The sequence below is a fragment of the Rhizorhapis sp. SPR117 genome (assembly GCF_021742065.1).
The window spans coordinates 1-57193 of record NZ_JAKKIE010000014.1 but is presented as its reverse complement, the minus strand read 5'-3'; the positions used below and the strand labels follow the sequence as shown (position 1 = coordinate 57193).

Genomic DNA, 57193 nt, shown 5'->3' with positions numbered 1-57193 from the left:
GCTTCGCTTTCGCCAGGAAAACCGACGATGAAGTCGCCCGATAACGCGATGTCGGGACGGACTCCGCGCACCTTGTCCAGCACTTCAAGATAAGATTTCGCGCTATGGCTGCGGTTCATGGCCTTCAATATGGGGTCGCTGCCCGATTGCACGGGAAGGTGCAGGAAGGGCATCAGCTTTTCAACGTCACCATGTGCGGCGATCAGGCCATCGGTCATGTCGTTGGGATGGCTGGTCGTATAGCGAATGCGTTCCAGGCCCGGCAGGGTATCCAGAGCGCGGATGAGACCATCCAGCCCCTGTGCGCGGCCCGCTGGATCGTCGCCTGTCCAGGCATTGACGTTCTGGCCGAGCAGGGTGATTTCACACGCGCCGCCGTCGATCAGCGCCTTTGCCTCATCGATGATCGCGTTCCAGGGCCGGCTGATTTCCGCGCCGCGTGTGTAGGGAACGACACAATAGGTGCAGAATTTGTCGCAGCCTTCCTGCACCGTCAGAAAGGCGGTGGGGCGCTTTTGCATGGCGCGGCTCGGAAGCGCGCCGAATTTGGACGCGGCGGGCATGTCGGTGTCGAGCGCGGCCTCGCCATTACGCGCTTTTTCGATCAGAAAGGGAAGGCGATGATAGGCTTGCGGGCCAACGACGATATCGACTTCGCGCGCGCGGCGAGGAATTTCTGCGCCCTCTGCCTGCGCGACGCAGCCTGCTACGGCAATCATCGGACGTGTGCCATCGTCGCGGCGCAGGCGACCAATGTCGGAATAGACCTTGTCCACCGCCTTTTCACGAATGTGACAGGTATTCAGGACAACGATGTCGGCGTCGGTGCTGTCCTGCGCTGCGGTCATCCCCTCGGCGCTGAGCATTTCGGACATGCGCTCGCCGTCATAGACGTTCATTTGGCAGCCAAAGGATTTTACATGGAATGTTTGGGGCTTTTTGCGAGTCATCTTCTTCATCTATACATGGGCCGCAACGTCCGCGATAGGCGGCAGACAAGCAGCTATTCTTTTTTGTGCCTGCGCGGCTATGGCCTTGCGGTCGGGAAAGTCTTTCGGGTCGAAAGGTTCCAGAAATCGCAAAGTAACCGGCAAATTTCCCGTGCGAGCGAGAATGCGTGCGGCGTTCGCGCCCGCCGGTTCGCCGCCACACCAGGCTATCGACCCGGCGGCGTCGCCATAATCGACAAAAACCGGCTGCACCAGCATATTGCGCGGCGGGGGAAGCATGACCGCAAAGAGCGATGGTTTGAACGGGTTGAGCCTTGCACCATCGCCGGTCGTGCCTTCAGGAAAGATCGCAATCGGTTGGTGGCTGGATAATGCCTCGCGCAACTCATCAATCTGTCGATGAACATGATGGCGGCGGTCGCGTGCGACGAAGATCGTATGATTCTGCGCCGCGAGCCAGCCAATGAGGGGCCATTGCGCAATGCCGTCATGCGCGACGAAGGCGCAGCGCGCATGCCCGCCCAGCACCAATATGTCGATCCAGCTCACATGGTTGCAGACATAAAAGGCGTCATGCCCCAGTGGTTGCCCCGAAATTGAAACGCGCGCACCCGCTGACCATGCGGCAAAGGCCAGAAAGCGCGGGGGCCAAGGCGAACGCAGGCGAAACAGCCGGTACAGCAGATGCGGCAACAGACAGACCAGCAGGCTGCCGGTCAAAAGGGCGATGCGAAGGACGCGGCGCAATTTTGCCTGCAAATCAGGTCTTCCGGTCGAGCGAGACGCCGTAGAGCTCCATGCGGTGATCGACCAGACGAAAACCGAGTTTCTCGGCGATCTGCTTTTGAAGCTGTTCCAATTCGGGATCGACGAATTCGATGACCTTGCCGGTTTCGACGTCGATCAAATGATCATGATGCGACTCCGGCGCCGCTTCATAACGGGCGCGGCCATCGCCGAAATCATGACGCTCCAATATGCCCGCTTCCTCGAAAAGACGTACGGTGCGGTAAACGGTGGCAATGGAAATGCCGGGATCAATGGCATTGGCGCGTATATGCAGCTTTTCGACATCGGGGTGATCCTCCGCCTCCGATATGACACGGGCGATAACGCGGCGCTGTTCAGTGATCCGTAGACCCTTTTCCGCGCATAATGCTTCAACGTCAATTTTCCGGTTCATTGCTTCTCGCCGTTGATTCCTCAATAAAGGCAGGACTAGACCTTTTTGACCGAACGGAAAAGGGCGGCGCGTCCCGAAAACGCCACCGCCCTTTAATTGGATCAAAAAGATATCGCTCGTTACTTGGCGCGGCGGCGGCGCTTGGTGCCAAGACCGATCTTCTTCGCCAGGGTACGGCGCTGCTCGGCATAATTGGGTGCGACCATTGGATAGTCGGCGGGAAGATTCCATTTTGCCCGGTAATCATCAGGCGTCATCTGGTAATGGGTCATCAAGTGACGCTTAAGCATTTTCAGCTTCTTGCCGTCTTCCAGGCAAACAATGAAGTCAGGCTTCACCGAGGCGCGGATCGATACTGCCGGCTCCTGCTTGACTTCCGGTGCGGCAGGCGTTCCCGAAAGTTGCGCCAGGGCACCAAAAACGTTTTGGATGAGTAACGGTAGATCGGACACAGCAACGCTGTTGTTCGATACATGGGCAGAGACGATGTCCGATGTTAGAGTGATCAACATCTCATCTTGTGCGGACTCATTTTCCATTTTGGTACTCCCGAATATGTTCTAGTGCGACCCTGCCGCGTTGAATACGACAATTTTAATTAGGCAAGTTCGGACTAACTTGTTGCATAACACATATCAAGCGCTTTTGTTCTTTTGCTCCAGTGTCATCGTAAAGCTGAGCGCATCAAAGAGTTGTCCATCTTGCCCATGATAATAACCCTTGCGAGTATTGCATTGAATGAAACCCGTGGATTTATACAACCCAATGGCGTTGTTAGTTTCACGCACTTCAAGGTGAAGATGATGGATATTACGTAAACGCGCCGTGGAAATATTTTCGAGAAGCAGTGACCGACCAATATTTCTGCCCTGCCAGTCCGGATCGACGGCGATCAGAAGCAATTCGCCTTCATCAAGGACCGAGCGCATCAGACTGAACCCCACGATCATCTGACCGCAGGCTGCAACTGTGAGCCAGGTCCCCGGAATGTCGAGCATTCCTTCCACCTGGCTGCGGGTCCAGGCTTCACCGAAGGCCGGATCGAAGGCGGTGCTCATCACTTGCATGACCTGACCGAGATCGTTGCGCGTGCCGGTGCGACACAGGAAAGCGGGTTGAGCAGCGTTCATGTCATCGGCTTTGCATCGGCACCGCGGCCATATAGCGGGCTGGGTGGCAATCGGGTGAACGGCAGGGGCAGGGCCATATAGTCGCCTGCATCGGGATGAAGGGGAACTGCTTCGCCCGATCCGCGCGCCGCGATGAGGGCTTGCGCCCCGGTGCCATAGATTTTGGCATCGGTGGCAAGTGCTGCAAGCATATCGATCGGAGTTGAGGCGAGAGGTCCCAACGGGTCCAGCGTATCCCCGACAAAACGTTGCCAGAACAATTCGCCATGCCCCCCTGTAATGGCGACCGTGATGCTGTCCTCGCGCATGTCCATTTGTTTGCGAGCGGTGATGGCGATCATCGCAAGGGCGCTATAGCCCGTCAGCTGTGCTTCCCAGGCAAAGGCAAGTGCACGCGCGGCGGCCAGACCTATACGGACGCCTGTAAAGCTGCCCGGTCCGACATCGACGGCGATTCGTTCCGCCCGGCCCTTGTCGGGAAGCGAAGCAATGATGCGGACAAGATGTTCGGCATGCCCGCGCCCGACAACATCATGTTGCCGGGCGATCAGCTGATCATTGTCAAACAAGGCGACGGAACAGGCTTCGGTCGCCGTATCGATTACCAACGTCCGCAAACATCGTCCCCAATTCGAATCATTCCTCCGTTAATCGATACGGTTGAATTTTCCAAATTCGGGGCGAGGCCCGCGTGGGTGTACGCTTTGGAGATCGCCATAACCCAGCGTTGCAATGAAATTGGATTTGTAGCTTGGCTGACCGGCGAAAAAAGCGGCGTCGACCTTCGCATTGTCAAATCCCGACATCGGTCCGGTGCCAAGGCCGAGCGCACGGGCAGCCATAATGAAATAGGCCCCTTGCAGTGAACTGTTGCGGAAGGCCGATTCACGCCGCAATTCGGTGCTGCCTTCAAACCAGCTCTTTGCGTCCACAGCAGGGTAAAGTTCAGGCAGATATTCGTGAAAATTTTCGTCCATGCCTATGATGACGCTGACCGGGGCGTTCAGGATTTTCGACGCGTTGTCGGCGCTGGCGCAGGCCGCAAGCTTTTCTTTTGCTTCTGCACTTACACACCAGACGAGGCGGGCCGGAAGTTGGTTGGCTGAAGTCGGCCCCATCTTCATAAGGTCCCACAGAGCGTGAAGCGTTTCCGCGGAAACCGGCTTGTCGAGATAGCCATTGAAGGTGCGGGCTTGGGTAAAAAGCTGAGCAAGCGCCTCGGTGGGCAGCGACTGGGTCAAGATCGGTTCCTATTGCGTAATACAGAGTGTTATAATGTCAGATGGCGCGGACTTCGGTCACTTCGGGGACATAGTGCTTCAGCAGTGATTCGATGCCCTGTTTCAATGTCGCCGTCGAGGAGGGGCAGCCCGCGCAAGCGCCCTGCATGTGCAGATAGACTTTCCCCTTGTCGAAACCGCGATAGACGATGTCCCCGCCATCATTGGCAACGGCAGGGCGCACGCGGGTTTCGATCAATTCCTTGATCTGGTCGATGATTTCCGCGTCGGCGGGATCGTCTTGCAAATCATCTTCGGCGGGAACGCTGATGCCGCCGGCGCTGCCAGCGTTGAATAGCGGCATATTGGCTGAAAAGTGGTCGAGCAACAGGCTGAGCACCTCAGGCTTCAACTCGCTCCATGCAACGCCTGGGCCTGCTGTCACCGATATGAAGTCGCTGCCGAAAAATACGCCCTGCACATCGCCCAGCGAAAACAACGCGTCAGCCAGCGGAGATGCTTCCGCTTCCTCCGGTGTTGCAAAATCGCGCGTGCCCATGTCCATGACCTGACGACCGGGCAGGAATTTGAGTGTCGCCGGATTGGGCGTTGTCTCGGTTTCTATCAACATAGGGCCTATTTGGGGGCATTCCGGTCCGGGATCAAGGGCGCACATGGCCCTGTGCCTTCATCGCATAGGAAGATTGCCCAGCGAATCATCCAATATCGTGAATAAAATGCCGACCACGTCATTGCCGGCTATTTTGGGGGCCAGAAACAGACGGACGGGCACCACCCCCCGATCGCGGGTGATGATATCGGCCCGACAGCATACGGGGCCCTTTCCGGCCATGATGTGCTGGACGTGGAGCAGGCATTTGCGACGCGATTCCTCGTCGAACAATTCGGCAAAGCCAGACCCGGCGACAGTTTCCTGGCGACGCCTCAACAGCCGCCGGAGCGACGGGTGGACGCCTGTCAGCATGCCGTCCGCATCGATTTCGCCGGTGGCGCAGCCGGTCATCATGGATAACAGCGCGTCCTGAGTTTCCCGCCATGCACGCAGCGTACCGAGCTCGGTGTCGTGCGTTACATCCGACCAGAAAATTGCCGCGCCCGGAGGAAAGGGGGCAATGTCCAGGCGATAATAATGCCCCGTGCCGACCGAAGATTTCATTTTCAATTGTGCAGCCATGCCGGATTCGATCACTTTGCGCGTGCTTTCATTGATCTTGTGTGCATGAGCAGGGGGGAACAGATCCTCAAGCGGCTGCTCCGCCAGTTCCGACGCACTGCGGTCCAGATGGATCGCAGCCATGTGGTTGACGCGCAGGACGCGCAGCTCCCGGCTCACCTGAATGAACATGACCGGACTGTAGGCAAGCAGGGTATCCAACTGTTGATATAAGCGCTCCTCGCGCTCGCTTTGGCTTCCTAGCCCGGCGAGCAATTCGCCATATCGGTCCAGCGACAAAAGCACAGAACGAGGGCGGCCATGATGCAGGATGTAGACGGGGCGCTCGTTACTTCTGTTCTGCCAGACAGGAAAATTCCGTACGATTTCCGTTGATGGAACCGACTGTTCGTGGCCTTTGGTCAAACTGTGGGTGCTCGCCATGACGAACCTCTTCTTTCCCTGACCTTGCGTGTTTGAGGGCGATATGGATTTCCCACGTGTCCATGCCACCATTTCAATGCGGCGAAGACGGGATCGGTTCCGCAATGGGTAATGAAAATAAACGCTTTTCAAGCCGTTGCACGGACCAGTTGCGCCATTTTGGCGATATTTGTGGAAGTGCTGGGTTCCGTGTCTTCAAAGCATTCGCTTGCAATTCGCAATGATCTCCGCCATAGGCCGCCGCAGCGCAGCAAAGGGTGAATAATCGCCCCGGAGCAATTGGCAGCGTGATCGTCCTTAACCGGGACCGGCCAATGACTATGCGCTTCTAGCTTTGAGGCTTCCCTTTTCACGCGGGTCGTTTCGTAACCCGCGATGCGTGGTTGCGCGCCCCTGAACCTGTGGTGTGTGCTCGCGCTCTTCGCTTATTTGTGAGTATATCATTTGACACAGTTCACTAATCTTGGCCTCGCCGAGCCCATATTGAAGGCGCTCGCCGCCAAGAATTACACCAGCCCCACGCCGATCCAGCTCAAGGCGATTCCCCCGCTGTTGGAAGGTCGCGACCTGTGCGGCATTGCCCAGACCGGCACGGGCAAGACGGCGGCGTTCGCGCTGCCCTCGCTCCATTATTTCCATGAAAATCCCAAGCCGCGGCCGTTCAATAGCTGCCGTATGCTGGTGCTGTCGCCAACGCGCGAACTGGCCGCGCAGATTGCGGAAAGCTTCCGCGAATATGGCAAGTTCATGCGCCTGTCGGTTGAAACCGTATTCGGCGGCGTGCCGATCAACCGCCAGATCAACAAGCTGAAGGCAGGCGTCGATATTCTTGTCGCCACGCCGGGCCGCCTGCTCGACCTGATCGACCAGAAGGCGATGCATCTGCGCGACGTCGAGATTTTCGTGCTGGATGAGGCCGACCAGATGATGGATCTGGGCTTTATTGTTCCATTGAAGCGCATCGACAAGCTGTTGCCGCGTGAGCGCCAGAGCCTGTTCTTTTCCGCGACCATGCCAAAGGCCATTGCGGAACTGGGTGACCGGTTCCTCAGCGATCCGATCAAGGTCAGCGTCGCCCCGCAGGCAACGACCGCCGAGCGCGTGCAGCAATACGCCAGTTTTGTGAATCAGGCGGAAAAGCAGGCTTTGCTCACGCTGACAGTCAAGAACGAGGCTATCGACCGGGCGTTGATCTTTACCCGCACCAAGCATGGTGCGGACCGCGTCGTCCGTTTTCTGGAGGGTGCAGGACTCGAAGCCGTCGCCATTCATGGCAACAAGAGCCAGGGCCAGCGTACAGCGGCGTTGCAAGCTTTTCGTCAGGGCAAGGTGAAGCTGCTGGTCGCCACCGATATTGCCGCGCGCGGCATTGACGTGTCGGGGGTCAGCCATGTCATCAATTTTGAACTGCCCAATGTGGCCGAACAATATGTTCACCGTATCGGCCGTACCGCGCGTGCCGGCGCAGAGGGTATTGCGATCAGCTTTGTCGCCGATGATGAACGGCAATATCTGAAGGCGATTGAAAAAGTGACGCGGACGCGCTGTGAAATCGTGCCGCTGCCGGAAAATTTTGCCGAGGCGGTTCGCAACCTTCCCAAGCCGGCGCCAGCACGCAATGGCGGCGGCAGGCCCGACCGGGCGCATAATGATGGTCGTGGCCGTCCTGACCGGGCTCATCGTCCCGATAGTGCGCGGCCAGATCGTGACGGCGAGACTCGCCGTCCCTTTCGTCGCCGCAGCAAGGGTGTTGGCGCACACAAGAGCGCGGTGACTCGGGTAAGATAACGGACTTTGACGGCGGGTTGGGTAAAATCCTAATCCGCCGTCGAAAGATACCAGCGTTCCGTACCCTCCAGCCCGATGGCGGTCAGGCGACCACTGTAGTAAGCGCCGGTATCGATGCCGATCCGGTTTGGATGTTCGTCGACGCCTTGTGTAATGGTATGGCCATGAACAATGATTTTACCGCCATGGGGCCGCCGCCACGACAGGAATTCCTCTCGAATCCAGCGCAGGTCGGTCGGGGCTTGTTCGGATAGAGGTACTTTGGGCCGAATACCGGCATGGACGAACACATAATCGCCGATTTCGATCATATCCTCGAAGTCCTCCAGGAAGTCGATATCTTCGCGCGGCACATTGTTCAGCATCCAATCGCCAAGTGCTTCAATGTCGAAACGATCCAAATCGTTCGCGCTCAGACCATAACTCAGCAGTGTCTCGCGTCCGCCAATGCGCATGAAGAATTGGAGCATTTGCAAATCGCCTCGGGCGGCATCCAGAAACATCTCCTCATGATTGCCCTTGAGGAAGCGGATGGCCTGTCCGCCAGTGGCAAGGGTCTGAGCGCGACGCACCACACCAGCGGAATTGGGCCCACGATCCACAAGGTCGCCCAGAAAAATGAGATGCGATTCTGCTTTTCCACGCGTGACGCTGTCGGCGTGAATCCGTTCCAGCAGCGCATTCAGCAGGTCCAGCCGGCCATGAATATCGCCAATGGCGTACACTCTGCGGCCCTTACCCACTGAAGCGGCGGGAGCAGATTCTTCCGGTTTTTTTCGGCGGATCAGAGACTTCAGCATAGTGCCATCATAACACAGAGGGACCCGTCACAGGCGCGGCAAAGTAACGCCTTTTTGGCCCATATATTTGCCGGCCCGGTCCGCATAGCTGGTTTCGCACGGTTCATTGCCCTGCAGGAACAGGAATTGGCATGCGCCCTCATGGGCATAGATTTTTGCGGGCAATGGCGTCGTGTTGGAAAATTCCAGCGTGACATGCCCTTCCCAGCCGGGTTCCAGCGGGGTTACATTCACAATGATGCCGCAACGCGCATAGGTGCTTTTGCCAAGGCAGATGACCAGCACATCGCGCGGAATGCGGAAATATTCGACGGTCCGCGCCAGAGCAAAGCTGTTCGGCGGAATGATGCAGCAATCGGTCTTGCGATCGACAAGGCTTTTGCCGTCGAAATTCTTGGGATCGACAATGGCGCTGTCAACATTGGTGAAAATCTTGAATTCGTCCGATACCCGTGCGTCATAGCCATAGGAAGACAGGCCGTAGCTGATGCAGCCGTCACGCTTTTGCGCTTCGACAAACGGCTCGATCATGCCGTGTTCCTGCGCCTGCGTGCGAATCCATTTATCTGACATTATCGACATTCAGGCATCTTTCGCTTCGGTTTCCATATGAGTCCAGCCTCCTGCCGCGCTCCCCAGGTTGGCGGGGCCAAAAGCATGGGGGAGGAGTTCGGCGAGGCTGTGCTTTTCGACCAGGCCATTCTGATCCGCTGCGGCGCAATAAACAGGAATATAGCGCCCCGCCATCTGTTCGGCCTCATTGATGACCTGACGACAACGGCCGCATGGGTGAATAACTTCATGGCCCGATATGACTCCGTCCGGTCCAATTGTGCCACCGGCCATGGCGATGGCCTCAACATCCGTCAGGCGACCCTGGGCATTGGCGGTGGCGATTGCTACCGTTTCAGCGCAGAGTGACAGGCCATAGCTGGCATTTTCGAAATTGCTGCCGGTGATGATAGCGCCATCGGTCAGGCGGACGGCCGCGCCGACTGCAAAGCGGCTATAGGGCGCATGGGCGTTACGCATCGCTGTGCGCGCCGCCGTTACAAGCTCTATTTCCTGTTCGGTCATGGTCGCACCACATCCCATTCCACTGCTTGTGCGATACCCTCGATTCGGTGAAAGTCCGACGCTGTCCACATCACCCAGGGGCGCCCGGCATAGTTGGGCGAGAAGACGTTTCCTTCAAGCCATAATGTCCGATTGATGCCGCCGCTAATGTTATAGATCTGTTCAAAGTCCGGGCTGACGCGGATCAGCGCGGGCTTTCCCATATGGGCTTCGATCAGGTTGAGGAAGGTGTTGAGTTCGCTCAGCACCGCCGCACGTGTAGGACGGCGAGGGCAGCGCGGAGTAAAATGCAGGCGCACGACCGCCGGCAGCATGGCACTTTCGCGTGGCACGGTTGAAATGAAGAGTGTCGCCTGGTCGCTGGCCAGGCTGCACAGGCTGAATTCGTGTGCAGGTCCATAGCGCAATCCTGCCGCATGGGCGCCCTCCAGATTGGCCGCAAAGGCCGGATCACGCCGCGTTGCGCCTGACGAAGTGCGTAAATAGGCAAAATCGGCACCATGCGCCTTAACCGTTTTCCATGCGATCGACCCGTTTGTCGATGACACCGACAGGCCTTGCACCGGATAATGATCGCGTGAGGGCGTCCACGCCTGAGCAAAGCGGACAAGCGCAAAAGCCGCGGCGGCGGCTATGGCAATCCACAGGGCGAGGTGGATAAGGCGTCTTTTCCATGTCCGCTTTCTGCGCGCCCGGGCCATTGTTCAACCCTTGATATGGAGGACGCAGATCAGCGTGAACAGCCGCCGTGCCGTGTCGAAATCCACATCGATCTTGCCATCCAGCCGTTCCATCAATGTTTCGGCCGCCGCATTGTGGATGCCGCGCCGCGCCATGTCGATGGTTTCGATCTGTTGGGGCGTCGATTGCCGAATTGCCTGATAATAGCTGTCGCAAATCGCAAAATAATCGCGGATCGGACGGCGAAAGCGGCCAAGGCCCAGGATAACCGATTCAAGATAGCTGCCGTCCTCGCGCGATATGTCGATGGCCAGTCGTCCTTCCTCAACGCGCAAGGCGACCTTGTAAGGACCGGCATAATTGTCTGCATGTTCGCGTTGCGGTGCAAAATGATTTTCCTCAAGAATGTCGAATATTGCGATTCGCCGTTCCTGCTCCACATCGGCGTTGCGCCAGATGATCGTCTGCTCGTCGAGCGAAATATCTATGATGCGCGGATCTGCCATGAATTTCACAGCACTACGAGGGCGACAGGGCAAAGATCAACGGATAAAAATATATGGCAGGGAGCCATTACCGACTTTAGTTGTTATGCCCATTCGTCCCGTGCATTCGGGGGTGACCGAATAGTAGCGGGAACAAGGTGATTGATGACGACACGGCGGGACGCCATTTTCGGACTGGCAGGACTATTGATGCTGCCTTCTTTCAAAGGGTGGGCGGCGACTGGGAAGGGGAAGCCCTTTTCCTGGGATATGCTCAAGGATCAGGCCCTGGCCCTGTCGCGGCAACCCGCGCAGCCGATTGCAGCCGGTCCGGCATTGCTCGACCGGCTTGATTATGATGCAGTTGCGAAAATCGAATTTCGGCCCGACAAGACGTTATGGGGCGATTATGAGGATGCAACCGGCGTTCGCTTCTTTCCGTTGTCTAAATATGCGCGCCAGCCGGTTTCCATTTCTGTTGTCGAAGGGGGTGTTGCGCATGCAATAGACTATAGTCCGTCGCTTTATAATTTCCCGCCCTATCACCCGATGGCTCCGCTTGGCAAGGCAGGCGGATTTTCCGGTTTTCGTATCATGAACAAGGGCGGCATCGGCGATTGGATGGCGTTTCAGGGCGCGTCCTATTTCCGGTCTGCCGGACCGCTGCATCAATATGGCCTTTCGGCCAGAGGGATTGCGATCGATACCGGGCTGAACAAGCCTGAAGAGTTTCCGAACTTTACCCGTTTCTGGCTGGAACGGGGCGCGGATGATTCGGTCATAACCTATGCCCTCCTTGAAGGGCCAAGCGTTACCGGCGCGTACCGGATCGTAAACCGGCAGGAAGCCGATCAGATGGTGCAGGACGTCAGCACGGCGCTTTATATGCGTGACAGTGTCGAGCGGCTTGGGATTGCGCCGCTCACCAGCATGTTCTGGTATGATGAAGGCCATCGAACCATAGCGCATGACTGGCGACCGGAAATCCACGATTCGGATGGCCTTGCCATGCACACTGGTGCAGGTGAACGAATATGGCGGCCTCTTAACAATCCGCCCCGGCCGCAGATTAACAGCTTTGCCGATCATAACCCGCGCGGCTTTGGTTTGATGCAGAGAGACCGCAATTTTGATCATTATCAGGACGATGGCGTTTTTTACGAAAAGCGGCCGAACCTGTGGATCGAACCCAAGGGTGACTGGGGCGCAGGTGCAGTGACGCTGTACGAAATCCCGACGGCGCACGAAATTGACGATAATATCGTTGCATTCTGGACGCCTGCCATGGCCGCGAAATCGGGTACGCGATTCGCCTATGACTATCGTATGCGCTGGATCGCGGGAGAGCCGGAGGCGCTGCCTGTCGCCCGTGTCATCAATTGCTGGTCGGGGCAGGGCGGCAATCCTGGCCAACCTGTGCAGGAAGGCGTCACCAAGATCGTTGTGGATTTTGCCGGTGATCGACTGGAGGGCCGGGACCATCTCAGCCCGCTGGAGCCGGTCTTCACCGTGACGAACGGGAAAGTGACCAATTCCGGTTGTTATCACGTCCATGGCCTCGACAATGTCTGGCGGCTTGTCCTGGATATTGAACGGAGCGGCGCTGAACCGTCCGATATACGGGCCTATTTACGCTTTGGTCATCATGCGTTCACGGAAACATTTCTTTACCAGATTTTTTAAACTTTTGATCTTCATCGCGGAACGTTAGGGCATTTCGATGATTGGAGGGAGCGGTCCGGCTGGACCAATTCGGGAGACTTCGCAGTGTTTTTATACGATCTGCTGACCAAAACGAACTGGGTGGGCTATTGTTGAAATTATCCGCTACAAACAGCGTGTCGCAAGCTACGCGGACCAACGACATTCCCCATTATCAGGCAAACCTTGGCGATCTCCCTCTTGAGACGCCGATCGACATGCCCGAGCAATGTTTTGGCGAACAGCCTGAACAACTGCGGCAGGTTGTGACATCTCCGTCATGCATGACCGAACGGCGGCTGTTGCTGATTTTGAGCAGCCTTGCCATCGGATTATTCTCGGCAAGCGAACTGGCAAGGCCGTTGCGGCAGGATGGCACTTCGCTGCTCGATGGAGGGTTGTTCCTTCTCTATCTTAGCCTGTTCTGCTGGGTGGCCTTTGGTTTCCTCAATGCCCTGGCTGGATTTTGCGTGCTGGCGGGCCAGCGCATGATGCCACTGGCACCGGCAACGGAATTGCGCCTGCCGCGCAAGCGAACTGCGGTGCTAATCCCGATCTATAACGAGCATGTGGATCAGATATTCGCCCGCGTGGCGAAGATGACGGCCATGGTGGACGATATTGGTGCGGCGAAGCTGTTCGACTTTTTCGTTCTGAGCGATTCCGGCGCGAAAATGCTGCCGCGCGAATATGCGGCCTATCGGCGGGTCAAAAGCCAGACTCCTGTACCGCTATATTATCGCCGCCGTTCGCAGAACATCGCGCGCAAACCAGGCAATATCGCCGAATGGCTGCGGCGCTTTGGCGGCGGATATGATTATATGATCGTGCTGGATGCCGATAGCCTGATGAGCGGGTCGGCAATGGTGCGCCTTGCCTCCGCAATGGATCGTGCGCCCGGTGTCGGTTTGATCCAGTCCATCCCCACCGTCATCAACGCCCGGACGCTCTTTGCCCGCTGGCAGCAATTTTGCGCCGCCGCTTATGGTCCGGTCGCAGCTGCGGGCATGACCTGGTGGTCGGGATCGGAAGCTACGTTCTGGGGTCATAACGCGATCATCCGCGTGCGCGCTTTTGCCGAAAGTTGCGGCCTGCCCAAACTTTCCGGTCGTGAACCGTTCGGCGGCCATGTGATGAGCCATGATATTGTCGAGGCTGCGCTGCTCAGGCGACGCGGGTGGGCGGTCCACATGGTGACATTGCCTGAGGGCAGTCACGAGGAATTTCCCCCGACGTTGAGCGATTTTTCTATCCGGGACCGGCGCTGGTGCCATGGTAACCTTCAGCATATTCGTCTGCTTGGTGTTGCCGGCCTTCATTGGGTCAGCCGATTACAAATGCTGATGGGGGCTTCATCCTATATCGCATCGCCGCTCTGGTTGATGTTGATGGTGGTCACGTTGCTGCAGCCGCTATTGTTCGCCGCTGCGCCGGCTGGACCGACAGATTCGCCCTGGTTATTGGGGCTGACTGTGGCGCTGTTGCTCGGACCAAAGCTTTTGTCGTTCCTCTGGCTGGCGCTGGATCGTGAGCGACAAAAGGACCTGGGCGGTTTGCGCAGGATTGTGCGCACCATGGCCGTTGAAATCCCGCTTTCCGTGCTGGTTGCGCCGATTACCATGTTGGCGCAGACCGTCGCGGTGGTCAGCATCATGTGCGGACAGGCGTGCGGCTGGTCGCCCCAACGCCGGACGGCGGATGGCATTCCGCTTGGTAATGCGCTGAATGACTATCGCTGGCATATTGCGACGGCACTGCCCTTCCTCGCGGGAGCATTGATGGGCACGGGCGCCATGGCATGGTTGTTTCCAGTGGTTGTCAGTTTGCTGCTTGCGCCTTTCATCGTGTCGGTAACGTCCCGTTGCGACATTGGGGAATGGCTGGCGCGTCGGGGCATATTCCGCACGGCAGAGGATGATGGGTTCGCGCCGACAGTGAAAGCCCGGTCCCAACACAATACCCGACCGTTGACGAGCGGCCCATTGATCGGGGAAACACACGCCTTGGCGTGATGTGCGAATATCCACATATCTTACCCCGCTTATCCACAGGTTTCTCAACAGGGTAAAGTCGATCAGCCCCTTGTCTCCTCTGCCATATGGGTCGATGAAGGGGCATGGCCGAGAATATCCGACTGGTCGCAGCGCAGGACGCGGCGGAAAAGAGCTTGCCTCGCAATGTCGAGGCGGAGGCCGCGCTGCTGGGCGCATTGATGATCGACAATCGCATTGTCGAAGATGTGCAGTTGAAGCTTCGGTCGGATCATTTTTTCGAACCTGTGCATGGCCGCATCTATGATGCGATTCTGAAGCTGCTCGATCGCAATATGGTCGCCAATCCAGTGACTCTGCGCCCGATGATGGAGGCCGACGAATCGCTGAAGGAACTGGGCGGCCCCGCCTATCTGGCGCAATTGACCGGCAATGGCGCGGCATTGATCGGCGCGCGGGATTTTGCGACACAGATTTATGATCTGGCGCTGTTACGCGAACTCGTCGGGGTCGGGCGGGAGTTGGTGGACAAGGCGCTCGACACCAGTGAGGATGTTGATCCGCTGAGCCAGATCGAGGCTGCCGAAGTCGCGCTCTATCGCGTTTCCGAAGGCGAGGGCGAGGGAGGCAGCGTCAAGAGCTTCTTGCAGGCCAGCACCATGGCGGTGCAGGTTGCCGAGCGCGCCTTTTCCAGCGGCGGGCATTTGTCGGGCATCACCACGGGGCTTAACAGCGTCAATGAAAAGATCGGCGGCCTGCATAATAGCGACCTTATGATCGTGGCGGGACGACCGGGCATGGGCAAGACATCGCTCGCCACCAACATCGCCTATAATGCCGCGGCGCGTTATATCCGTGACAAGGAAGACGGCATTGACGACGCGAAGAATATGGGCGCGCCGGTCGCTTTCTTCAGCCTGGAAATGTCGGCGGATCAGCTTGCCACGCGTGTCCTGGCCGAACAGTCCGGCATCAGTAGCGAAGCGTTGCGCATGGGCAAGATCAGCCGTGCCGATTTCGCCAATCTTTCGCGTGCCGCTCGCGAGTTGCAGAACCTGCCGCTTTTCATAGACGATACGCCGGGTCTGACCATCGCGGCGCTGCGTACCCGCGCGCGCCGGTTGAAGCGGCGGCATAATATCGGCTTTATCGTAATTGATTATCTCCAGCTTTTGCAGGGTTCCTCCAGAGGAGGCGATAATCGTGTGCAGGAAATTTCCGAAATCAGCCGGGGCCTGAAAACGCTGGCAAAAGAACTCAACGTTCCGGTGATGGCGCTGTCGCAATTGAGCCGTGCCGTCGAACAGCGCGAAGACAAGCGGCCCCAGCTTTCGGATCTGCGCGAATCGGGATCGATCGAACAGGATGCCGACATGGTGATGTTCGTGTTCCGCGAGGATTATTATGTCGCGGCGCTACAGCCCAAGGAGCCCAAGGATACCGATACGGACCCAAAGATTGCAGCGGATTATGCCGCATGGGTGCAGAAATATCAGGACGTACACGGCACCGCCGAACTGATCGTCGGCAAGCAGCGCCATGGTTCAACAGGTCGCATCCGCCTGAAATTTGAGGCAAGTATCACCAAGTTCAGCGATCTTGCGCCCGATTCCTATGCTGTCAGCAACTACGACTGACCACTCAGCCGGGTCCTGATCCCCAGTCAGACAGAATCAGAATACCGGCTGGTTAGCGGGATCTTCGGGATCGCCCAGCGGGGTTGATGACGTGTGGATGCCGCATTCGACCTTGTCCCAGCCGCGCCAGCGGCCCGCGCGCGGGTCTTCGCCCGGCAGCACCTTCGACGTGCACGGTTCGCAGCCGATGGAGAGATAACCCTGCGCCTCCAGCGGGTGACGCGGTAGATCATGCTCTGTGAAATAGGCGTCCAGATCATCCTTGGTCCAGTCACCAAGCGCATTGAGTTTCAGCCGCCCTTCCTCGATTTCGAAGCGGGGCAGGTTCTGCCGCGTCTGCGACTGGAAGGCCTTGCGTCCGGAAATCCATGTATCGAGGCCGCGCTTGGCGCGGGCCAGCGGCTCCACCTTACGGATTTCGCAGCAACCGTCCGGGTCGAATGACCAGCGCAGACCCTTGTCATCCCTGGCCGCCAGCACATCGGCATTGGGGGTCACTACCCAGCTGTTTTCAACCCCGAAGGCGCTGATCAGCGTTTCACGATAGTCGAGCGTTTCGGGAAACATCTTGAGCGTATCGACGAAGATCACCGGAATGCTCTTGTCGGCTTGCGCTACCAGATGCAGCAGCACTGCGCTTTCGGTTCCGAAGGAAGAGACGATAGCCACCTTGCCCAGCATTTCTTCGGCAAAAAGGATCGACAGCATTTCGCTGGTTCCGACACCTTCGAAACGCGCATTCAATGCATCGGCGTCGGCCTGCGTAAAGGCAGGCCGCGCGTCGATCACGTCGATTTTCCGGGCCGCTTCAGCCATGACGCAGCGCCCAGACGGGTTGCCTGTTATCGACAGACCTTTGATAGACATGTTCATAGCGTTCCAGTGCCGCCTTCACCACCTCGGCATCGAAAGGCACATCAGGCACGAAGCTGTCAAAACCGCAGCGGCGCATGTGCGGCAATTGATCCACCAGCACGTCACCCACGGCGCGCAATTCGCCCTCATAACCCGCTTCGCGCAATATCCGGGCCGCCGAATAGCCGCGTCCGTCGCCGAACACGGGGAAATTCACCTCAACCAGTGAAATCCGGTCGAGATAGGGAAAAAGTTCACGCGCATCCTCGCCTGGTTCTATACGGACGGCGGTTGCGTTGGATTGGCCCTGAAAAGATTCCAGAGTCACGGTCGGCTCTTGTGTCGCGCCTTCACCATTGCGGAAGGACAGGAAATCAACCATAAAGGGCCTCCTTGAATGGCTCCATGCCGACGCGCCTGTAGGTGTCCAGGAAGCGTTCGCCATCCTGACGCAGCGCCTTGTAAACGTCCGTGGCTTTCTCCACCGCATCGACGATACCGTCTTCGTCGAAACCGGGACCAACGATTTTGGCAACGCTGGCGTCTTCCGCGCCAGATCCGCCAAAGAGGAGCTGGTAGTTTTCAGTGCCCTTCCGGTCGACGCCCAATATGCCGATATGTCCGGCATGATGGTGACCGCAGGCATTAATGCAGCCGGAAATTTTCAGCTTGAGTTCTCCAAGATCGCGTTGCCGATCGAGATCGGCGAAGCGCTCGCTGATTTTCTGTGCAAGCGGGATCGATCGGGCGTTGGCGAGGCTGCAATAGTCCAGACCGGGACAGGCGATGATGTCGCTGATCAGATCCAGATTGGCAGGCGCGAGGCCCGCCGCATCCAGTTTTTGCCAAAGGGTATAGAGATCCGCCTTTTTCACATAGGGCAGAACAATGTTTTGGCTGTGCGTGACGCGCAGTTCGTCCATCGAATATTGCGCGGCGAGATCGGCCATCAGGTCGATCTGATCCGATGATGCGTCGCCCGGAATACCGCCCTTTGGTTTCAGGCTGATCGTGGCGATGGCATAACCCGGTTGTTTGTGCGCGGCAACATTCTGGCGGACCCAGATGGCGAAGTCAGGGTCGGAAAGATCGATGTCATCGCTGATGCCGGTTTCATAAGCGGGATCGGCAAAATACGCGCGGATACGATCCAGTTCGGCCACGGGCGGGTCGATGCCCAGCGTCTTCATATGGGCGAACTCTTCCTCGACCTGACGGCGATATTCCTCAATGCCCAGCTCGTGGACCAGGATCTTGATCCGGGCTTTGAACTTGTTATCGCGACGGCCATAGCGGTTATAGACCCGCAGGCAGGCCTCGACATAGGAAATCAGCTCGTCCTCAGTGACAAAGTCCCTGACCTGGGGGCCGACCATCGGGGTGCGGCCCATGCCGCCGCCAACGAAGACCTTTGCACCGACAACGCCTTCGCGCTTGATCAGTTCGAGGCCGATATCATGCAGACGCATCGCTGCGCGATCTTCTTTAGACGCGATCACGGCGATCTTGAACTTGCGTGGCAGATAGCTGAATTCCGGGTGGAAGCTCGACCATTGGCGCAACAGTTCGGCCCAGGGGCGGGGGTCAGCGACTTCGTCGGCGGACACACCTGCATATTGGTCGGAACTGATGTTGCGGATGCAATTGCCGCTCGTCTGAATGGCGTGCATCTCTACAGTGGCGAGATCAGCGAGAATGTCCGGCGCGTGCTCCAGCTTGATCCAGTTGTACTGGATATTCTGGCGCGTCGTGAAATGTCCGTAACCCTTGTCATATTTGCGCGCGATATGCGCCAACATGTGCATCTGCTTGCTCGACAGCGTGCCATAGGGGATGGCGACGCGCAGCATGTAGGCGTGGAGTTGCAGATAGAGGCCGTTCATCAGCCGTAACGGCTTGAACTGATCCTCGGTCAGCTCGCCCGCAAGACGGCGGCGGGTCTGGTCGCGGAAATCGGCGACGCGGGTATCGACCATCGTCTGGTCATATTGGTCGTAGCGGTACATGATCAGATCACCCAATTGCCAATAGTGGGGTCGGCTGGTTTAAGGCCAAGGTCAGGCCGGACAGTCGGTCCGACCGCGCGAATACGGTCCTTGATATGGGCCGGACGAACTCCATTTTCGTCCTTTGTCGCCTCGACTATATAGGCGGAGTTCACCTGGCGCGCAGCAGTTTCGCGCGCGATGATCAATTCGCCATCGGCGCCGACGTCCACCGCCTCATCGACATGGCGGGACCAGTCCGTGCCGGTCCACCAGGTGACATCGCCTGTTTTCAGGTCATTGCCCGTCAATATAATCACGCCATATTCTCCGCCTGTTTGACCCACTGGGCCAGTTTCTCTTCTGCATTCGAACGCAGTACGACATCGCCCACCACGATCAATGCGGGACTTTTTACCTTTTCCCGCGTCATAAGCCCGCCCAGATCGGCCAGCAAGGTCCGCATGGCGCGGCTGTCCTTGCGTGTGCCCTTTTCCAGCACCGCAACGGGCGTATCGGGCGACAGGCCATCGGCCATCAGCTTGTCGGCAATATCGGTTGCTGTCGCCACGCCCATATAGATGACCAGCGTGCGGCCCTTGCCGGCAAGGCCCGACCAGTCCTGATCGGTCAGGCCCTTGCATTGGCCCGCGACGAAGGTGACGGCGCTGGCGGCATCACGGTGGGTCAGCGGCAATTGCGCTTCGGCCGCGCAGCCGATGGCCGCGCTGATGCCCGGAACGATTTCGACAGGAACGCCCGCCGCGCGGCACTCTTCTGTCTCTTCGCCGCCGCGTCCGAAAATGAAGGGGTCTCCACCCTTCAGTCGGACTACATCATGACCAGCTTTGGCTTCGCGGATCAACAGGGCGTTGATGTCGTCCTGCGGCATTGAGTGGCGGCTGCGGCTCTTGGCGACGGAAATCAGGCGCGCATCGTTGCGGGCTATCTCCAATATTGCGCTATCGACCAGCCCATCATGCACAATGATGCTTGCAGACGCGATCAGCCGCGCCGCGCGCACGGTCAGCAAATCCGGGTCGCCCGGACCCGCTCCGACCAAGAATATGCGTCCTGTTTCCATAGGTGTGGTGATAGCCATGCTGGGGAGATGCGTCGGGGAGGCCTTAATCGCAACCCAGAATGATTTGGGTGGGGGTTAGGAAATGTTTTGGGGGGTAGGAAATCAATCGCCCATTGCTGACACATCCACATCCTTCAAACCGATGCCGATCGACGCGCGCGCCTGTTCCGCTTCCGACGAGGCGACCGGATAGGCGCAGTAATCTGCGGCATAATAGGCGCTTGGCCGGTGGTTGCCCGAAATGCCGACGCCGCCGAAGGGTGCGCTGGAGGATGCGCCATTGGTCGGCTTGTTCCAGTTGATGATGCCAGCGCGAATATTGGCCCAGAACTGGTCATAGTGCTGAGGCGATCCGCCGATGAGCGATGCGGACAGGCCGAAGCGGGTGTTGTTCGCTTCGGCAATGGCTTCCTCGAACGTTCCGACGCGGATGACCTGGAGGATCGGGCCGAACAGTTCGATGTCGGGCCGTTCGGGCATGCTGGTGACGTCGATGATCGCCGGGGTGACGAAGGGACGGCCATCTATGGGGCGGACCATGTGCTTGATCGGTTTGCCGCCGTTGCTCATCAGGATGAGGAAGCTCTCGGTCAGGCCGTCAGCGGCCTGATTGTCGATCACCGGACCCATGAACGGCGTCGGCTGGCTGTGCGGTTCGCCGACGATCAGACGGTCGGCGATTTTCTTCACCTCTCCCACCACGGCATCGTAAAGGCTGTCCTTGACGATCAGGCGCTTGGCCGCCGTGCAGCGTTGGCCCGCTGACATGAAGGCGGACTGGACGACCATGATGGCGGCAGTGTGGACGTCGGCAGTGTCCCACACGACAATCGGATTGTTGCCGCCCATTTCCAGCGCCAGTATCTTGTCGGGACGGGCGGCGAACTGCGTATTGATGGCGATGCCGGTCTGCGCGGAGCCTGTGAACAATATGCCGTTCACATCCTCATGCGCGGTCAGTGCGCGCCCCTGTTCGGGGCCGCCGATGATGCAGCGGACGAGGTCATCGGGTACGCCCGCACTGTGGTAGAGTTCGACCAGCAATTCGCCCACCGCCGGGGTCTTTTCCGATGGTTTGAAGACGACGGCGTTGCCTGCGATCAGCGCGGGGACGATATGGCCGTTGGGCAGGTGCGCCGGGAAATTATAGGGACCAAGCACGGCCATCACGCCATGCGGTTTATGCCGGACGGCCGAGCGGTCGCCCATCGCGCCTTCCAGCCGTTTTTGGCCGGTGCGTTCGGAATAGGCCGAAATGGAAATTTCCACCTTGCCGATTACCGCATCCACTTCGGTCAGCGCTTCCCAGATCGGCTTGCCGGTTTCCCGCGCGATCAGGTCGGCCAGCTTATCGTTCTTTGACCGCACCATATTGCCAAAGCGGCGCATCGTTTCGATCCGATAGCTGAGCGGTTGCGCCGCCCATGCCGGCCATGCGGCGCGTGCACGGGCGATTTCAGCGTCTATATCGCTGATCGTGCCGGACCAAAGTGTCGCGCCAGTGGCAGGTTCGGTGGAGACGAGCTTAGTGGTCATGGAATATCACTGTTAAGAATGAGCCAGTCATATATTGTTCTTTAACGCAATTTTCAGCCCAAGACAGCGCGATTATTGGACGTGCGCCTCTCCCATTCGCCGGATCGCCGCGACCTTGTCATATAATGGTTGCCAGTCGTCGCGCTCGGCAATGGCAGACCAGATCGTTTCTACTTCCTCGATATGCATGGAACAGGGGGCGGCATCTGACCAATAGGGATGGTCGCATGCTCCAGCGGGCGTGAAGGCGGTCAGGTCCGCACGAACCGCATCCCACTGTTCTCCGGTATAATGTTCGACGCGCTTTGCATCGCCGCAGCGCCAGTCGAAGAAGAAGCGGTCGATGTCCGTACCCGTCTCCACCATTGCCTTGACGCATTGTTCAATGACGCGCAGCGATGATGTCAATTCGCCAGGCAAAAGTCCCAGCCGCCGGAAGAAATGCTTCATGACGCCCTGTTGATACAGGTCGGCAAACCGCTCCAGTTCGGCGATCAGCGGATCGGCGTCGCTTAGCAGCCGCAGTGATACGGCAAGCTGCGCCACATCCCAATGGATCGCCTCTGCCTGACGGCCAAAGGCATAAAGGCCGGTCTGATCGAAATAAGCCGCAGTGAAGGCGGGGTCCCATTTCGGGGTGAAGCGCCAGGGGCCATAATCGAAGCTTTCCCCGGTGATGTTGATATTGTCGCTATTGAGCACGCCATGTACAAAGCCTGCCGCCATATAGGATGCGGCCAGATCGGCGGTCCTTTCCACGACCTGTCGAAGCAGTGTGACCGGCTCTGCCGCGTCCTCCGCACCCGTTCCGAATTGAGTCAGGCAATATTCGACCAGACGGGTCATCATCGCCTCATCGCGTTCGAAGGCAATCCGCTGGAACGTGCCGATACGGATATGACCATGACTAAGGCGCACCATCGCTGCCGATCGGGTCGGGGATGGTTCGTCACCGCGCACCAGTTCCTCACCCGTTTCGACAAGCGAGAAGGTCTTGCTGGTATTGACGCCCAGCGCTTCCAGCATTTCGGTCGCCAAAATTTCCCGCACGCCGCCTTTCAGCGTCAGCCGCCCATCGCCAAAGCGGCTGTAAGGCGTCTGCCCCGATCCTTTGGTGCCAAGGTCGAGCAGGCGACCCGCGCCATCGCGCAGTTGCGCGAACAGAAATCCCCGTCCATCGCCAATTTCCGGATTGTAGGACCGGAATTGATGCCCGTGATAACGCAACGCCAGTGGTTCCTGAAGCGATCCATCCAGCGGTTCGAACCGCCCGAAATGCCCGATCCATTGTTCATCGTTCAAATGAGCAAGGCCAACAGTTTCCGCCCAGCGATCATTGCGAAAGCGCAAAATGGTCTCGGGAAAATCGGCGGGCTTCACCGGGTCGCCGATTTTTTCACCCAGCGACAGGATGGCAGTCTCCGGATGATATTTCGCGGGTTGCGGCTTGATCGTCATAAGGCGATATGGGGGTGACTGTGTGAAAGGTTCAAGCTTGGCAGATTACAAAGATGGATATTGGTGGTCGAACGATGGCCTGCGCCTGCATTATCGGGACTATGCCGGACCGTCCGACCGTCCGCCAATCCTGTGTCTTCCCGGCTTGACGCGCAACGCCCGTGATTTCGAGCTGGTGGCCAACCATCTGGCGGGGAAATGGCGGCTTATTTGTCCGGAAATGCGGGGGCGAGCGGAAAGCGCCTATTCCAAGGACCCGATGACCTATGTGCCGTTGACCTATGTTCAGGACACAGAACGGCTGCTCACCGACCTTGCCATCACCCGCTTCATTGCCTTTGGCACGTCTCTGGGCGGTATCATCACCATGCTGCTTGCCGCCACCCGACCGGGTCGGATCGCCGGCGCGCTGTTGAATGATATCGGGCCAGTCATCGAAAAGGCAGGGCTGGACCGAATTCGTACCTATGTGGGGACCGGGGGCAGTTACCCGACCTGGGTGCATGCAGCCCGGTCGCTGGCGGAAAACAATGCTGAGGTCTATCCCCGCTATAGACTGGATGACTGGCTGGGCATGGCCAAGCGCCTGTTCCGGTTGACCAGCGGCGGACGCATCGTGCTCGACTATGACATGCGTATTGCCGAGCCGCTGCGGTTGCCGGGTGGGGAAGCGGGCGTCGATTTGTGGCCGACGCTCGACGCGCTGAAAACTGTACCATTGCTGATCGTGCGGGGGGCCTTGTCGGACCTGCTCAGCGCGAAAACGGCAAAGAAGATGCTGACGCGGCTTGATCGCGCCGAACTGGTCACCGTACCCGATGTCGGACATGCGCCGGTTCTGAATGAAGCGGAAGCCATCGCGGGTATCGATCGGTTGCTTGAGCGGGTATTGCAGGACGCCTGATGGCTGGTCCCCTGCGCATCCTTCATCTGCACAGCAGCTTTTCGCTGGGCGGAAAGGAGGCGCGGGCGGTCAGGCTGATGAATGTGTGGGGTGATAAGGCGGTCCATACGATCCTGAGCGGCGTTTCCGGTCAGCTTGGCGCCCGCGATGCGATAGAAACGGAAATAGCGGTTGCATTTCCGCAGGATGCGCCCTCGCTGACAGGGCAACTGTCTTTATGGCGCTATCGGGCGCTGGCGCTTTATATGCAGCGGTTCGATCTGGTCCTGAGCTATAATTGGGGCGCAATGGACGCGGTGATGGCGCATCGGCTGTTCGCGTCAGTGATGCGCCTTCCTCCGCTCATTCACCATGAAGACGGCTTTAACAGCGATGAGACCGATGGCCTTAAGCTTCGTCGCAACCTCTTTCGCCGGATTGCGCTGGGTACTGCCTCTGCATTGGTGGTGCCATCCGAAAAGCTCGAAGCGATTGCGATGCATGATTGGAAGCAACCGCGCGAGAGGGTTCGGTTGATCCGCAATGGGATAGATGTTGCGCGGTATGAACGCATTGGCGATCCCGCTGCTATCCCCGGACTTGTCCGCACGCCCGGTAAATTGCTTGTCGGGACGCTGGCGGGACTTCGTCCGGTCAAGAACTTGCCGCGCCTCGTACGTGCGGTCGGCGTGCATAAGGACAAGCTGCAACTCGTCATTGTCGGGGACGGGCCTGAACGTGAGACCATCCTTGCGGAGGCTGCCGCTATGGGGCTGGACGACCTGCATTTGCCGGGCTTCATGACTAAGCCCTGGCAATTTGTCGGGCTTTTTGATATATTTGCCCTGTCTTCGGACAGCGAGCAGTTTCCTATTTCGTTGGTGGAGGCGATGGCGGCTGGCTGTCCGGTGGTGTCCACCGACGTCGGCGATGTCGCGCATATGGTCGCGCCGGAAAATCGTCCATTCATTGTGCCGCCGGACGATGAGGATGCTTTTTCGCTGTCGCTTGGCAAGCTTGCAAACGGGACGAAATTGCGTGCGGACATTGGGATGGCGAATCGTGCGAAGGCCAGGCTTTGCTTTGCGGAAGCCGATATGATTGCCGCATATGCCCGACTTTACGGGCAAGCTATAGCCAGACCCGGTGCATTGCTGTAGAGCGCGGGAAATTTTGCGCGCAAGGGCGTGAAAACTTGGTATAGGCGGCCAATTGCCTGCGGGGCAATATGGAATTCTTGGGGAGCATAATGTGTTCAAGGGTTTGAAACCCATCATCTATGGCGGCCGTGAAGTATGGCCGCTGGTCGAAGGCGGCAAGGGTGTCGCAGTGTCCAACCATATGAGTTCGGGCGCATGGGCTGCTGCTGGCGGCATTGGTACCGTGTCGGCCGTCAACGCCGACAGCTATGACCCGACCGGCAAGATCATTCCGCAGGTTTATCAGTCAGCCACACGGCGCGAACGGCACGAGGAACTGATCCAGTATGCCATTGATGGCGCGGTGGAACAAGTGAAGCGTGCGTTCGAACTGGCCGGCGGCAAAGGCGCAATCAATATCAATGTGCTGTGGGAAATGGGCGGTGCACAGCGCGTGCTTCACGGCGTGCTGGAACGGACGCGCGGCATGGTGGCGGGCGTGACCTGCGGCGCTGGCATGCCCTACAAGCTGAGCGAGATTGCGGCCTCATACGAGGTCAGCTATCTTCCGATCATCAGCTCCGCCCGGGCATTTCGCGCGCTGTGGAAGCGCGCTTACAGCAAGGCATCGGAATGGCTTGCTGCCGTGGTCTATGAGGACCCTTGGCTGGCGGGCGGACATAATGGTTTGTCCAATGCCGAAGATCCATTGAAGCCTCAGGACCCCTATCCGCGTGTACGCGATCTGCGCGCCACGATGCGCGAAGGCGGCATCAGCGACGAAGTGCCGATCGTCATGGCTGGCGGCGTCTGGTATCTGCGCGACTGGAATGAGTGGATCGATAATCCGGAGCTGGGCCGGATCGCCTTCCAATTCGGTACGCGACCCCTTCTGACACAGGAAAGCCCCATTCCGCAGGGATGGAAGGATCGCCTGACGACGCTGGATGAAGGGGACATCCTGCTGCATCGTTTCTCGCCAACCGGATTTTATTCATCGGCAGTCCTTAATCCCTTCCTGCGTAACTTGGAAAACCGTTCGGAACGGCAGATCGCCTTTTCCGGCGAAGCGGCTGGCGATCATCAACATCAGCTGGACGTGGCGGTGAAGGGCAAAAATTTCTGGGTGACACGTGGTGACTTGCTCCGCGCACGCGAGTGGTACGGATTGGGCTATACCAGTGCGCTCAAGACGCCGGACAATACGTTGGTGTTCGTGACCGAAGAAGAACGCACCCTCATCCGCAAGGATCAGGCCGATTGTATGGGTTGTCTTAGCCAGTGCGCGTTTTCAAGCTGGATGGATACTGAAACCAACAGCACCGGGCGTCTCGCCGATCCCCGCAGTTTCTGCATTCAAAAGACGCTGCAGGACATTGCCCATGGCGGTGACATCGAACAGAATCTGATGTTTGCCGGCCATGGAGCGTATCAGTTCAAGCAAGATCCTTTTTATTCAAACGGGTTTGTTCCGACAGTGAAGCAATTAGTCGACCGGATACTGACGGGGGATTGAGGGAGGTTCAATCGGCCGCATTCTCAACAGCTTCACCAGCACTTTGGACGTCCTCACCCGCGCCTTCTACGGTGTTGCAGGCGGTCACGAATAATGCGCCAGTCAATAATAGCGCAGCCAATATTTTCCTGGTCATCTGATTTCTCCTAGTGGGCCTTCGTCATGCAGGGCGCTGGCGTTTATCCCAAAAGAAAACGTAGGGGGTGCTCCCGGAGTTCCAAGCGGCATGAAATAGCGGGGTGACCAGAACCCGACGCGCTATGAAGCGTTCCGTTCAATCTGGTTTTGGTATGGTCGGTGAAGTCGTGCGTTCTGAACGGGCCTTGCCGCGTCAGTGATCGCTCTTGCCAGCAGCGGCATCGCGAACCTGTCGATCGCGGGCGATGCTTTCGGCCCTGTCGGCCATTTTTTCCCACGCCTCTACAGACCGGAGGCAGCGGTCGCGGACGTTGGCGAGCGGTGTCTTATCAGCCTCTATCCGGGCATCCTTGGCACGTTCGCGGTAAAAATCAGCGTGACTCATGACTAGGCCCTCGTCGCGCAACAGGAAAGAACAGAGCGTCCGGAAGCCATAAAAGCCTCCGGACGCCCTGAATCAGGGTCGGATCAGGCCGACTGCAGGTTGACGGCGGCCATTTTGCCGCGCTTGTCCTGCTGCAATTCGTAAGAAACGCGCTGATCCTTGTCCAGCGTGCGCATCCCGGCAGCTTCTACCGCGGTAATGTGCACAAAGGCGTCAGTGCCGCCATCTTCCGGCGCAATGAAACCATAGCCCTTGTCAGCGTTGAAAAATTTTACGGTGCCGATTGGCATGAGCGTATTCCTTCTATTCGATATTAATGCGTTCCCGACCGTCGGGTCCGCGAAGTGCTGCAGAAGCGTGGGAGAGAAGGAAGTCAGCGCCGTCAGGCACAAGTATCCGTCGCCGCGTGCGACATTTAGCAGACATAGTATAGGCGGGAATGCCCGGATAAGCAATGCAGGCGAATAGAGGGCGCATTCTATGGACGAAATGCCGGACGTTCCCTTCCTGTGCGGAGGACAGGGAACGCCGGATCAGTGAATTTCAGGCAACCTCCCGCTCGGCGGTTTCCAGGCGATGGTTGGTATTTCTGTATGCCAGGATTTGTTCGGTATAGCCCTTGGCAAGTCCTTCATGGGCGGCACGACTTTCCGGATTGGCTGCGCTACGGGCACGCAACAGGGAAATTTGTTGGCGATAGAAAAGGTAGTTCAGATCCATGTCGTTCCTCTCCTTCGAGATGCACGTCAATGCATCGTCTATGCAAACGCATTTTAAAAATGGTGCGTTGACAGTGGGTTTAGGTACGTACGGCTTGATACGACTCCGCTTAGCATATTTCAGCGCGGATGTCGTTAGTTACTTCAACAAGTCGTGCAAATTCAACTTGTTGAGGCTGAACGCATTGGGATTCGCCAGCTTGTCGGCGCGATAGGCGGCGATGCGTTCGCCATAATCTCTGGCCAGTCTTGCATGCCGCGCACGCAATTCCGGGCTGCCGGCATCCATCGCCCGCAAAAGCGAAAGCTGTTCATTGAAGAACAAGTCATTCAAATCCATGTCGTACCTCTCCTCGACATGATTGACGGTGCACAAAGGCGGCCCTGGCATATGTTTGCCAGTGGACATGAAGGCGCACGTTAACTCTATCCTATCAGAACAGGACGCGTGAGTCGCTATCGGGCGGGTGCTTGCGGTGATATTTGGCGGCACTGTCGCAATTGAACAACAGATGCGTGAGATCGCCCGGTGTCAATAAGCTCTGGCGCCGCGAGAAGCGTACAAGCCGGACCGTACGACGGGACCGGAGAGAATCTTTGTCTTCATCTTGCGACGGAGCAGGTCCGCGCCATCGGAATTCAGACAAACGACTCGCGTGCCGCCCGATTCAAGCGGTTCCATGGTGGTAAAGGCGACTGCGTGACGTTCACAGGTGTCAGAAACGACCTGCATCGTCTCGCTGATGTTGATGGCGCGGCTCATCCGGCGCGTTCGCGCGATTGGTTAAGATAGGCTATGGGGACTGTTCCTTGTCTTGTAAGCGGGACGCACAAGCGTCCCGGCACGCGATGCCTACGGCCTGAATATCGCGTGGTACAGATCTCGTAACAGAACGGCGCGGAAATGTCGCTGCAATTCGGTCAGTCGGTCGTGGCCGCCGCTGGAAGTTTAGGAAGTTTAGGGTTGTGGAGAGCATATTGGCATAACAGCCATGGCGCAATCTCCCTCTCTCCCCGCGTGGAGAGAGGGAGATTGCGCGTGTCCGAACCGCTTATTCGCAGCGGATATTGTTGCGGTCGATCGCACGCCCCGCGAGCGCACCGCCAGCAGCACCCAATATGGTGCCCAGCGTCTTGCTGCCACCCGGGGCGATGATGTTGCCAAGCACACCGCCAGCGACTCCGCCGACGATCAGGCCCGTCGTGCCATCGGGCTTTTTGCAATAATAATTGCCGTTCGCGTCCCGATAGATGGTGTCATTGTCGCGCAGCACATAACCATTTTCGCTATACCGGCGGTCATAGCGATCATTGTCGCCAAACAGCCCGCCATTGGCGCAGCCGGTCAAAGAAAGTGCCGCCGCAGCCGTTACGGCCATAAGGTGATTCCGCATTTGGTGTTCCTCTCCGGTTGTTACCGATGAGGGATCAACCATCGGCGGCGGATCGGGTTGCATGAGGTGCTGCGGAGCGGTTGGGAGATGCTGCGGGGGCGCATGGATCTGGTCCATTTCGGATCAAATCGCATCCGTAATGGATTGATCCGCGCAGATATTCCCGCCATTAAAAACCTCCTTTGTATATCAAAGAAGTAAGCTTGCCCGCTGGACCTCTGGCTGCCCGCGGAGCGTCCGCTGTGGGGAGCGGGCGGCGGGAATCCATTCCCTGGGCCTTCCACCTGGTTTGGCGTCGGGAGGTGGATTCCCGCCTTCGCGGGAATGACGAGTGGCGGATGGCAAATGCCCCACTTGGCTACAGGCGGCATCGGGCCGCTTTGGTGGGTCGGCTCTCTCCAACTCCGGCCGGGCAGCATGCTGTCCAGCCATCGCATCCTCTTTTTTGAAAGGACGGCCCGGTCGCGTTGTATGCAAGAAACTCCTTATTTTTCCGGTCATTCTGGCAATGCTTTACTCCGATTTAACGGATTTTGCGCAGACTCGCTTACTAATAGGAAGTGGATTCGGATTTGACGCGGGCGCCATATATCCAGGACAGAGGAATTCGCCGGGCGGAGCGCCGCAAGGTTATGATTCACGCAAGCATCCGTGGTCACGGAATTGTCCGGTTTGATGCAGATGTGCGTGACATCTCGGTCACCGGCTTTCGCTTTGAAACGAGCTTCACTTTGCATGTGGGAACACGGCTTTGGCTCACCATTCCGGGTTTTTCAGGGTTTGAGGCCTCGATCGCGTGGCGCGAGGGTTTTACCTATGGCTGTTCTTTTACGACGCCCTTGCATCAGGCCGTATGCGAACATGTGGCAAAACAGCATCCGGCACATGACAGTCTGCACTAGGGTTGCCAGGCGAGCAGGCCACCATCGCCCCCACTCATAAACGAAACGAGCGCCGCGAACTGGACGGCTGGCAAGATCGGTGTCTATCATGGGCACCGGGAGAATTGTCATGACTATGAAATGGATTGCTGCGGTGCTTGTTTCTGCATTGTGTTTGTCGGGACCTGCCATGGCCGCCCTGGCAGCCGGAGAGAAGGCTCCCGACTTCACCACGCGCGGTGCCTTGGCTGGTAAGGTTTTTACCCTGAATCTGGCTGAGCAGCTCAAGCATGGTCCGGTAGTTCTTTACTTTTTTCCTGCGGCATTCACGCCGGGATGCACTATAGAAGCGCATGAATTTGCCGAGGCAAGTGCCGCGTTCAAAAAGGCAGGGGCCAAGATTATCGGGTTGTCTGCCGACCCGATCGAAAAGTTGCAGAAATTTTCCGTAGAGGCGTGCCGAAACACCTTTGCGGTTGCGACTGCCAAGCCAGATGTCATCACCGCTTATGACGTGACGTTGCCACAGCGGGCCGGGCTATCCAATCGCACCTCTTATGTGATCGCGCAAAGCGGTCGTGTCGCCTACACCTATAGCGACCCCAATCCCGCAGATCATGTCAGGAACACATTGGCGGCGGTGAAGTCACTGGGTAAATGAACAGGTAGTGGCCCTAGAGCGGGCAGCGTGAAATCTGAATCACCCCGCCCGCTTTATGTTTTTGTTGTCGCATCGTTTGTTGCGGAAAACCGGTTCCCACTTTTCCGCACGATGCTCTGCGCGGACGCTGGCAAAACGCCGTGCAATATGACATCGCAGATTGACTGTCCCGCCGCACTATATTGTGCCTTTGTCAGGCGCTTGACCCCCATTGCCGCTGTCACCTGAGGCAGGCAGTTGGCATAGTGGTGGCTTGCGGCCCAGATCATGAAAATCAGGTGATAGGGATCGACCTTTGCAATTTTGCCGTTGTCGATCCAATGCTGGATTACGGCGACGGATTTCTCCATCATCGTTTTAAAGCTGGTCTCCAGATAATGTGACAGCACCGGCGCGCCTTGCAATATTTCCCCCGCAAACACCCGCGATGCTTCGGGATAGCGCCGTGACAGCTCGATCTTTTGCCTGATATAACGGGACAGTTCCGTCTTTGGGTTCCCTTTCGGGTTCATCTCTCGCAGGGTAGCTAACCAGGTTTCCAGCGCTCGTTTCAGCACCGCGTTGTAAAGATCGGATTTGCGCTTGAAATAATGGTGCAAGTTGGGTTGCGACATATCGATCTTGCGGGCGACCTTGTCCATGGTGGCGCCATAATAGCCATAGTCGGCGAACACTTGCTGCGCAGCGTCCAATATCCGTTCTTCATTGCGGACTTGAATGCGCGTGCGTTTTGCCGTCCCGCGGCGTCCAGCGGGGAGTGGTTTGGCAGGCAAGGTGATTAACGTCCGCGGCATCGCTCTATATGTTTCTTTCGACAGAAAGCGGCGCTATTGCGGTTCTTTCGGCTGTCGCAATATGCGCGCATTTCCCGATTTCTTGCTGGAGCGAGAGCATGCCGACCATTCCGGCGACTCGCTTATCCAAAGTGCACAGGTCTCGAGAACCCTGAATATATATCCGAACCATTGAGAAATTCCCATCAGCCTTCTGGCATATGCGCATCGCATATAGCGGGCCGAGGATGAACTTTTGGTAACCATATATATCACCGCTGCGCCGCTCGCCAATGATGCGATGCGTCTATGCCGTGCATATACCGGGGCGCTGATCGATGAGACGACGCATTCCCAACATCCGGGGACACCCGGATGTTGGGAAACTACGAAATAGCAATTACTGGTTTAGCAGAGACGAGATGTCGAACCGATAAAAGCTATGTTACGCGCTTTGAGGAGCAGCGTCGCCGAACGGACCTTTACGGCGACGGGTCTTCGGGATCGATGAACCCGTGGTTGGAACCGATGCGGGTTTGGCGCCAAAGCTGTCATCGCGATTGAATTCGCCGGTTTCAAGCAATGTTTTGATTTCGTCACCGCTCAGCGTCTCAAATTCCAGAAGCGCACCCGCGAGCATATGAAGTTGATCCTCATGTTCTGTCAGCACGTGTTTGGCGCGATCATAGCCCATTTCCACGATGTGGCGAATTTCCGCATCGATGGCTTGCGCTGTCTCGTTCGACATATGCATGTTCTGGGTACGCGAATAGCCCAGGAACACTTCTTCTTCGCCTTCGCTATATTGTAGCGGTCCCATTTTGTCCGACATGCCCCAGCGAGTTACCATATCGCGGGCCAGCTTGGTCGCATATTGAATGTCGCCGCTGGCGCCGGAACTCACCTTGTCATAGCCGAAGATAACCTCTTCAGCGACCCGTCCACCCATGGAGACGGCAAGATTCGCATACATCTTGTCGCGATGATAGCTGTAATTGTCGCGCTCGGGCAGACGCATGACCATGCCGAGAGCGCGGCCGCGCGGGATGATCGTCGCCTTGTGAATGGGGTCGGACGCTGGCTCATGAACGGCCACGATGGCATGGCCAGCCTCATGATAGGCGGTCATTTTCTTTTCGTCTTCGGTCATGACCATGGACTTGCGCTCGGTGCCCATCATCACCTTGTCCTTGGCCTGTTCGAACTCGTCCATAGCGACCAGACGCTTGCCGCGCCGGGCAGCCAGCAATGCCGCTTCGTTGACCAGATTGGCAAGGTCCGCGCCGGAAAATCCGGGGGTGCCACGCGCAATCACGCGCGGCTGTACATCAGGAGCCAGCGGCACCTTTTTCATGTGGACAGCCAGAATCTTTTCGCGGCCTTCAATGTCCGGGCGCGGCACAACAACCTGACGGTCGAAGCGACCCGGACGCAGCAGCGCAGGGTCAAGCACATCGGGCCGGTTGGTTGCGGCGATGATGATGATGCCTTCGTTCGCTTCAAACCCGTCCATTTCGACTAGAAGCTGATTCAATGTCTGTTCGCGTTCGTCATTGCCATTGCCAAGCCCGGCACCGCGATGACGCCCGACGGCGTCGATTTCGTCGATGAAAACGATGCAAGGCGCATTTTTCTTCGCCTGTTCGAACATATCCCGCACGCGGCTGGCACCCACGCCGACGAACATTTCAACGAAATCGGAACCCGAAATGGTGAAGAAAGGCACGCCCGCCTCACCCGCGATCGCGCGGGCAAGCAGCGTCTTGCCGGTGCCGGGGCTGCCCACGAGCAGTGCTCCCTTGGGGATCTGACCGCCAAGGCGCGCAAATTTCGTCGGGTCTTTCAGAAATTCGACGATTTCCTGAAGCTCTTCACGTGCTTCGTCAATGCCGGCAACGTCGTTGAACGTAACCTTGCCCTGTTTTTCAGTCAGCAGCTTGGCTTTGGACTTGCCAAAACCCATGGCACCCGATCCTGAACCCTTTTGCATCTGTCGCAGCACAAAAAAGGCGATGCCCAGGATCAAAAGAAACGGCAGCGACTGATAGAGCAGGATCATCCAGAAACTCGGCTGTTCTTCCGCCTTGCCGCTGTATTTCACATTATAATCATCAAGCAGATTGGCCAGGCCGGGATCGCTGACGGGGATGGTGTTGAATGTCTTGTTGTCGGTGAACGTTCCGCTGATACGGTCGGGCGCGATCGATATTTCCTTGACCTCGCCCTGCTGCACTTTCTCCCGGAATTCCGAATAGGCGATGGAATCACCAGCGGGCGATACCGATCGGGAATCGAAAATGGAGACGAACAGCAACAGCGCCACGATCACGCCGGCCCAGATCATGGCGCTTTTCATCCAGGGATTGCTCTGTGGCTCTTTATCGTCGTTCATCTTCACTCTCTATAGGGGTACACCCAAGATAGGGGGTCATCGTCAAATGACAATATCCATCGGACAGGCGGACCAATATCAGCCTTGTCCCCGCCGGAGCGGGGCAGGCTTCACCGTCCATATATCACCGCCCTGCAATAACAGCGACCCGATTGTATATTTCTTGCCAAGCCCGAGCTGAACGAGCGCTTGATCGAGTGTATCGCCGCGCGGCACCAGTTCAGGATCAAGGCGGGTCAGCATGTGCAGCAGCAGACGTCTTTGAATTTCCCGGGGAAAATCTGTCCGGTCAAGACGGATTTCTTCGCCGGCTTGCTGCAAATGTTGCGAACAAAGACCCTTGATCACCCAATTGAGAGCGATTTCGGCTTCCGCCAAGGCTGCTGCGCTGCGGCTGGCCGACACAGAATCAAGCCAGTCCGTTTGCTGGAGATGCATTCGCATGGCTACACGGTCAAAGCGGGCATCGGCGTTGCTTGGGTCCTCCACATAGGGGCAACCCGTCTGTTCGACTATCTGTGCCAGTTCGGCGCGCCTCCAGCTAAGCAGAGGTCGCAACAGCCGGTCCGACCGCTCCCGCACGCCCGCCAGGCCCGCGACACCGGACCCCCTATTGAGGCGCATCAACAGCGTTTCCAACTGGTCGTCGGCATGATGCGCGGTCATCAGCCAATCAAGCCCCCGCTGTTCGCACCATTGCCACAACAGACAATAGCGCTCCTTGCGCGCGGCAGATTGCAAATTCCCGGTAATAGGGGCAGGCGGGCTCAGCGTAGCATGGGGAATGCCCCGTTCGAGGCACCATTGCGCAACCATCGCGGCCTCGTCCGCCGCTTGCAAACGAAAGCCGTGGTTCACGGTCGCCGCTTCCACCTGTCCGGGCAGGGCGAAATGCGAGACTGTGAGTAGGGCCATGCTGTCGGGGCCGCCCGATACCGCAATGCCGAAACGATCATCCGGCTTCACCGGACGGTCGAGCAATCTTTCCAGATTCAACCTGAAGCGCGTGGAGAAAGGATCATCCAGTGCATTTGGCACTGATGCGCCCTTTGGCGACCGTGTCTTTCAGCGCAGCTGTTGCGGTTGCGCCATAGACATCGTCGAATTCGTCATAGACCTTGCAAGCGTCCTTGGTTTTTTTGAGTTGGATAAGCGCTTGACCCAGATAGGCGAGGCTATCCGGAGCGCGCTCGCCCTTTGGTCTTTTCTGGTAATTTTCGTATAATGCCACTGACGCCAAGGCTGGCTTGCCTTCGTCCAGATAAGCGCGACCAAGCAAATTCTGGGCGAAACTCGCGCGACGGTGCGAGGGATATTTTTCCACGACGCTTTTCAGTTGCGCCTCCGCCTCGGGGTAGAATTTAGCCGCCCAGAGACGATAGCCATATATATAGGCATCCTCTGGCGCATCGCCTGTGTCTGGCTTCTCAATCGCTGCGACTGCGGCTTTGCGGGCTTCGTTAGCAGGAGCTGCGGCTGTGGGTTTGACCGGAGCCGGTGCAGCACCGATGGCCGGCGCGGCAGGGGCAAGACGTGCTTCGGTTTCTGCCTTGTATTTGTTGAACATGTCTTCAAGTTGACGAAGCTTGAAGGCGTTCTGTTCCCCTTGTTCGGTAAGATTGGCCAGTTGCGCCTCCAGCGCGTCCACACGAGCGGTAAGGTCGGCGATTGGCGATGACGCGGGCGTACCCGGCGCCGTCGCCGGGGCAGCGGGCGCCGGAGTGATTTCCGGCTCGAAATATTGGTTGGAGCCGCCCGGGAAAACCTTGCGCTGGACCGCCTTCATTTCCTTTTCCAGGCGTCCCACGCGCATTTCAACATTAGAAGACTGCGCAATGGCGGAGCCGGTCGAAACAGCAATAGTTCCCATGGCGATCAAGATTAACTTGCGCATCGCATATCCTCTGCAATGATTAATGTGCCCGACACACTCTTTTCGGGTCGATCATAACGGGTTTCCTTGCAGGGTAAAGATTGACCTGCGATGAATCTGCGTGGTTTTCAGCTTCATGATGACCAACTTGTTCAGGGTAGATTGGAGCCTGACGGCGGTGGTGCGGAAGGACGGGCGTTAAGTGCGGAAGCGCTAATGCCAACATCTGCAATGGTTTTGTCCGGCGTTCCCAGCGGCGGCACTTCCTTGCCGCCAACGGTGACGCGAAGCGCCTGTGGCCGTCCCGTCAGAATCAACGGATTTTTGGCGTCGGCGGGTACGGAATAGCTTTCGCCTGCCGCCATTTCCTTTTCGAACAATCGCTTGCCGCCTTCTTCATAGATGCGCAGCCAGACCGTATCGGTTGCGGTCAGGACGACCTCGCCCGATGGCGTGGCGGGCGGCATTGGAACCGACACCGCGCCAGGGCGTGCCGGTGCAGGCGCGGGGGCTTCAATTACAGCAGTTTGCGCGATTTCCTCGTCGGTGGGCGCAGTGAAATACTGGGTGCGCCAGATGCCATAACCGACCGCCAGTATCAGAGCCAGCACGATAGCGGTCCAGGCGAGGTAACGAGGTGGGACGCGCGCGGGATCGGCGGGTTCAAACGCCTCATAACGCGACCCCGTCATGGCGTCCTGAGCCTCCAGCTCGGCCCGAACTTCCCGCGCGATCTGCACTTCGTCCAGTCCGACGGCCCTGGCGTAAGCACGGGAGAAACCGATACAATAGGTGCTGCCGGGTAGTGCGGCATAATCGCCGGTTTCCAGCGCCTTCAACAAACGCAGAGGAACACGCGTGCGCGCTGCCACATCCTCCAGCTCCAGTTTCATGGCTTGGCGGCCCATGCGCAGCTTGTCACCTGGTCCGTGAATGTTCAGTTCTTCCTGAGAAATTTCTTCTTCCGCAGCCATTACCATCTCCTGGACCGGCGATGCGTGACGCCCCGGCGCTTTCTCACATTGCCGGGCAATGCATGTCAACTTGGTGGATGGTATTTATTTCGGATTGATGCTCATGGCGCAGAAGTTAATTAAGTTCGACTTTCCGGTCAGTTGCCCATCGCGCCAACGCGTCGCGAATATCGCTTCGGCCGCTTGTCAGCAAAGCCGCCATTTCCACCTGCAACGGCTTTACTTCCAATGAACGGATCATGGCTTTGACCGGGCCAACCGACGCCGGTGTAATGGACAGCCGCTTGATCCCCAGTCCGAGCAGCGCCATGGCTTCCAACGTGCGGCCACCCATTTCGCCACACACCCCGACCGGGACATCATATTCGCGGCAGGCAATCACGACGCGGTTAAGGAAGCGCAAAATAGCGATGCTGAGCCAGTCATAGCGTTCCGCCAACTTGGGGTGTGCGCGATCGGCCGCAAACAGGAACTGCGTCAGATCATTCGTGCCTACCGACAGGAAATCGAGCTTGGGCAGCAGAATATCGAGTACCTCTGCCAATGCGGGAACTTCCAGCATCGCGCCGTAGCGGATCTTGGTCGGTATTTTTTTCTTCTGTTTCATCAGCCATGCACGCTGGGCCTCGAACAATGTCCTGGCGGCGTCGAATTCCCATGGTTCGGAAATGAGCGGGAACATGACGTGGAGCGTTCGCCCCGCCGCCGCTTCCAACAGTGCACGGGCCTGGGCTTTCATCAGGCCATCGCGCTCAAGGGCAAGGCGTAGCGCGCGCCAGCCCATTGCGGGATTATCTTCCTGACTTTCGTGGTCCTGGCGCATATAGGGCAGCGCCTTGTCTCCGCCGATGTCGACGGTGCGAAAGATGACTGGGCGTTCTCCCGCCGCGTCCAGTACATCCCTGTACAGCCTTTGTTGACGTTCGCGCTGGGGCAAGGTGGCAGAAACCAGGAACTGGAATTCGGTACGGAAAAGACCAATGCCATCCGCGCCGGTTACATCGAGCGCCGCGACATCATCACGAAGCCCAGCGTTCACCATCAGCTCGATCCGTTCGCCATCCAGCGTTTGCGATGGCAGGTCGCGCATTGCGGTAAAGGCGGCGCGGCGTTTCTGGGTGAAGGCGAGCTTGGTCTCGAACACCTCGTCCATCGCCGGTGTCGGCCGGATGAACAGCCGGTTTTCATTGACGTCGATCAGCAGCAGATCACCCTCGTTGACCAGATGCCGGATATCGCGGACACGGCCAAGGACCGGCACGCCCATCGCACGCGCAACAATGGTGACATGAGCCGTCAGCGACCCTTCCTCCAAAATCACGCCCTTTAACCGACGGCGGTCATATTCCAGCAATTCTGCCGGGCCAAGGTTGCGGGCGATCAAAATGGCATCCTGTCGCAGACCCAATTGTGCCGCAGTGCCCATTTGGCCCGACACTGTACGGATCAGGCGGTTGGCCAGATCCTCCAGATCGTGCATCCGTTCGGCAAGCAATGGGTCGTCGATCTGGCGCATGCGCATTCGGGTGCGTTGCTGCACGCGCTCGATGGCTGCCTCAGCGGTCAGGCCGCTGTCGATTGCTTCATTGATGCGTCTGGCCCAGCCTTCGTCATAGGCGAACATCTTGTAGGTTTCGAGCACCTCCTCATGTTCGCCATCGACTCCGAATTCGGACTGGCCCGCCATCCGCTCGATCTGCTCTCGCATCTTGGCAAAGGCGGAATAAACGCGTTGACGCTCTACCTCGATGTCTTCCGCGACAGTATGTTCAATGGTGACGCGCGGCTGGTGGAACACGGCATGGCCGCGCGCCATACCCATGACGAGTTGCAGACCCGATAATATGGTGGGAGAGGTGTCCTGCACCCGGGTATGCGCTGGACCTTCGTCGATCAGGCCAGCATTGGAGATGAGTTCGGCCAACACCATCGCCACCGTTTGAAGCGCCTCGATCTCAACTTCATCATAGCGGCGCGGTTCAACATGTTGGACCGCCAGCACGCCGACCGATTGTTCCCGCCGGACGATGGGAACGCCCGCGAAGCTGTGGAACAGTTCCTCGCCCGTTTCGGGGTTGTGCACGAAATCGGGATGGCTGGTTGCTTCATCCAGGTTCAGCGTTTCGATATTCTTGGCGATCGTGCCGACAAGGCCCTGACCCAGCGCCAGCTTTGTGACGTGCACGGCGTCTTGTTTGAGGCCTTGTGTCGCGTAGAGTTCCAGAAGCCCGTCCCGGAGCAGGTAGATCGAGCATACCTCGCTCGAAAGCTGTTCGGCAATGATCGCCACGACCTTGTTGAGCTTGCTTTGCGCATTGGTGCGCGACGCCATCACATCGTGCAGGCGATTGAGGATTTCCCGTGCTGATGCGGCGGCTGTAGTGGTCATGATCCATCGCTATCAGAAAGCCGTACGGGTTTCCAATGGGGATGACGGCTATTTGCCATGAATCAGGCTCATCCCTCCATTACAGGCATTCAGCCTGCCCGCTTTTCCAATGCCGCGACCGCTTCCTCCATCAGCGTGGCAATGATTTGTGCGACGGGTTCTTCGCCCTTTACCATGCCGACAGATTGGCCCGCCATGAGCGACCCGCCATCAATATCGCCGTCGATGACTGCGCGGCGAAGCGCACCTGCCCAATAATGCTCGATTTGAAGCTGTGCTTCGCCCATTTCGATTTCGCCTGCGTCGAGCCGGGCGGCCACTTCGCGTTGCTTGGCGGTAAAAGCTTCAGTGCTGTTGTTCTTGAGTGCGCGTACCGGAATGACGGGCAGGCGGGGATCGACCTGCACGCTTGCCACGGCGTCGCGCGCCGATGCCCGTATAAACGCCTTTTTGAAATTGGGGTGGGCGATCGATTCATGCGCGCAGACAAAACGCGTGCCAAGCTGGACACCCGAGGCGCCCATTTCCAGATAGCCGGCAATTGCGCCGCCGCGGGCTATGCCGCCCGCAACAAAGACCGGCAATTCATGCGCCAGTTCGGGCAGAATTTCCTGTGCCAGCACGGAGGTTGCGACAGGGCCGATATGACCGCCGGCCTCCATGCCCTCGATCACCAGCGCATCAACGCCGGACCGGACGAGCTTCTTCGCCAGCGAAAGCGCCGGTGCGAAGCAGATGACCTTTGCGCCCATCTCCTTGATCGCCTCTATGCTGCCCTTGGGCGGCAGACCGCCAGCAAGAACGACATGGCCGACTTCATGCTTCGCGCAAACTGCGATCAGGTCAAAAAGCTGTGGGTGCATGGTGATCAGGTTGACGCCGAAGGGCTTTGCCGTGAGCTTTTTCGTCTCGGCAATTTCGGTGTCCAGGAGGTCAGGCGTCATTGCGCCACAAGCAATCACGCCAAAGCCGCCCGCATTACTGATCGCGGACACGAGGTTGCGTTCGGAAACCCAGCTCATCGCACCGCACATGACGGCGACGTCGCAACCCAGAAATTCCGTACCACGCGCCATCAGGCGATGGAGCTTGTCTTTTGCCATCGGTTTCAAGCTGCCACGTCGGCGTCCAGCCCATAAGCAGTGTGCAGCACACGCACGGCAAGTTCGGTCTCATCCTCATCGATCAGGACGCTGACCTTGATTTCGCTGGTGGAGATCGCTTCGATATTGATGCCGCGATCGGCCAGCGTCTTGAACATGGTGGCGGCAACGCCCGCATGGCTCTTCATGCCGACGCCGACCACGGAAATCTTGGCGACTTCGGCGTCCGTTATGATGCGATTGAAGCCGATTGTGCTCTTGTTGCGTTCCAACAGATCCACGCTGCGGGCCAGATCGGTGCGTGGTACAGTGAAGGTCACGTCGGTCTCACCCTTTTCGCGGCCGACATTCTGGATAATCATGTCGACGTTGATAGCCGCGTCGGCCAGCGGTCCGAATATGTGCGCAACGGCGCCGGGCCGGTCTGGTACGCGGGTCAGTATGATCTTTGCCTCGTTCTTGTCATGGGCGATGCCGGTGATGAGCTGCCGTTCCATATCGCTTCCTTCAATTTCTTCTTCGCTGACGATCAATGTACCGGGAAGATCGTCCTGATCCGGGTCCTCGAAAGAGGAAAGCACCTGAATGCGCACCCCTTCCTTCATGGCAAGGCCGACCGAGCGGGTTTGGAGGACTTTCGCCCCCACACTCGCCAGTTCCAGCATTTCCTCGTATGTTACCTTGTCCAGTTTGCGTGCACGCGCAACAATACGCGGGTCGGTGGTATAGACGCCATCAACATCGGTATAGATATCGCACCGATCGGCCTTTACCGCCGCCGCAACCGCAACGGCGGATGTATCCGATCCGCCCCGGCCCAGCGTCGCAATGCGGCCATCCTCCATCATTCCCTGGAAACCGGGAATGACCGCGACCTGTCCTGCCGCCATTGCCTTGTTCAATGCCGCGGTTTCGAAACTTTCGATCCGCGCCTTGGCATGGGTGTCGACGGTACGAATCGGCAATTGCCAGCCCAGCCAGCTTCGCGCATCCACGCCCATTGATTTCAAGGTCATGGCCAACAGGCCGCTTGTCACCTGTTCGCCGCTGGCGACGACGACGTCATATTCCGCCGGGTCATACAGGGAGCTCGCTTCGCGGCAGAAGCCCACCAGGCGGTCGGTTTCGCCCGCCATGGCAGACACGACCACGGCGACTTCATTGCCCTGTTCGACGACATGCTTGACGCGCGATGCGACATTGCGGATTCGTTCCATGCCCGCCATCGACGTGCCACCAAATTTCATTACTATGCGCGCCATGATTTGCGCCTTATTCCCGTCTGTTGCAGAGATGCCCCGGCGCGGGGCGCGCCCCTATTAGCACTGAGAGAAATTATGGCAAGCAAGGCCGCAACCACGATCAAGCCCGACGAAGCCGCGCATTTCGGCAAGTTGGCCGCTGACTGGTGGAATCCCAAGGGGAGCAGTGCGATGCTGCACAAGCTCAACCCTGTGCGCCTGCGCTATGTGCGGGAGGCAATTGATGCGCATTGGCGCGGCGATGCGCGCCTGATGCGCCCGCTTGAGGGCAAGCGCGTGCTGGATGTGGGATGCGGCGCGGGCTTGCTCAGCGAACCGTTGGCGCGGATGGGCGCGCAGGTCATAGCGATTGATGCGGCCCCGGAAAATATCGCTGTCGCTGTCGCGCATGCCGAAAAACAGGGGCTGGCTATCGACTATCGTGTCTGCGGTATCGAAAAGCTGGGTGAGAATGGCTTCGATCTGGTCACTTCGATGGAGGTGATAGAGCATGTTGCCGACCCGCAGGCTTTCGTCGATGGATTGGCTCGGGCTTTGGCGCCCAGCGGGCTCATGATCTTGTCGACGCCGAACAGAACGGCCCTGTCGCGCCTTGCCATGATTACGCTGGGCGAGGGACTGGGACAAATTCCGAAGGGCACGCATGACTGGCACAGCTTTCTGACGCCCGACGAACTGGAGGAAATGCTCGGCAAGGCAGGGCTGGAGGTGACGGATATACGCGGTCTGTCATTCAGCATTGGCGATGGTTTTACCCTCTGTGACAACAAGGCGCTCAATTATTTGATGAGCGTTCGCAAGGCGCGGGGCGATCATCAAGCGCCATAACCGACACACATGGCTCTTACGCAATGGAACACCCGGCCCCCTTTGATGGTTGTTCCGTGTTTCCGGTCCTTTCCGTGTTGATATGAAGGCATTTTGTCCGGGTGGACGCATTGAACCGGGAAAATGGGATCGGCGTGTTATGAAAGCACGTTTGTGATTCAATCGGGTCCTATGATGCTCTACGCCGACAACAGGACAATGAATCCGACAATGGCGGTGGGAGGCGTGGATGGATATGTTCTTGTTGGGCGCCGGGCTGGTTTATCTGTTGCTTCAGCTCACAAGCCTGATCCTGCTGCGCGGAAGATGGCGTATGGCCGCCTGGATATGTGCCGCTGCCATGGCGCTTGCAATCATTATCGGATTGCTGGGCGGCTATGGCGGATCAAACATGGCCTCGTTATGGATCGTCATCGCCATGCCGATACTGGCGGTGGTGCTGGCTGTTTTGCTGGTAGTGCGGGGCATTATGAAACTGGCGGAATGACATCGCTTTCGCCGTCAGCCCTTATCCCGCCGGTTGTTGCAACCTTCGCGCAACGGGCGTGATTGGCACCAGTTCGAAGACATCCAGCCGTGATTCCTGCCGCGGGGAAGGAATGACGATGCGCCACTGGAACGCCCCGACACGTTCGACATAGCCGGCAAGGTCGCGTTCCGGATCATCGCCATAGGCGGGCGGTTCCTTCTCTTCGCCCAATTCCATTGCGCCCAGAAAAACCTGGCGATCATCGCGCTCGGGCCAGATCCGTCCGGCAGGACGCTGCGACCCAGTCTGCTTGACGATCCAGAGCCTGTCCGCTTCTGCCTCTATATGGCAAAAGAAGCTTTTGTAGGCCATGAAATCCACGCCCTTTTCGCCATCGGGATGACCAAGTTTGATGACACGACATTCATAAGGACCGGGCGGCGGCGCGGCACGGGGCAAGGCTGCGCCTGGTTCCAGCAATGCTCCTTCCGCTTCGATAGCCTTGATGAAACCGGCATCACGCGCCTGACTTAACCCTTCCTTCCAGGCAGTGTCGAGGCCGTTGAGCCGTGCCATGTCGGCTGGGGAAATTACAGTGCGCCAATCCGCGATAGGATCGACCTCAACCACGTCCACGTTGGCCGATGCGGTTTCCGGTTCAGCCTGCCCGACGACTGTGGTGCAGGCGGACAGGGTCATCGCCAGCGTCATCGCCGCCGCGATTGAACGGGTCATATGCATCGTGTCAGATCCTTCTTGCTGTCCCCGGAAAGGGCCGGCTGAATGTTAAGAAAGGATGGACATCAAATATTAACAAATAGTTAATGTTGCTGCGGCGCAGCAATGAGAAAATAGTGATAAGTCACGAGGAATAAAAGGAAAATTGTTACGGTAGCGACCTGGCGTTCGCGGCGCGCGATGAATGGAAATCTCCATTCATCGCGCGCGCCGTTGGCCAAAACGCGTTAGCGGCAACGCAACTCGCCCCGGTCGATGGCCCTACCCAGGAGTGCCCCGCCTGCCCCGCCCAGGATGGTTCCTACGGTGCGATCACGCCCGGTATCCAGTTCCCTGCCCAGCAAGGCGCCAACTGCTCCGCCGATAATCAGCCCAGTCGTGCCATTATTGCGGCGACAATGATAGCGCCCATCGCGCCCGCGCCAGATACGATCGCCCCGATGAAGCCGTTGCGGTTCATAATAACGGCCACGGTCGTCATACATACGATGCTTCGCTCGCGCACCATGTGCGGGCGCCCATGGCGGCGGATCGGCCAGTGCGGGTGCTGCCGGTAACGCCAATGCAGCAAGAGCAGCCGCGATAATAGCTTTTCGCATGATCATTCTCCTGTAATCATTCCGCAACTTCAACGGTGCACGCACCATCAAAGTTGCATGAACCGGAAACTACATCTGGTGCATGAACGATACATTGCCGAAATCCAGGCGGGAGTTGGCCGGTTATTATTCCGCGGCCACCACCTCTGCCTTGTCGCTCAGCCTATGGGGCAGGCGATTGATCATTTCCTTGGGGCAAACCTGCCAGAAATCATTTTTGCGGCGATCCCAGTCATGCAGGATAGCCCCCGACCATTTGCTGTCAGTGGCGGCATGATGCTCCTCTATGAGGTCTTTAAGAACGCCCTCCCAATGCGCGCTGTCCAATCGCTGCCAGACGATGCTTTCGGGGTTGGCGTGCCGATCAAAACTGCCGTCGGTGTCGAGCACGAATGCCATGCCGCCGGTCATGCCCGCACCGAAATTGCTGCCCGTCCGGCCCAGAATGACAGCCGTGCCGCCGGTCATATATTCGCAGCCGTTTGCTCCGCAGCCTTCGACCACCACCTGCGCGCCCGAGTTGCGCACGGCAAAGCGTTCGCCCGCTTGCCCTGCAGCAAACAGCTTGCCTGCCGTTGCGCCATAAAGGACTGTGTTGCCGAGGATGGTATTGTGCTGGCTTTCAAGCGGACTCGACACCATTGGACGGACCGAAATGATGCCGCCCGACAGGCCCTTGCCCACATAGTCGTTGGCATCGCCAAACACTTCCAGCCGGATGCCCTTGCACAGAAACGCTCCCAGTGACTGGCCCGCACTGCCGCGCAGCCGCACCTGAATATGGCCATCGGCCAGTGCCGACATGCCGAACTTTTCAGTAACCAGTGCTGAAAGCCGCGTGCCAACGGCGCGATGCGTATTGCGCACCGTATAGGTTAGCTGCATCTTTTCGCCGCGTTCGAACACCGCCTTGGCATCGGCGATCATCTGTGCATCAAGGCTGTCTGGCACTTCATTACGGAAGGTATTGAGGCTGAAGCGGCGTTCGGCCGCCGAAGCATCGACCTTGGCCAGGATCGGGTTAAGGTCCAGATCGTCGAGATGTTCCGCGCCACGGCTCACCTGCTTCAGCAGTTCGGTGCGCCCGACAATATCGTCAAGGCTACGGAAGCCAAGCCGGGCCAGGATTTCGCGTACTTCCTCTGCAATGAAAGTCATCAGGTTAATGACCTTTTCCGGTGTGCCGGTGAACTTGTCGCGCAGTCGCTGATCCTGCACGCAGACACCCACGGGGCAGGTGTTGCTATGGCATTGGCGCACCATGATGCAGCCCATGGCGACAAGTGAGAGGGTGCCGATACCGAACTCTTCCGCGCCGAGGATGGCGGCGATGACAATATCGCGTCCGGTTTTCAACCCGCCATCGGTGCGCAGCTTCACCCTGTGGCGCAGACCATTGAGGGTCAGGACCTGATTAACCTCGGAAAGACCCATTTCCCACGGCGTTCCGGCATATTTGACGGACGTTTGCGGTGATGCGCCGGTGCCGCCGACATGGCCGGAGACAAGGATGACGTCGGCATGGGCTTTCGCCACGCCCGCCGCCACCGTGCCAATGCCAGCCTGACTCACCAGTTTCACGCACACCCGTGCGCGCGGGTTGATCTGCTTCAGGTCATAGATGAGCTGCGCCAGATCCTCGATCGAATAGATGTCATGGTGCGGCGGGGGCGAAATCAGGGTCACGCCCGGCGTCGAATGGCGAAGCTTCGCAATGAACTCCGTCACTTTAAAGCCGGGAAGTTGTCCGCCCTCGCCGGGCTTGGCGCCCTGCGCCACCTTGATCTCGATCTCTTCGCACGCGCTCAGATATTCGGAAGTGACGCCAAAACGGCCCGACGCGATCTGCTTGACGCCTGAATTTGCGTTGTCGCCATTGGCATAAGGCGTGTAGCGAATTTTGTCCTCGCCGCCTTCGCCGGATACAGCCTTGGCGCCGATGCGATTCATGGCGATGGCGAGCGTTTCATGTGCCTCGGGCGACAATGCGCCCAGCGACATGCCGGGCGTCACGAACCGCTTACGGATTTCCGTAATGGCTTCGACCTCGTCGATCAGGATCGATTCCTGCGCGTAGTTGAATTCCAGCAAGTCGCGCAGATAAACGGGCGGCATGTCCCGCACGCCGCGCGAAAATTGCAGATAGGTCGAATAGCTGTCGGTGCCGACAGCCGTCTGCAACAGGTGCATGAGCTGCGCCGAATAGGCATGCGTCTCACCGCCCGCGCGCTGGCGGTAGAAACCACCGATGGGCAGGTTGACGACCGCACTGTCATAGGCGTCATCATGGCGCATCTTCGCGTTGACGTGCAGAGAGGCATAACCTTCGCCCGAAATCTTTGACGGCATGCCGGGGAAGAGATCGTTGACGAGGGCGCGGGAAAGACCCACCGCTTCGAAATTATAACCGCCGCGATAGCTGGAAATGACGGCGATGCCCATTTTCGACATGATCTTGAGCAGGCCTTCGTTGATCGCCGTGCGGTGTCGTTCGAGGCAGGTCGCATAGTCCATGTCGCCGAACAGGCCGCGCGCATGGCGATCCGCGATGCAGGCTTCGGCGAGATAGGCGTTCACGGTGGTCGCACCAACGCCGATCAGCACCGCATAATAATGGGTGTCGAGGCATTCGGCCGAACGCACGTTGATCGAGGCATAGCTGCGCAGTCCCTTGCGCACCAGATGCGTGTGTACGGCGGCGGCGGCAAGAATCATCGCCATGCCGACGCGGTCCTCGCCAACATTTTCGTCGCTGAGGAATATTTCGGTATGGCCTTCGCGTACCGCTTTTTCCGCTTCTTCACGGATACGGGTGATGGCGGCGCGCAGCTGCTCTGGCCCGCTTTCGGCAGGGTAGGTACAATCGATCTCCGCGACAGCATCACCGAAATAGGCCTTCAGCCGCAGCCAGTCAGCGCAGGTCAGCACAGGGCTGTCCAACACCAGCACGCCTTCATTCTTGCTGCGATCCTCCAGGATGTTGGCAAGATTGGCAAAGCGCGTGTTAAGGCTCATCACATGCCGTTCGCGCAAGCTGTCGATCGGCGGGTTGGTCACCTGGCTGAAATTCTGGCGGAAGAAATGGCTGATCGTGCGGGGCTTTTCCGAAATCACTGCAAGCGGTGCATCGTCACCCATGGAACCGATGGCTTCTTTCGCATCCTCGACCATGGGAGCGAGGATCAGCTCCATATCCTCCAGCGTCATATTGGCCGCGACCTGGCGGCGGATAAGCTCCGCCTTGTCCCAATGCGGGGTAGCATCCTTCGGGGCAGCAGCGAGATCGGCCATAGTCTTGAAGTTGCCGACCATGCTCGCATACGGGCGCTCGTCCGCAATACGGTCCTTGATCTCCCGGTCGGAATAGACCTCGCCTTCGGCAAGATCGACGGCGATCATCTCTCCGGGGCCAAGGCGGCCTTTGCGGATGACGGTGCTTTCGGGAACGATCACCATGCCGGCCTCTGAACCCACGATCAGCAGATTGTCGGCGGTCTGCGTGTAGCGCAGCGGACGTAAAGCATTGCGATCCATGCCCGCTACGACCCAGCGGCCATCGGTCATCGCCAGCGCGGCGGGACCGTCCCAGGGTTCCATGACGGATGCCAGATACTGGTACATGGAGGCATGACTCTTCGGCAGGTCGCTATTGCCCTGCCATGCTTCGGGAACCAGCATCAGTTTCGCCGTCGGCGCGTCACGTCCGGCGCGGCAAAGCGTTTCGAACACGGCATCCAGCGCGGCGGTATCCGATGCGCCTGCCGGGATCACCGGCTTGATGTCCTCGCTATTGTCGCCAAAGGCGAGGCTGGCCATCTTGATCTCGTGGCTTTTCATCCAGTTCTTGTTGCCCCGGATGGTGTTGATCTCGCCATTATGCGCCAGCGTGCGGAACGGCTGGGCCAGCCACCATTGCGGGAAAGTGTTGGTCGAATAGCGCTGATGAAAGATTGCAACACGGCTTTCGAACCGTTCGTCCTGAAGGTCCGGATAAAAGACCGACAGGGACTCCGCAAGGAACAGGCCCTTGTAGATGATCGAGCGGCAGGAGAGGGAGCAGATATAAAAGTCGTTGATCTGCGCAGCGATGACCTTTTTCTCAATCCTGCGGCGGATGAGGTACAGGTCTTTTTCGAATTCGGTCTGATCCTGTTCCTCCGGCATGGGACCAGCGATCATGATCTGCTCGATCTCGGGCCGGGTGCGTTGCGCCTTTTCACCGATGACGGACACGTCAACGGGCACCTGCCGCCAGCCATAGATGGTATAGCCCGCATCGATGATTTCGGACTCAACGATGGTGCGACAGGTTTCCTGCGCGCTCAAATCCGTGCGGGGTAGAAAGACCATGCCGACGGCCAGGCGGTTGGGCAGGGGCTTGTGGCCGCTGTCGGCAATCGCATCGTCAAAGAAGCGAACAGGCAGATCGACATGAAGGCCCGCGCCGTCGCCGGTCTTGCCGTCCGCATCCACCGCGCCACGATGCCACACGGCCTTCAGCGCGTCGATGGCCGACGCCACCACGCGGCGGCTGGGCTTGCCATCAGTCGCCGCAACGAGGCCGACGCCGCATGCGTCGGATTCGAATTCGGGGCGGTACATGCCTTCGCGGGCGATGCGGAGACGTTCGGTTTCGTTGGTCATAGTCGGACCCTTCTGGTCAAAAACTTCCATTGCCGTTCGTGTCGAGCGAAGTCGAGACACGTTTGGCGTGGTGCGAACGTCCCTCGACTACGCTCGGGACGAACGGGGGAGTGGCTTAGGCGGCCACCCTTTCTTCCCGTTTTTCTCGCGCCTTCGTCTTCAGATATTTGTGCATGTGATCCGTCACATCGCGGCCATCGCGAATGGCCCAGACCACCAGTGATGCGCCGCGCACGATATCGCCTGCCGCGAACACGCCGTCCAATGATGTCATCATCGTGCGGTGATCGACGCGCAGCGTGCCCCAACGGGTTACAGCGAGATCGTCGCAGCCGAACAGCTTGGGCAATTCCTCTGCGTCGAAACCCAGCGCCTTGATGACCAGATCGGCCTCCAGCGTGAATTCAGTGCCCGGATCGGCTTCGGGCGCGCGGCGGCCGCTGGCGTCGGCTGCACCCAGACGCATTTTAGTCGCCTTGACGCCGGTGACATGCTTCGTGCCTTCAAAAGCGATGGGCGCGGAAAGCCAGACAAACTCAACGCCTTCTTCTTCTGCATGCGCCACCTCGCGTTGCGATCCGGGCATATTCTCCCGATCGCGGCGATAGAGGCACTTCACCGATTTGGCGCCTTGGCGGATGGCGGTGCGGACACAATCCATCGCCGTATCACCGCCACCGATGACCACCACATTCTTGCCCTTGGCATTCAGACTGCCGTCCTCGAACAGGGGTACCGCATCGCCAAAGCCGACCCGGTTGGATGCGGTCAGATAATCGAGAGCCTTCACCACGCCGCCAGTGCCGACACCGGGCGCCTTGATATCGCGGGATTTGTAGACGCCCGTTGCAATCAGGATCGCATCATGGCGTTCGCGGAGTTCATCCATCGTGGCATCGCGGCCAATCTCGAAATTTTCGTGAAAGACGATCCCGCCTTCCGCAAGCCGTTCGACACGGCGCATGACGATGTGCTTTTCAAGTTTGAAGCCCGGAATGCCATACGTCAGTAGCCCGCCCATCCGGTCATGCCGGTCATAGACATGCACTTCATAACCGGCCTTGCGCAGATATTCCGCGGTAGAGAGACCGGCGGGGCCAGCGCCGATGACGCCGATCGACTGGCCGCGATCCGCGCCCGGCACCAGTGGTTCGACCCAGCCTTCATTCCAGGCGGTGTCGGTAATGTATTTTTCGACCGCGCCGATGGTGACTGCGCCATGGCCCGAAAATTCGATCACGCAATTGCCCTCGCATAGCCGGTCCTGCGGGCAGATGCGGCCGCAGATTTCGGGCATAGTGGAGGTCGCATTGCTTAATTCATAAGCTTCGCGCAACCGCCCCTCGGCGGTCAGGCGCAGCCAGTCGGGAATATGATTGTGCAGCGGGCAATGCGTTGAACAATAGGGCACACCGCATTGCGAACAGCGCGCAGACTGCTCCTCCGCCTTTTCAAGCGCATAGTCGCGCGTGATTTCGTTGAAATCGCCCGCGCGCTCACCCGCAGCGCGTTTTTCGGGATAAGCCTGCCCGGTTCCGACAAATTTCAACATGGGATCGTTGGCCATTATCGCTTCTTACTCCATTGATTGCGGGCGCCTATAACGTGAAAAGCCGCAGGAGTCACGGAGAAATTGCATTTTAGGACAATGTAACTGACCTTAGTGCGGCAAAATCATGCGCATCTCTGAACAAATCGTTCATGTTGCCCAGAATAAAAGGGCCGATACGGAACTATTTGGCTAAAAGCCAGACCAGGGCGATGCTTCCCGCCACGATTCGGTACCAGGCGAAAGGCGCAAAACCGTACTTGCTGACGACGCCGATGAACCATTTGATGACAATCAGCGCCACAACAAAAGACACGACAAAGCCGATGGCAATCGCCGCCCAGTCGTCTGCTCCCAGAGATCCGCCACTTTTCAACAAATCATAGCCTGATGCCGCCAACATCGTCGGCACGGCGAGGAAAAAACTGAATTCCGCCGCGGTCTTGCGCTCCACGCCCAGACTCAACGCGCCCATAATGGTCGCGCCTGACCGGCTGACTCCGGGAATCATCGACAGACACTGGATGATACCAACACCCAGCGCGGTTTTCCACCCCATGCCTTCGACCATGAATGTGCGGGGTTCCTTCACCATGCGTTCGATGATGAGGATTGCGATTCCGCCCACAATCAGTGCGACGGCGACGATGATGGGGCTTTCCAGCATCGCCTTTACCGCCTTGTAGATGATGAGGCCGATGACAGCGGAGGGCAGAAAACCAAGCGCAATATTGCGGGTGAAGGCGATGGCCGCGGGATTGGCCCCGCCAAGGCCGATCAAAACCTGCCAGAACCGTTTCCAGTAGAGCACCACTACAGCCAGAATCGCGCCCAGTTGGATGACGATTTCAAACGTCCCGGATGTCTGGCTCTCGAATCCCAGCAGTTCACCGGCAAGCACCAGATGTCCGGTCGAAGATACCGGAATGAACTCGGTCAATCCCTCGACAATGCCCAAAAGGATGACCGTCAGTATATCGGAACCCATTCAAATATCCTTGAATCCGTTGATCCAGCCGTTGTTCAATACGAACGGAATGGGTGTCAGGCCGAAATCCGCGAACCGAAGCGGCCATGTTTGCGATACTGGACCAGCCAGGCGGGAGCGACGGCGGAAAGGGGCGTCGGCTGGATGCCAAAGGCGGAAAGTCCCTTTGCGCCGGGTGAAACGACATTGTCGCTTTGCAACATCTTCCACTGGTCTGTGGTGATCGGCGCACAGGGGAGCCAACCCGTCAGGCTGGCGATCAGACCGGCGACGCCGCCCGGAATGCTCAGAAAGCCGGGGTCGCGTCCCGTCGCCTTGGCGATCCAGCTGTTGATCTCTGCCATGGTCATGACCTGCGGCCCGCCAAGTTCAAAGGTCTTGCCGCCATATTTGCCCGGCTCCACGGCGGCGAGGGCAATCGCCTTGCCTGCGTCGGTGGCATAAACCGGCTGAAACTTCGTGTTCGCGCCAATGACAGGCACGAGCGGCGACATGCGGATCATCTTGGCGAAGCGGTTGATGAACTGGTCTTCGGGACCAAAGATAATCGAGGGGCGAATGATCGTCGCGGCGGGAAAAGCAGCCTTGACCGCCGCTTCTCCTTCTCCCTTGCTGCGTCCATAGGCGGACTGGCCCTTGGTATCCGCACCGATTGCGGAGATATGGACGAGCGCAGCAACGCCCGCATCGGCGGCGGCTTTCGCCACATTGGCTGCGCCCTCGACATGAACTGCGTGAAAGTCGCCTTTCAATATGCCGATCAGGTTAATGACGACATCCGCATCCTGCACCGCCCGGGACACCGATGCGGGACGCCTGATGTCAGCCGCAATAAACTGCGTCTGGCCAAGCCCGCCAAGCGGCTTGATATGCAAGGCATTGCTGGGATCGCGCTCCGCCACGCGCACGCGGGCGCCCCGCGCCAGCAGTTCCTGTGCCACGTAGCGACCCAAAAAGCCGCCACCGCCAAAGATCGTTACCAGCTTGTCCTGCATGTCTGCCACGCGCTCCTCAGCATTTGCCCGATTGGGTCGAAAACTTCCCTTGCATCAGGAGTAACGATTTTGACAACCACTTTGCCGCGAACATTATCAAAATTTCGGACAAACGCTGATTGACAAGAGGTGCTCCCCCCGCTAATCGCCGCGACCTACCCCGTGCCCAGATGGCGGAATTGGTAGACGCACCAGCTTCAGGTGCTGGCGGTCGCAAGGCCGTGGAGGTTCGAGTCCTCTTCTGGGCACCAGTTTTTTGTTCGCAAATGCCCGCGAATGATTGAAAAACCCACGAAAATATGCTAAAAACGCCGCTGGCTTGACCGGTGATGTCCGCCATTGTTCGTGCGCAATCGCACTGCAATGGGGGCCACTCTGGGGGCCACTGGTAATATGGCGATAAGAAGTGGCCCCCAAGCGATGGCACTAACAGATACGGCAATCCGCCAAGCAAAGCATGGTCCCAAACCCATAAAGCTGTCCGATGAGCGAGGGCTGTTCCTCTTGCTCCAGCCGAGTGGGGGGAAGCTTTGGCGGTTAAAATACCGCATAGCTGGCAAGGAGAAAAAATTATCGCTGGGCACCTATCCTGATGTTTCCCTGAAAGACGCTAGAAAACGACGTGATGAGGCGCGGGCGTCGATAGCGGCTGGAGTCGATCCAGCGGTTGAACGAAAGGCTGAATTGCAGGCCGCCAAGCTGGGCGCTTCCAATACCTTCAAGTCGGTTGCCGATGAATATATTGCCAAGGCTGCGCAAGAAGGCAGAGCAAGCGTTACCATAGGGAAATCGCGCTGGCTGTTATCGCTTATGGAACGCGATATAGGGCAGCGACCCATTGCCGAAATTACGCCTGCGGAACTCCTGAACGCTTTGCGGAAAGTCGAAAGCAAAGGTCATCTGGAAACGGCGCGGCGGATGCGATCTCTGGCAGGGCGGATTTTTCGATATGCTGTAGCGACTTCGCGGGCGTCGAGTGATCCGTCCAGCCTGTTACGCGGTGCGCTGGTGGCCCCCAAAGTGACACACCACAGTGCCGTTCTGGAGCCGAAGGCGGTCGGTGAGTTATTGCGCGCAATAGATGGTTATCAGGGCCAACCGCTTACCTGCATTGCGCTGAAACTTACGCCCCATGTCTTTGTCCGACCGGGCGAATTGCGCCGCGCGGAATGGGATGAATTTGATCTGGATAAGGCTGTCTGGACGATACCAGCCGAAAAAATGAAAATGCGTGATCCGCATGTCGTTCCACTATCGGCGCAAGCGCTGGCTTTGCTCCAGTGTGCCAAAGGTTTGAGCGCCGGACAGCGATATGTTTTTTCTTCCCTCTACCCCGGCAATCGCCCCATGTCAGAAAATACAATCAATGCAGCGCTGCGTCGCATTGGCTATTCTGGGAAGGAAATGACTGCGCACGGCTTCCGTTCGATGGCCAGCACATTGTTGAATGAATCAGGCAAATGGAATCCTGACGCCATTGAGCGGGCGCTGGCCCATAAAGATGGAAATGCAACACGGGGGGCCTACCATCGCGGCAAGCATTGGGAAGAGCGAGTGCAGATGGCGCAATGGTGGAGCGATCATCTGGATACTCTCCGGCAAGGGGGGAAGGTACTGAAATTCAGTGGGGTTTCGACGGCCTAGCTGGACTTTTTTTGATCTTCGCGCAAATGTTGGCGGGTGGATACGAACGCACGCGAACAGATTCGGCTGATTCTTGATCATCTGACGAACAAAAGCCAAACAGCGCTCAACGAGCGTGTAGACCATATCTATTCTCAACATTCTGCAGCTGGGCGGCTCCAGTCCGGTTTTACGGTAAAAGTTGCATTGCGAGCTTTGGAAGCTTCGGGCGAACAGTTACTAAATGCTTGTGTTGATCAAGTCGGTGCCATTGCTAAGAATGTTGAATCGTTCGCGCTGATACACCTCCACCTTGAAAAGCATATTCGGTTTCTGGAACTCAAACTGGCTGATGTGGTGCGAACGAGTGGCCAAGGCAAACATGGCACAGTGACTTCGAGTGTCTCCAGAGAGGCGAAATCAAGGATGGAGGGCATTCGGTCCAACCTCACGCGCCAGATAGACATTCATCGTTTTACATTTAATCAGCCGCTTCATGCTCAATCGTCAGACGTCATTGTAGCGCCGCCATCGGTTTCGGATATTGCGACCCCTGCGAAGAATCCGGGCGGAAAACCCTTAGCCAAGCATTGGGACGCAATGTGGGCGGCAATCGCTTTCAAATTATACGCGGGCGACATTCAGCCAAGTAGCCAGGCAGATATTGAGCGGGCAATGAAGGACTGGTTCGCAGAGAACAATCTGGACATAGGCGATACGGCAATACGCGGTCGTGCGCGTACGCTTTGGACCAAAATTCAAGCAACTGAATAGTTTTCGACCGTTTCCGCCCCTTTGCGTCCGACAAATTCGTTGGCGTCCGTAGATTCGCCCTCGCACCCGCCAGCATGTTGGCGGACAGAAGCGAAGGAGCAATCATGGAACCTATTGCAACATCCATTAACGGGGCCGCCAGGGCGCTTAGCTTGGGCCGCACGTCTATTTACGCGCTGATCAAGGAAGGCAAGCTGGAGGCAGTCAAATCGACCGTCAACGGCACCGTTCGGGAACTGCGAGCATTCTTTCACTGGCTGGCGGACCAGCCGGGATACAAGAAGCGCATCCAATATGCCGACGCCGATTATTTCAACCTGACCGAAAAGGATATGGCCGTGGCCCGCGCGAAGCGGCCCAAGCGGGTGCCGACGCTGGACCAGATGCACCATATTCTGTCCGTCATGCCAGCCGATAGCGATCTGGAGCGCCGCAACCGCGCGCTGATAGCCTGCGCGATGCTAACCGGCGCGCGGGTGGATGCGCTGGCGTCGTTCAAGTTGAAGCATGTCAATTTGGAGCAGGGCAAGGTGTTTCAGGATGCCCGCGACGTGCGAACCAAGTTCAGCAAGACATTTGAGACATGGTTTTTCCCGGTTGGTGGCGATGCTCCTATCGGTTGCTGGAGCATGATAAAAGGCACGGGATTGGAGGGCTGGCCTGAATGGCAATTCTATTGCCTTTGCGCGAAAATAAGTAATCGACGAACAACGCTGGAAAATCTTGGCGATCCGCCCCGGCATCGCTAAGCCGGTCCCCGAAGTGAAGGGGGCAAGATGCAATTGATGACTGAATATAGGCGGCCTGCATGATTGATCCCAGTCTGTTTGCCGCCGGAGCTTTGTTTACCCAGGACTATCTGGTGGAAGGTATTGCCGGAACGGCGCAGTTTCAGGCGGGGGACGTTGCAGCAAAACGCGCTGCCTTGGATAAAATTTTTGCGCGTTTTCCGCATGGCAGCAAACCCAATGAAGCGACAACCGAAGGTGACCTGATCTGGCCAGTTCTGGGGGCGCTGGGCTGGGCAGACTATCTGACTCAGCAAAACTTGTCAGCAATGGGCCGGGTGGACGTTCCCGATGGCCTGCTGTTCATTGATGCGGCAGCCAAGCTGCAAGCCAATACGCATCCTGAAGAGTGGAAGCGTTATGAATTCGGGGCGGCCATCATTGAAAGCAAACGCTGGGGCCGTGCGCTGGACCGGGCGGAGGGCAGAAAGGGCGATGACAAGGATACGCCATCCACTCAATTGCTGCGCTACCTTCGCCGCATAGACGACCTGACCAATGGCAGCTTGCGCTGGGGCCTCCTGACCAACGGGGTCAAGTGGCGGCTTTATTACTCCGGTGCGCGATCGACCATCGATGATTATCTGGAGTTGGACCTTGCCCGGATCATGGGGCTTGATCCAGATTTGCTGGATAGCGGTATCGCCAAGGAAGAACGCGACCATTGGCTGGCAGTATTTGTCGCCATGTTTTCGCGCACCGCGTTTGAGCGACCCACGGCCAACGCCCCCAGTTTCCATGATACCGCGCGCCGCGATGCCGCGTTCTACGAAGAGCGCGTTGCAAAGAATCTGTCTGAACTTGTGTTCAACCGCCTTTACCCGGCGCTGGGCAAGGCGTTGGCAAAGGCAGCCCCAGCCGAAACGCAATTGGACGAAATCAGACAGGCAACACTGATTTTGCTCTATCGCCTGCTCTTTGTGCTCTATGCGGAAGACCGGGGGCTGTTGCCGGTCAAGGACAGTCGCTTTGACGATTACGCCTTGCGCATTGCCCGTCTGGACGTGGGCAGGCGCAAGGATGCAGGAGACATGTTCTCTGCCGTCGCCAAAACCATCTGGAACCGCTTTGCAGACCTTGCCGAGATGATCGACAAGGGCGATCCGTCCGTTGGCCTGCCCCCCTATAATGGTGGCCTGTTCAACGGTCATAATACGCCCTTGCTCAAATCCATTGCCCTTGGCGATGACGTGATGGCCGAGGCGCTGGACATCCTGTCTTTCGAACAGCGGGACGGACAGCGGCGCTACATCAATTATCGTGACCTGTCCGTTCAACAGCTTGGCTCCATCTATGAGCGGCTGCTGGAATTCGAGTTGACCCGCGACGTAGAAACCGGCGCGGTGGACGTTCGCCCCAACATTTTCGCGCGCAAGAATTCGGGCAGCTATTACACGCCGGACGACCTTGTGCTGCTGATCCTGGACGAAACGCTGGAGCCATTGATTGGCGATGCCATGGCTGTCAACGTCGGGGTAAAATTGTGCAAGATTCCGGTGTAAAACTGTACCAGTTGGATTGAACAAAAAGCCTCAGA

Annotated in this window: 56 protein-coding genes and 1 tRNA gene (1 of these 57 cut by a window edge); 16 read left to right on the top strand and 41 right to left on the bottom strand. The window is 58.0% G+C overall.

Annotated elements, in window-relative coordinates:
- The 9 genes from miaB to L3X40_RS07640 form a co-directional block, all read right to left on the bottom strand.
- A protein-coding gene (miaB, locus tag L3X40_RS07680) for a tRNA (N6-isopentenyl adenosine(37)-C2)-methylthiotransferase MiaB (protein WP_445177165.1) crosses the window boundary here: on the bottom strand, positions 1-950 show its 5' portion. Its footprint begins 388 nt before the window's first position; the window shows 950 of its 1338 coding nt (coding positions 1-950); its start codon is at positions 948-950; its stop codon lies off the left edge, out of view.
- A gap of 9 nt (positions 951-959) precedes the next feature.
- Entirely contained in the window at positions 960-1709 is a 750-nt protein-coding gene (locus L3X40_RS07675) for a lysophospholipid acyltransferase family protein (RefSeq protein WP_237365112.1), read from the bottom strand.
- Position 1710: 1 nt separating this feature from the next.
- Positions 1711-2133 carry a Fur family transcriptional regulator gene (locus tag L3X40_RS07670; RefSeq protein WP_237365111.1) on the bottom strand — a complete coding sequence of 141 codons (423 nt, stop codon included), beginning with the start codon at positions 2131-2133 and terminating at the stop codon, positions 1711-1713.
- 119 nt (positions 2134-2252) lie between these two features.
- Complete coding sequence (locus L3X40_RS07665; RefSeq protein WP_237365110.1) at positions 2253-2672, bottom strand: MucR family transcriptional regulator; 420 nt, start codon at positions 2670-2672, stop codon at positions 2253-2255.
- 96 nt (positions 2673-2768) lie between these two features.
- Positions 2769-3263, bottom strand: a complete 495-nt coding sequence (gene rimI, locus L3X40_RS07660; RefSeq protein WP_237365109.1) for a ribosomal protein S18-alanine N-acetyltransferase — start codon at positions 3261-3263, stop codon at positions 2769-2771.
- Positions 3260-3880, bottom strand: coding sequence for a tRNA (adenosine(37)-N6)-threonylcarbamoyltransferase complex dimerization subunit type 1 TsaB (gene tsaB / locus L3X40_RS07655; protein WP_237365108.1), 621 nt, complete (start codon positions 3878-3880; stop codon positions 3260-3262). Before tsaB ends, rimI begins: the two co-directional genes overlap by 4 nt.
- A gap of 30 nt (positions 3881-3910) precedes the next feature.
- Positions 3911-4504: a malonic semialdehyde reductase gene (locus L3X40_RS07650; protein ID WP_237365107.1), complete on the bottom strand. Its 594-nt coding sequence runs from the start codon at positions 4502-4504 to the stop codon at positions 3911-3913.
- Positions 4505-4541: 37 nt separating this feature from the next.
- Entirely contained in the window at positions 4542-5114 is a 573-nt protein-coding gene (locus tag L3X40_RS07645) for a NifU family protein (RefSeq protein ID WP_237365131.1), read from the bottom strand.
- Between the two features lie 57 nt (positions 5115-5171).
- Positions 5172-6101: a PAS domain-containing protein gene (locus L3X40_RS07640; RefSeq protein ID WP_237365106.1), complete on the bottom strand. Its 930-nt coding sequence runs from the start codon at positions 6099-6101 to the stop codon at positions 5172-5174.
- Positions 6102-6545: 444 nt separating this feature from the next.
- On the opposite strand from L3X40_RS07640, the gene L3X40_RS07635 reads away from it, so the two are divergent.
- Entirely contained in the window at positions 6546-7889 is a 1344-nt protein-coding gene (locus tag L3X40_RS07635) for a DEAD/DEAH box helicase (RefSeq protein WP_237365105.1), read from the top strand.
- A 29-nt stretch (positions 7890-7918) separates the two neighbouring features.
- Here the strand turns inward: L3X40_RS07635 and L3X40_RS07630 are convergent, their stop codons facing one another.
- The 5 genes from L3X40_RS07630 to L3X40_RS07610 are packed head-to-tail and all read right to left on the bottom strand — an operon-like array spanning position 7919 to position 10953.
- A complete protein-coding gene (locus L3X40_RS07630) occupies positions 7919-8689 on the bottom strand; it encodes a metallophosphoesterase family protein (protein ID WP_237365104.1) in 771 nt (256 codons plus the stop codon).
- A gap of 27 nt (positions 8690-8716) precedes the next feature.
- Positions 8717-9271: a dCTP deaminase gene (gene dcd, locus L3X40_RS07625; RefSeq protein ID WP_237365103.1), complete on the bottom strand. Its 555-nt coding sequence runs from the start codon at positions 9269-9271 to the stop codon at positions 8717-8719.
- Entirely contained in the window at positions 9272-9766 is a 495-nt protein-coding gene (locus tag L3X40_RS07620; RefSeq protein WP_237365102.1) for a cytidine deaminase, read from the bottom strand.
- Positions 9763-10467 carry a glycoside hydrolase family 25 protein gene (locus L3X40_RS07615; RefSeq protein WP_237365101.1) on the bottom strand — a complete coding sequence of 235 codons (705 nt, stop codon included), beginning with the start codon at positions 10465-10467 and terminating at the stop codon, positions 9763-9765. Before L3X40_RS07615 ends, L3X40_RS07620 begins: the two co-directional genes overlap by 4 nt.
- A 3-nt stretch (positions 10468-10470) precedes the next feature.
- Entirely contained in the window at positions 10471-10953 is a 483-nt protein-coding gene (locus L3X40_RS07610; RefSeq protein ID WP_237365100.1) for a UPF0262 family protein, read from the bottom strand.
- A 144-nt stretch (positions 10954-11097) separates the two neighbouring features.
- Between L3X40_RS07610 and L3X40_RS07605 the strand changes: the two genes are divergently transcribed.
- The 3 genes from L3X40_RS07605 to L3X40_RS07595 all read left to right on the top strand — a co-directional run bounded on the left by L3X40_RS07605 (position 11098) and on the right by L3X40_RS07595 (position 16261).
- Positions 11098-12615 (top strand): glucan biosynthesis protein, encoded by a 1518-nt coding sequence (locus L3X40_RS07605; protein WP_237365099.1) that lies wholly within the window; start codon positions 11098-11100, stop codon positions 12613-12615.
- A 131-nt stretch (positions 12616-12746) separates the two neighbouring features.
- A complete protein-coding gene (gene mdoH, locus L3X40_RS07600; protein WP_237365098.1) occupies positions 12747-14645 on the top strand; it encodes a glucans biosynthesis glucosyltransferase MdoH in 1899 nt (632 codons plus the stop codon).
- A gap of 104 nt (positions 14646-14749) precedes the next feature.
- Entirely contained in the window at positions 14750-16261 is a 1512-nt protein-coding gene (locus tag L3X40_RS07595) for a replicative DNA helicase (RefSeq protein ID WP_237365097.1), read from the top strand.
- A 36-nt stretch (positions 16262-16297) separates the two neighbouring features.
- On the opposite strand, the gene L3X40_RS07590 is transcribed toward L3X40_RS07595, so the two are convergent.
- From L3X40_RS07590 to L3X40_RS07560, 7 genes are all read right to left on the bottom strand, one after another.
- Positions 16298-17077: a phosphoadenylyl-sulfate reductase gene (locus L3X40_RS07590; protein ID WP_237365096.1), complete on the bottom strand. Its 780-nt coding sequence runs from the start codon at positions 17075-17077 to the stop codon at positions 16298-16300.
- Positions 17070-17498, bottom strand: a complete 429-nt coding sequence (locus L3X40_RS07585) for a DUF934 domain-containing protein (RefSeq protein ID WP_237365095.1) — start codon at positions 17496-17498, stop codon at positions 17070-17072. Before L3X40_RS07585 ends, L3X40_RS07590 begins: the two co-directional genes overlap by 8 nt.
- Positions 17491-19122: a nitrite/sulfite reductase gene (locus L3X40_RS07580; protein WP_237365094.1), complete on the bottom strand. Its 1632-nt coding sequence runs from the start codon at positions 19120-19122 to the stop codon at positions 17491-17493. The genes L3X40_RS07585 and L3X40_RS07580 overlap by 8 nt, the downstream gene beginning before the upstream one ends.
- A 2-nt stretch (positions 19123-19124) precedes the next feature.
- Complete coding sequence (locus L3X40_RS07575) at positions 19125-19421, bottom strand: DUF2849 domain-containing protein (protein ID WP_237365093.1); 297 nt, start codon at positions 19419-19421, stop codon at positions 19125-19127.
- Positions 19418-20203: a uroporphyrinogen-III C-methyltransferase gene (cobA, locus tag L3X40_RS07570; RefSeq protein WP_237365092.1), complete on the bottom strand. Its 786-nt coding sequence runs from the start codon at positions 20201-20203 to the stop codon at positions 19418-19420. Before cobA ends, L3X40_RS07575 begins: the two co-directional genes overlap by 4 nt.
- An 84-nt stretch (positions 20204-20287) precedes the next feature.
- Entirely contained in the window at positions 20288-21721 is a 1434-nt protein-coding gene (gene astD, locus L3X40_RS07565; RefSeq protein WP_237365091.1) for a succinylglutamate-semialdehyde dehydrogenase, read from the bottom strand.
- A 72-nt stretch (positions 21722-21793) separates the two neighbouring features.
- Positions 21794-23179: a protein adenylyltransferase SelO family protein gene (locus tag L3X40_RS07560; protein WP_237365090.1), complete on the bottom strand. Its 1386-nt coding sequence runs from the start codon at positions 23177-23179 to the stop codon at positions 21794-21796.
- 37 nt (positions 23180-23216) lie between these two features.
- Here L3X40_RS07560 and L3X40_RS07555 point away from each other — a divergent pair, with 37 nt between their 5' ends.
- From L3X40_RS07555 to L3X40_RS07545, 3 genes are all read left to right on the top strand, one after another.
- Positions 23217-24083 carry an alpha/beta fold hydrolase gene (locus tag L3X40_RS07555; protein ID WP_237365089.1) on the top strand — a complete coding sequence of 289 codons (867 nt, stop codon included), beginning with the start codon at positions 23217-23219 and terminating at the stop codon, positions 24081-24083.
- Positions 24083-25222 (top strand): glycosyltransferase, encoded by a 1140-nt coding sequence (locus L3X40_RS07550; protein ID WP_237365088.1) that lies wholly within the window; start codon positions 24083-24085, stop codon positions 25220-25222. Before L3X40_RS07555 ends, L3X40_RS07550 begins: the two co-directional genes overlap by 1 nt.
- Positions 25223-25313: 91 nt before the next feature.
- Positions 25314-26717 (top strand): NAD(P)H-dependent flavin oxidoreductase, encoded by a 1404-nt coding sequence (locus L3X40_RS07545; RefSeq protein WP_237365087.1) that lies wholly within the window; start codon positions 25314-25316, stop codon positions 26715-26717.
- A 7-nt stretch (positions 26718-26724) separates the two neighbouring features.
- Here the strand turns inward: L3X40_RS07545 and L3X40_RS07540 are convergent, their stop codons facing one another.
- From L3X40_RS07540 to L3X40_RS07515, 6 genes are all read right to left on the bottom strand, one after another.
- Positions 26725-26853, bottom strand: coding sequence for an entericidin A/B family lipoprotein (locus L3X40_RS07540; protein ID WP_237365086.1), 129 nt, complete (start codon positions 26851-26853; stop codon positions 26725-26727).
- A gap of 195 nt (positions 26854-27048) precedes the next feature.
- Positions 27049-27240, bottom strand: coding sequence for a hypothetical protein (locus tag L3X40_RS07535; RefSeq protein ID WP_237365085.1), 192 nt, complete (start codon positions 27238-27240; stop codon positions 27049-27051).
- Positions 27241-27323: 83 nt separating this feature from the next.
- Positions 27324-27530: a cold-shock protein gene (locus L3X40_RS07530; RefSeq protein ID WP_237365084.1), complete on the bottom strand. Its 207-nt coding sequence runs from the start codon at positions 27528-27530 to the stop codon at positions 27324-27326.
- A gap of 253 nt (positions 27531-27783) precedes the next feature.
- Positions 27784-27960, bottom strand: coding sequence for a hypothetical protein (locus L3X40_RS07525; RefSeq protein WP_237365083.1), 177 nt, complete (start codon positions 27958-27960; stop codon positions 27784-27786).
- 138 nt (positions 27961-28098) lie between these two features.
- Positions 28099-28299 carry a hypothetical protein gene (locus tag L3X40_RS07520; protein ID WP_237365082.1) on the bottom strand — a complete coding sequence of 67 codons (201 nt, stop codon included), beginning with the start codon at positions 28297-28299 and terminating at the stop codon, positions 28099-28101.
- A gap of 712 nt (positions 28300-29011) precedes the next feature.
- Positions 29012-29353, bottom strand: a complete 342-nt coding sequence (locus tag L3X40_RS07515; protein WP_237365081.1) for a glycine zipper 2TM domain-containing protein — start codon at positions 29351-29353, stop codon at positions 29012-29014.
- Between the two features lie 572 nt (positions 29354-29925).
- Between L3X40_RS07515 and L3X40_RS07510 the strand changes: the two genes are divergently transcribed.
- Both L3X40_RS07510 and L3X40_RS07505 read left to right on the top strand, forming a co-directional pair.
- Entirely contained in the window at positions 29926-30255 is a 330-nt protein-coding gene (locus L3X40_RS07510; RefSeq protein ID WP_237365080.1) for a PilZ domain-containing protein, read from the top strand.
- A gap of 115 nt (positions 30256-30370) precedes the next feature.
- A complete protein-coding gene (locus L3X40_RS07505) occupies positions 30371-30895 on the top strand; it encodes a peroxiredoxin (protein WP_237365130.1) in 525 nt (174 codons plus the stop codon).
- Between the two features lie 53 nt (positions 30896-30948).
- Here the strand turns inward: L3X40_RS07505 and L3X40_RS07500 are convergent, their stop codons facing one another.
- The 8 genes from L3X40_RS07500 to L3X40_RS07465 all read right to left on the bottom strand — a co-directional run bounded on the left by L3X40_RS07500 (position 30949) and on the right by L3X40_RS07465 (position 41661).
- Positions 30949-31689, bottom strand: a complete 741-nt coding sequence (locus tag L3X40_RS07500; protein ID WP_237365079.1) for a TetR family transcriptional regulator C-terminal domain-containing protein — start codon at positions 31687-31689, stop codon at positions 30949-30951.
- Positions 31690-32113: 424 nt separating this feature from the next.
- Positions 32114-34060, bottom strand: a complete 1947-nt coding sequence (ftsH, locus tag L3X40_RS07495) for an ATP-dependent zinc metalloprotease FtsH (RefSeq protein ID WP_237365078.1) — start codon at positions 34058-34060, stop codon at positions 32114-32116.
- 78 nt (positions 34061-34138) lie between these two features.
- Positions 34139-35098, bottom strand: coding sequence for a tRNA lysidine(34) synthetase TilS (gene tilS, locus L3X40_RS07490; protein ID WP_237365077.1), 960 nt, complete (start codon positions 35096-35098; stop codon positions 34139-34141).
- Complete coding sequence (locus L3X40_RS07485) at positions 35079-35954, bottom strand: tetratricopeptide repeat protein (protein ID WP_237365076.1); 876 nt, start codon at positions 35952-35954, stop codon at positions 35079-35081. The genes tilS and L3X40_RS07485 overlap by 20 nt, the downstream gene beginning before the upstream one ends.
- A gap of 131 nt (positions 35955-36085) precedes the next feature.
- On the bottom strand, positions 36086-36907 hold the full coding sequence (locus L3X40_RS07480; RefSeq protein ID WP_237365075.1) for a helix-turn-helix domain-containing protein: 822 nt from the start codon (positions 36905-36907) through the stop codon (positions 36086-36088).
- 115 nt (positions 36908-37022) lie between these two features.
- The gene (ptsP, locus tag L3X40_RS07475) at positions 37023-39296 is read right to left on the bottom strand and encodes a phosphoenolpyruvate--protein phosphotransferase (protein ID WP_237365074.1); all 2274 of its coding nucleotides are present in this window, start codon (positions 39294-39296) and stop codon (positions 37023-37025) included.
- 89 nt (positions 39297-39385) lie between these two features.
- Positions 39386-40399: an NAD(P)H-dependent flavin oxidoreductase gene (locus L3X40_RS07470; protein WP_237365073.1), complete on the bottom strand. Its 1014-nt coding sequence runs from the start codon at positions 40397-40399 to the stop codon at positions 39386-39388.
- Positions 40400-40404: 5 nt separating this feature from the next.
- A complete protein-coding gene (locus L3X40_RS07465; RefSeq protein ID WP_237365072.1) occupies positions 40405-41661 on the bottom strand; it encodes an aspartate kinase in 1257 nt (418 codons plus the stop codon).
- 75 nt (positions 41662-41736) lie between these two features.
- On the opposite strand from L3X40_RS07465, the gene ubiG reads away from it, so the two are divergent.
- Positions 41737-42489, top strand: coding sequence for a bifunctional 2-polyprenyl-6-hydroxyphenol methylase/3-demethylubiquinol 3-O-methyltransferase UbiG (gene ubiG, locus L3X40_RS07460; protein ID WP_237365071.1), 753 nt, complete (start codon positions 41737-41739; stop codon positions 42487-42489).
- Between the two features lie 229 nt (positions 42490-42718).
- Positions 42719-42976 carry a hypothetical protein gene (locus tag L3X40_RS07455; RefSeq protein WP_237365070.1) on the top strand — a complete coding sequence of 86 codons (258 nt, stop codon included), beginning with the start codon at positions 42719-42721 and terminating at the stop codon, positions 42974-42976.
- Between the two features lie 21 nt (positions 42977-42997).
- On the opposite strand, the gene L3X40_RS07450 is transcribed toward L3X40_RS07455, so the two are convergent.
- From L3X40_RS07450 to L3X40_RS07425, 6 genes are all read right to left on the bottom strand, one after another.
- Complete coding sequence (locus L3X40_RS07450) at positions 42998-43693, bottom strand: DUF4893 domain-containing protein (RefSeq protein WP_237365069.1); 696 nt, start codon at positions 43691-43693, stop codon at positions 42998-43000.
- A 230-nt stretch (positions 43694-43923) separates the two neighbouring features.
- Positions 43924-44295, bottom strand: a complete 372-nt coding sequence (locus tag L3X40_RS07445) for a glycine zipper 2TM domain-containing protein (RefSeq protein ID WP_237365068.1) — start codon at positions 44293-44295, stop codon at positions 43924-43926.
- 126 nt (positions 44296-44421) lie between these two features.
- The gene (gene gltB / locus L3X40_RS07440) at positions 44422-48939 is read right to left on the bottom strand and encodes a glutamate synthase large subunit (protein ID WP_237365067.1); all 4518 of its coding nucleotides are present in this window, start codon (positions 48937-48939) and stop codon (positions 44422-44424) included.
- Positions 48940-49054: 115 nt separating this feature from the next.
- On the bottom strand, positions 49055-50506 hold the full coding sequence (locus tag L3X40_RS07435) for an NAD(P)-dependent oxidoreductase (RefSeq protein WP_237365066.1): 1452 nt from the start codon (positions 50504-50506) through the stop codon (positions 49055-49057).
- A gap of 166 nt (positions 50507-50672) precedes the next feature.
- Complete coding sequence (locus L3X40_RS07430) at positions 50673-51476, bottom strand: undecaprenyl-diphosphate phosphatase (RefSeq protein ID WP_237365065.1); 804 nt, start codon at positions 51474-51476, stop codon at positions 50673-50675.
- 56 nt (positions 51477-51532) lie between these two features.
- The gene (locus L3X40_RS07425; protein WP_237365129.1) at positions 51533-52471 is read right to left on the bottom strand and encodes a complex I NDUFA9 subunit family protein; all 939 of its coding nucleotides are present in this window, start codon (positions 52469-52471) and stop codon (positions 51533-51535) included.
- 164 nt (positions 52472-52635) lie between these two features.
- Between L3X40_RS07425 and L3X40_RS07420 the strand changes: the two genes are divergently transcribed.
- The 5 genes from L3X40_RS07420 (at position 52636) to L3X40_RS07400 (ending at position 57158) form a co-directional block, all read left to right on the top strand.
- Positions 52636-52722 (top strand) — tRNA-Leu (locus L3X40_RS07420).
- A 169-nt stretch (positions 52723-52891) separates the two neighbouring features.
- On the top strand, positions 52892-54115 hold the full coding sequence (locus L3X40_RS07415; protein ID WP_237365064.1) for a tyrosine-type recombinase/integrase: 1224 nt from the start codon (positions 52892-52894) through the stop codon (positions 54113-54115).
- Positions 54116-54151: 36 nt separating this feature from the next.
- Entirely contained in the window at positions 54152-54868 is a 717-nt protein-coding gene (locus L3X40_RS07410) for a hypothetical protein (RefSeq protein ID WP_237365063.1), read from the top strand.
- Between the two features lie 104 nt (positions 54869-54972).
- Entirely contained in the window at positions 54973-55617 is a 645-nt protein-coding gene (locus tag L3X40_RS07405; protein ID WP_237365062.1) for a hypothetical protein, read from the top strand.
- Positions 55618-55676: 59 nt separating this feature from the next.
- Complete coding sequence (locus L3X40_RS07400; RefSeq protein WP_237365061.1) at positions 55677-57158, top strand: hypothetical protein; 1482 nt, start codon at positions 55677-55679, stop codon at positions 57156-57158.
- The last annotated feature ends 35 nt before the right edge of the window (positions 57159-57193 follow it).

What these genes read in the sequence shown, in the direction of transcription:
- L3X40_RS07640 (WP_237365106.1), bottom strand. Translation starts at nt 6,101, where the DNA reads ATGGCGAGCACCCACAGTTTGACCAAAGGCCACGAACAGTCGGTTCCA.
- dcd (WP_237365103.1), bottom strand. Translation starts at nt 9,271, where the DNA reads ATGTCGATAATGTCAGATAAATGGATTCGCACGCAGGCGCAGGAACAC.
- L3X40_RS07585 (WP_237365095.1), bottom strand. Translation starts at nt 17,498, where the DNA reads ATGGTTGATTTCCTGTCCTTCCGCAATGGTGAAGGCGCGACACAAGAG.
- ptsP (WP_237365074.1), bottom strand. Translation starts at nt 39,296, where the DNA reads ATGACCACTACAGCCGCCGCATCAGCACGGGAAATCCTCAATCGCCTG.
- L3X40_RS07645 (WP_237365131.1), bottom strand. Translation starts at nt 5,114, where the DNA reads ATGTTGATAGAAACCGAGACAACGCCCAATCCGGCGACACTCAAATTC.
- rimI (WP_237365109.1), bottom strand. Translation starts at nt 3,263, where the DNA reads ATGAACGCTGCTCAACCCGCTTTCCTGTGTCGCACCGGCACGCGCAAC.
- cobA (WP_237365092.1), bottom strand. Translation starts at nt 20,203, where the DNA reads ATGGCTATCACCACACCTATGGAAACAGGACGCATATTCTTGGTCGGA.
- L3X40_RS07485 (WP_237365076.1), bottom strand. Translation starts at nt 35,954, where the DNA reads ATGCGCAAGTTAATCTTGATCGCCATGGGAACTATTGCTGTTTCGACC.
- L3X40_RS07430 (WP_237365065.1), bottom strand. Translation starts at nt 51,476, where the DNA reads ATGGGTTCCGATATACTGACGGTCATCCTTTTGGGCATTGTCGAGGGA.
- L3X40_RS07540 (WP_237365086.1), bottom strand. Translation starts at nt 26,853, where the DNA reads ATGACCAGGAAAATATTGGCTGCGCTATTATTGACTGGCGCATTATTC.
- ubiG (WP_237365071.1), top strand. Translation starts at nt 41,737, where the DNA reads ATGGCAAGCAAGGCCGCAACCACGATCAAGCCCGACGAAGCCGCGCAT.
- L3X40_RS07525 (WP_237365083.1), bottom strand. Translation starts at nt 27,960, where the DNA reads ATGGATCTGAACTACCTTTTCTATCGCCAACAAATTTCCCTGTTGCGT.
- L3X40_RS07605 (WP_237365099.1), top strand. Translation starts at nt 11,098, where the DNA reads ATGACGACACGGCGGGACGCCATTTTCGGACTGGCAGGACTATTGATG.
- L3X40_RS07620 (WP_237365102.1), bottom strand. Translation starts at nt 9,766, where the DNA reads ATGACCGAACAGGAAATAGAGCTTGTAACGGCGGCGCGCACAGCGATG.
- L3X40_RS07590 (WP_237365096.1), bottom strand. Translation starts at nt 17,077, where the DNA reads ATGGCTGAAGCGGCCCGGAAAATCGACGTGATCGACGCGCGGCCTGCC.
- L3X40_RS07595 (WP_237365097.1), top strand. Translation starts at nt 14,750, where the DNA reads ATGGCCGAGAATATCCGACTGGTCGCAGCGCAGGACGCGGCGGAAAAG.
- astD (WP_237365091.1), bottom strand. Translation starts at nt 21,721, where the DNA reads ATGACCACTAAGCTCGTCTCCACCGAACCTGCCACTGGCGCGACACTT.
- L3X40_RS07560 (WP_237365090.1), bottom strand. Translation starts at nt 23,179, where the DNA reads ATGACGATCAAGCCGCAACCCGCGAAATATCATCCGGAGACTGCCATC.
- L3X40_RS07435 (WP_237365066.1), bottom strand. Translation starts at nt 50,506, where the DNA reads ATGGCCAACGATCCCATGTTGAAATTTGTCGGAACCGGGCAGGCTTAT.
- L3X40_RS07415 (WP_237365064.1), top strand. Translation starts at nt 52,892, where the DNA reads ATGGCACTAACAGATACGGCAATCCGCCAAGCAAAGCATGGTCCCAAA.
- L3X40_RS07400 (WP_237365061.1), top strand. Translation starts at nt 55,677, where the DNA reads ATGATTGATCCCAGTCTGTTTGCCGCCGGAGCTTTGTTTACCCAGGAC.
- L3X40_RS07610 (WP_237365100.1), bottom strand. Translation starts at nt 10,953, where the DNA reads ATGGCAGATCCGCGCATCATAGATATTTCGCTCGACGAGCAGACGATC.
- L3X40_RS07515 (WP_237365081.1), bottom strand. Translation starts at nt 29,353, where the DNA reads ATGCGGAATCACCTTATGGCCGTAACGGCTGCGGCGGCACTTTCTTTG.
- L3X40_RS07405 (WP_237365062.1), top strand. Translation starts at nt 54,973, where the DNA reads ATGGAACCTATTGCAACATCCATTAACGGGGCCGCCAGGGCGCTTAGC.
- L3X40_RS07520 (WP_237365082.1), bottom strand. Translation starts at nt 28,299, where the DNA reads ATGGATTTGAATGACTTGTTCTTCAATGAACAGCTTTCGCTTTTGCGG.
- L3X40_RS07480 (WP_237365075.1), bottom strand. Translation starts at nt 36,907, where the DNA reads ATGGCTGCGGAAGAAGAAATTTCTCAGGAAGAACTGAACATTCACGGA.
- L3X40_RS07670 (WP_237365111.1), bottom strand. Translation starts at nt 2,133, where the DNA reads ATGAACCGGAAAATTGACGTTGAAGCATTATGCGCGGAAAAGGGTCTA.
- L3X40_RS07500 (WP_237365079.1), bottom strand. Translation starts at nt 31,689, where the DNA reads ATGCCGCGGACGTTAATCACCTTGCCTGCCAAACCACTCCCCGCTGGA.
- L3X40_RS07580 (WP_237365094.1), bottom strand. Translation starts at nt 19,122, where the DNA reads ATGTACCGCTACGACCAATATGACCAGACGATGGTCGATACCCGCGTC.
- L3X40_RS07450 (WP_237365069.1), bottom strand. Translation starts at nt 43,693, where the DNA reads ATGACCCGTTCAATCGCGGCGGCGATGACGCTGGCGATGACCCTGTCC.
- L3X40_RS07665 (WP_237365110.1), bottom strand. Translation starts at nt 2,672, where the DNA reads ATGGAAAATGAGTCCGCACAAGATGAGATGTTGATCACTCTAACATCG.
- gltB (WP_237365067.1), bottom strand. Translation starts at nt 48,939, where the DNA reads ATGACCAACGAAACCGAACGTCTCCGCATCGCCCGCGAAGGCATGTAC.
- L3X40_RS07630 (WP_237365104.1), bottom strand. Translation starts at nt 8,689, where the DNA reads ATGCTGAAGTCTCTGATCCGCCGAAAAAAACCGGAAGAATCTGCTCCC.
- L3X40_RS07530 (WP_237365084.1), bottom strand. Translation starts at nt 27,530, where the DNA reads ATGCCAATCGGCACCGTAAAATTTTTCAACGCTGACAAGGGCTATGGT.
- L3X40_RS07535 (WP_237365085.1), bottom strand. Translation starts at nt 27,240, where the DNA reads ATGAGTCACGCTGATTTTTACCGCGAACGTGCCAAGGATGCCCGGATA.
- L3X40_RS07505 (WP_237365130.1), top strand. Translation starts at nt 30,371, where the DNA reads ATGAAATGGATTGCTGCGGTGCTTGTTTCTGCATTGTGTTTGTCGGGA.
- L3X40_RS07470 (WP_237365073.1), bottom strand. Translation starts at nt 40,399, where the DNA reads ATGGCAAAAGACAAGCTCCATCGCCTGATGGCGCGTGGTACGGAATTT.
- L3X40_RS07550 (WP_237365088.1), top strand. Translation starts at nt 24,083, where the DNA reads ATGGCTGGTCCCCTGCGCATCCTTCATCTGCACAGCAGCTTTTCGCTG.
- L3X40_RS07425 (WP_237365129.1), bottom strand. Translation starts at nt 52,471, where the DNA reads ATGCAGGACAAGCTGGTAACGATCTTTGGCGGTGGCGGCTTTTTGGGT.
- L3X40_RS07445 (WP_237365068.1), bottom strand. Translation starts at nt 44,295, where the DNA reads ATGCGAAAAGCTATTATCGCGGCTGCTCTTGCTGCATTGGCGTTACCG.
- L3X40_RS07455 (WP_237365070.1), top strand. Translation starts at nt 42,719, where the DNA reads ATGGATATGTTCTTGTTGGGCGCCGGGCTGGTTTATCTGTTGCTTCAG.
- L3X40_RS07465 (WP_237365072.1), bottom strand. Translation starts at nt 41,661, where the DNA reads ATGGCGCGCATAGTAATGAAATTTGGTGGCACGTCGATGGCGGGCATG.
- ftsH (WP_237365078.1), bottom strand. Translation starts at nt 34,060, where the DNA reads ATGAACGACGATAAAGAGCCACAGAGCAATCCCTGGATGAAAAGCGCC.
- L3X40_RS07615 (WP_237365101.1), bottom strand. Translation starts at nt 10,467, where the DNA reads ATGGCCCGGGCGCGCAGAAAGCGGACATGGAAAAGACGCCTTATCCAC.